This is a genomic window from Cryobacterium sp. TMT1-3 (assembly GCF_004402315.1).
GTDB classification, from domain to species: domain Bacteria; phylum Actinomycetota; class Actinomycetes; order Actinomycetales; family Microbacteriaceae; genus Cryobacterium; species Cryobacterium luteum.
Genome location: NZ_SOFW01000023.1, coordinates 57672 through 114932 on the forward strand (window position 1 = coordinate 57672; position 57261 = coordinate 114932).

Annotated in this window: 52 protein-coding genes (2 of these 52 running past the window's edge); 22 read left to right on the plus strand and 30 right to left on the minus strand. The window is 67.4% G+C overall.

All coding sequences use genetic code 11. The features are described from left to right. Positions 1-246, minus strand: the 5' portion of a protein-coding gene (locus E3O25_RS08400) for an exonuclease domain-containing protein (protein ID WP_092111018.1). It extends 993 nt beyond the left edge of the window; the window shows 246 of its 1239 coding nt (coding positions 1-246); its start codon is at positions 244-246; the stop codon falls past the left edge of the window. A 102-nt stretch (positions 247-348) separates the two neighbouring features. Continuing rightward, complete coding sequence (locus E3O25_RS08405) at positions 349-1863, minus strand: sugar porter family MFS transporter (protein ID WP_370448747.1); 1515 nt, start codon at positions 1861-1863, stop codon at positions 349-351. Positions 1864-1975: 112 nt separating this feature from the next. Between E3O25_RS08405 and E3O25_RS08410 the strand changes: the two genes are divergently transcribed. Next, positions 1976-2890 (plus strand): oxygenase MpaB family protein, encoded by a 915-nt coding sequence (locus tag E3O25_RS08410; protein ID WP_092111014.1) that lies wholly within the window; start codon positions 1976-1978, stop codon positions 2888-2890. A 26-nt stretch (positions 2891-2916) separates the two neighbouring features. Here E3O25_RS08410 and E3O25_RS08415 read toward each other — a convergent pair whose 3' ends face one another. Beyond that, a complete protein-coding gene (locus E3O25_RS08415; RefSeq protein WP_092111012.1) occupies positions 2917-4188 on the minus strand; it encodes a M18 family aminopeptidase in 1272 nt (423 codons plus the stop codon). A 49-nt stretch (positions 4189-4237) separates the two neighbouring features. Beyond that, positions 4238-5005, minus strand: a complete 768-nt coding sequence (locus tag E3O25_RS08420) for a hypothetical protein (protein WP_134360921.1) — start codon at positions 5003-5005, stop codon at positions 4238-4240. A 240-nt stretch (positions 5006-5245) separates the two neighbouring features. Between E3O25_RS08420 and E3O25_RS08425 the strand changes: the two genes are divergently transcribed. The 4 genes from E3O25_RS08425 to E3O25_RS08440 all read left to right on the plus strand — a co-directional run bounded on the left by E3O25_RS08425 (position 5246) and on the right by E3O25_RS08440 (position 9911). After that, complete coding sequence (locus E3O25_RS08425; protein WP_092111009.1) at positions 5246-7396, plus strand: ATP-dependent DNA helicase RecQ; 2151 nt, start codon at positions 5246-5248, stop codon at positions 7394-7396. Positions 7397-7572: 176 nt separating this feature from the next. Further along, positions 7573-8376 (plus strand): amino acid ABC transporter substrate-binding protein, encoded by an 804-nt coding sequence (locus E3O25_RS08430; RefSeq protein WP_134360922.1) that lies wholly within the window; start codon positions 7573-7575, stop codon positions 8374-8376. Between the two features lie 10 nt (positions 8377-8386). Next, on the plus strand, positions 8387-9055 hold the full coding sequence (locus E3O25_RS08435) for an amino acid ABC transporter permease (RefSeq protein ID WP_092111006.1): 669 nt from the start codon (positions 8387-8389) through the stop codon (positions 9053-9055). Continuing rightward, entirely contained in the window at positions 9042-9911 is an 870-nt protein-coding gene (locus tag E3O25_RS08440) for an amino acid ABC transporter ATP-binding protein (protein ID WP_134360923.1), read from the plus strand. The genes E3O25_RS08435 and E3O25_RS08440 overlap by 14 nt, the downstream gene beginning before the upstream one ends. A 24-nt stretch (positions 9912-9935) precedes the next feature. Here E3O25_RS08440 and E3O25_RS08445 read toward each other — a convergent pair whose 3' ends face one another. The 4 genes from E3O25_RS08445 to E3O25_RS08465 form a co-directional block, all read right to left on the minus strand. Then, positions 9936-10232 carry a hypothetical protein gene (locus E3O25_RS08445; RefSeq protein WP_092111002.1) on the minus strand — a complete coding sequence of 99 codons (297 nt, stop codon included), beginning with the start codon at positions 10230-10232 and terminating at the stop codon, positions 9936-9938. A gap of 668 nt (positions 10233-10900) precedes the next feature. Continuing rightward, the gene (locus tag E3O25_RS08455) at positions 10901-11440 is read right to left on the minus strand and encodes a hypothetical protein (protein WP_092110999.1); all 540 of its coding nucleotides are present in this window, start codon (positions 11438-11440) and stop codon (positions 10901-10903) included. Between the two features lie 114 nt (positions 11441-11554). Next, positions 11555-14629, minus strand: a complete 3075-nt coding sequence (locus E3O25_RS08460) for an AAA family ATPase (protein ID WP_134360924.1) — start codon at positions 14627-14629, stop codon at positions 11555-11557. After that, complete coding sequence (locus E3O25_RS08465; protein WP_134360925.1) at positions 14626-15846, minus strand: exonuclease SbcCD subunit D; 1221 nt, start codon at positions 15844-15846, stop codon at positions 14626-14628. Before E3O25_RS08465 ends, E3O25_RS08460 begins: the two co-directional genes overlap by 4 nt. 207 nt (positions 15847-16053) lie before the next feature. Here E3O25_RS08465 and E3O25_RS08470 point away from each other — a divergent pair, with 207 nt between their 5' ends. The 7 genes from E3O25_RS08470 (at position 16054) to E3O25_RS08500 (ending at position 23354) form a co-directional block, all read left to right on the plus strand. Further along, positions 16054-16842 carry a DeoR/GlpR family DNA-binding transcription regulator gene (locus tag E3O25_RS08470; protein WP_092110993.1) on the plus strand — a complete coding sequence of 263 codons (789 nt, stop codon included), beginning with the start codon at positions 16054-16056 and terminating at the stop codon, positions 16840-16842. Next, complete coding sequence (locus E3O25_RS08475; RefSeq protein WP_134360926.1) at positions 16839-17840, plus strand: 1-phosphofructokinase family hexose kinase; 1002 nt, start codon at positions 16839-16841, stop codon at positions 17838-17840. Before E3O25_RS08470 ends, E3O25_RS08475 begins: the two co-directional genes overlap by 4 nt. Beyond that, on the plus strand, positions 17837-19855 hold the full coding sequence (locus E3O25_RS08480) for a fructose-specific PTS transporter subunit EIIC (protein ID WP_134360927.1): 2019 nt from the start codon (positions 17837-17839) through the stop codon (positions 19853-19855). Before E3O25_RS08475 ends, E3O25_RS08480 begins: the two co-directional genes overlap by 4 nt. A gap of 54 nt (positions 19856-19909) precedes the next feature. Further along, on the plus strand, positions 19910-21661 hold the full coding sequence (gene ptsP, locus E3O25_RS08485; RefSeq protein ID WP_134360928.1) for a phosphoenolpyruvate--protein phosphotransferase: 1752 nt from the start codon (positions 19910-19912) through the stop codon (positions 21659-21661). Positions 21662-21702: 41 nt separating this feature from the next. Further along, a complete protein-coding gene (locus E3O25_RS08490; protein ID WP_092110985.1) occupies positions 21703-21981 on the plus strand; it encodes an HPr family phosphocarrier protein in 279 nt (92 codons plus the stop codon). 174 nt (positions 21982-22155) lie between these two features. Beyond that, on the plus strand, positions 22156-22407 hold the full coding sequence (locus E3O25_RS08495; protein ID WP_092111098.1) for a hypothetical protein: 252 nt from the start codon (positions 22156-22158) through the stop codon (positions 22405-22407). A 20-nt stretch (positions 22408-22427) separates the two neighbouring features. Next, entirely contained in the window at positions 22428-23354 is a 927-nt protein-coding gene (locus tag E3O25_RS08500; RefSeq protein WP_092111096.1) for an FHA domain-containing protein, read from the plus strand. A 52-nt stretch (positions 23355-23406) separates the two neighbouring features. On the opposite strand, the gene E3O25_RS08505 is transcribed toward E3O25_RS08500, so the two are convergent. Both E3O25_RS08505 and E3O25_RS08510 read right to left on the minus strand, forming a co-directional pair. Beyond that, positions 23407-23913, minus strand: coding sequence for a hypothetical protein (locus tag E3O25_RS08505; protein ID WP_092110984.1), 507 nt, complete (start codon positions 23911-23913; stop codon positions 23407-23409). After that, positions 23903-24739 (minus strand): tryptophan-rich sensory protein, encoded by an 837-nt coding sequence (locus E3O25_RS08510; RefSeq protein ID WP_134360929.1) that lies wholly within the window; start codon positions 24737-24739, stop codon positions 23903-23905. Before E3O25_RS08510 ends, E3O25_RS08505 begins: the two co-directional genes overlap by 11 nt. 90 nt (positions 24740-24829) lie before the next feature. On the opposite strand from E3O25_RS08510, the gene E3O25_RS08515 reads away from it, so the two are divergent. Both E3O25_RS08515 and E3O25_RS08520 read left to right on the plus strand, forming a co-directional pair. After that, positions 24830-26695, plus strand: a complete 1866-nt coding sequence (locus tag E3O25_RS08515) for a gamma-glutamyltransferase family protein (RefSeq protein ID WP_134360930.1) — start codon at positions 24830-24832, stop codon at positions 26693-26695. 169 nt (positions 26696-26864) lie between these two features. Next, positions 26865-27065 (plus strand): hypothetical protein, encoded by a 201-nt coding sequence (locus E3O25_RS08520; protein ID WP_092110980.1) that lies wholly within the window; start codon positions 26865-26867, stop codon positions 27063-27065. A 122-nt stretch (positions 27066-27187) separates the two neighbouring features. Here E3O25_RS08520 and E3O25_RS08525 read toward each other — a convergent pair whose 3' ends face one another. From E3O25_RS08525 to E3O25_RS08560, 8 genes are all read right to left on the minus strand, one after another. After that, complete coding sequence (locus tag E3O25_RS08525; RefSeq protein ID WP_092110978.1) at positions 27188-28459, minus strand: allantoate amidohydrolase; 1272 nt, start codon at positions 28457-28459, stop codon at positions 27188-27190. Continuing rightward, positions 28456-29580 carry an FAD-dependent oxidoreductase gene (locus E3O25_RS08530; RefSeq protein WP_092110976.1) on the minus strand — a complete coding sequence of 375 codons (1125 nt, stop codon included), beginning with the start codon at positions 29578-29580 and terminating at the stop codon, positions 28456-28458. The genes E3O25_RS08525 and E3O25_RS08530 overlap by 4 nt, the downstream gene beginning before the upstream one ends. Before the next feature lie 52 nt (positions 29581-29632). After that, positions 29633-30964: an ammonium transporter gene (locus E3O25_RS08535; RefSeq protein ID WP_134360931.1), complete on the minus strand. Its 1332-nt coding sequence runs from the start codon at positions 30962-30964 to the stop codon at positions 29633-29635. Between the two features lie 40 nt (positions 30965-31004). Further along, positions 31005-32324: an FMN-binding glutamate synthase family protein gene (locus E3O25_RS08540; protein ID WP_092110972.1), complete on the minus strand. Its 1320-nt coding sequence runs from the start codon at positions 32322-32324 to the stop codon at positions 31005-31007. Positions 32325-32369: 45 nt separating this feature from the next. Then, positions 32370-33071: a protein glxC gene (locus tag E3O25_RS08545; protein WP_241988545.1), complete on the minus strand. Its 702-nt coding sequence runs from the start codon at positions 33069-33071 to the stop codon at positions 32370-32372. Continuing rightward, positions 33068-34003 (minus strand): glutamine amidotransferase, encoded by a 936-nt coding sequence (locus E3O25_RS08550; RefSeq protein WP_134360933.1) that lies wholly within the window; start codon positions 34001-34003, stop codon positions 33068-33070. The genes E3O25_RS08545 and E3O25_RS08550 overlap by 4 nt, the downstream gene beginning before the upstream one ends. Before the next feature lie 15 nt (positions 34004-34018). Continuing rightward, the gene (gene glnT / locus E3O25_RS08555) at positions 34019-35407 is read right to left on the minus strand and encodes a type III glutamate--ammonia ligase (protein WP_092110966.1); all 1389 of its coding nucleotides are present in this window, start codon (positions 35405-35407) and stop codon (positions 34019-34021) included. A gap of 652 nt (positions 35408-36059) precedes the next feature. Continuing rightward, positions 36060-36827 carry a gamma-glutamyl-gamma-aminobutyrate hydrolase family protein gene (locus tag E3O25_RS08560; RefSeq protein WP_134360934.1) on the minus strand — a complete coding sequence of 256 codons (768 nt, stop codon included), beginning with the start codon at positions 36825-36827 and terminating at the stop codon, positions 36060-36062. A 219-nt stretch (positions 36828-37046) separates the two neighbouring features. Here E3O25_RS08560 and E3O25_RS08565 point away from each other — a divergent pair, with 219 nt between their 5' ends. The 3 genes from E3O25_RS08565 (at position 37047) to E3O25_RS08575 (ending at position 39726) form a co-directional block, all read left to right on the plus strand. Further along, positions 37047-37811, plus strand: a complete 765-nt coding sequence (locus E3O25_RS08565; protein ID WP_134360935.1) for a PspA/IM30 family protein — start codon at positions 37047-37049, stop codon at positions 37809-37811. Positions 37812-37907: 96 nt separating this feature from the next. Then, positions 37908-38741 carry an arginase family protein gene (locus E3O25_RS08570; RefSeq protein ID WP_134360936.1) on the plus strand — a complete coding sequence of 278 codons (834 nt, stop codon included), beginning with the start codon at positions 37908-37910 and terminating at the stop codon, positions 38739-38741. 196 nt (positions 38742-38937) lie between these two features. Then, positions 38938-39726: a crotonase/enoyl-CoA hydratase family protein gene (locus E3O25_RS08575; protein WP_092111094.1), complete on the plus strand. Its 789-nt coding sequence runs from the start codon at positions 38938-38940 to the stop codon at positions 39724-39726. Positions 39727-39823: 97 nt separating this feature from the next. On the opposite strand, the gene E3O25_RS08580 is transcribed toward E3O25_RS08575, so the two are convergent. From E3O25_RS08580 to E3O25_RS08590, 3 genes are read right to left on the minus strand one after another with little or no spacing between them, the layout of a single operon-like run. Further along, entirely contained in the window at positions 39824-40546 is a 723-nt protein-coding gene (locus E3O25_RS08580; RefSeq protein ID WP_092110959.1) for a hypothetical protein, read from the minus strand. After that, a complete protein-coding gene (locus E3O25_RS08585) occupies positions 40543-41310 on the minus strand; it encodes an alpha/beta fold hydrolase (protein WP_092110957.1) in 768 nt (255 codons plus the stop codon). Before E3O25_RS08585 ends, E3O25_RS08580 begins: the two co-directional genes overlap by 4 nt. Further along, positions 41307-42299, minus strand: a complete 993-nt coding sequence (locus tag E3O25_RS08590) for a diacylglycerol kinase family protein (RefSeq protein ID WP_166806003.1) — start codon at positions 42297-42299, stop codon at positions 41307-41309. Before E3O25_RS08590 ends, E3O25_RS08585 begins: the two co-directional genes overlap by 4 nt. 307 nt (positions 42300-42606) lie before the next feature. Here E3O25_RS08590 and E3O25_RS08595 point away from each other — a divergent pair, with 307 nt between their 5' ends. The 3 genes from E3O25_RS08595 to E3O25_RS08605 all read left to right on the plus strand — a co-directional run bounded on the left by E3O25_RS08595 (position 42607) and on the right by E3O25_RS08605 (position 46330). Beyond that, positions 42607-44205, plus strand: coding sequence for a transposase (locus tag E3O25_RS08595; RefSeq protein ID WP_166787808.1), 1599 nt, complete (start codon positions 42607-42609; stop codon positions 44203-44205). Positions 44206-44484: 279 nt separating this feature from the next. Further along, positions 44485-45966 carry an NAD(P)/FAD-dependent oxidoreductase gene (locus E3O25_RS08600; RefSeq protein ID WP_134360938.1) on the plus strand — a complete coding sequence of 494 codons (1482 nt, stop codon included), beginning with the start codon at positions 44485-44487 and terminating at the stop codon, positions 45964-45966. A gap of 4 nt (positions 45967-45970) precedes the next feature. After that, positions 45971-46330, plus strand: a complete 360-nt coding sequence (locus tag E3O25_RS08605) for a Fe-S oxidoreductase (RefSeq protein WP_134360939.1) — start codon at positions 45971-45973, stop codon at positions 46328-46330. Between the two features lie 166 nt (positions 46331-46496). Here the strand turns inward: E3O25_RS08605 and E3O25_RS08610 are convergent, their stop codons facing one another. After that, the gene (locus E3O25_RS08610) at positions 46497-47987 is read right to left on the minus strand and encodes a catalase (RefSeq protein WP_092111553.1); all 1491 of its coding nucleotides are present in this window, start codon (positions 47985-47987) and stop codon (positions 46497-46499) included. A gap of 45 nt (positions 47988-48032) precedes the next feature. Next, positions 48033-48533: a Fur family transcriptional regulator gene (locus E3O25_RS08615; RefSeq protein WP_092111555.1), complete on the minus strand. Its 501-nt coding sequence runs from the start codon at positions 48531-48533 to the stop codon at positions 48033-48035. A 105-nt stretch (positions 48534-48638) separates the two neighbouring features. Here E3O25_RS08615 and E3O25_RS08620 point away from each other — a divergent pair, with 105 nt between their 5' ends. Further along, complete coding sequence (locus E3O25_RS08620) at positions 48639-50696, plus strand: MMPL family transporter (RefSeq protein ID WP_134360940.1); 2058 nt, start codon at positions 48639-48641, stop codon at positions 50694-50696. Positions 50697-50740: 44 nt separating this feature from the next. Here E3O25_RS08620 and E3O25_RS08625 read toward each other — a convergent pair whose 3' ends face one another. Beyond that, the gene (locus E3O25_RS08625) at positions 50741-52171 is read right to left on the minus strand and encodes an amidase (protein ID WP_134360941.1); all 1431 of its coding nucleotides are present in this window, start codon (positions 52169-52171) and stop codon (positions 50741-50743) included. 77 nt (positions 52172-52248) lie between these two features. Between E3O25_RS08625 and E3O25_RS08630 the strand changes: the two genes are divergently transcribed. Next, positions 52249-53064 (plus strand): SDR family oxidoreductase, encoded by an 816-nt coding sequence (locus tag E3O25_RS08630; RefSeq protein ID WP_134360942.1) that lies wholly within the window; start codon positions 52249-52251, stop codon positions 53062-53064. Positions 53065-53244: 180 nt separating this feature from the next. Here E3O25_RS08630 and E3O25_RS08635 read toward each other — a convergent pair whose 3' ends face one another. The 6 genes from E3O25_RS08635 to prpB all read right to left on the minus strand — a co-directional run. Beyond that, complete coding sequence (locus E3O25_RS08635; protein WP_174721726.1) at positions 53245-53823, minus strand: GNAT family N-acetyltransferase; 579 nt, start codon at positions 53821-53823, stop codon at positions 53245-53247. Next, positions 53816-54595 (minus strand): uracil-DNA glycosylase, encoded by a 780-nt coding sequence (locus E3O25_RS08640; protein ID WP_134360943.1) that lies wholly within the window; start codon positions 54593-54595, stop codon positions 53816-53818. Before E3O25_RS08640 ends, E3O25_RS08635 begins: the two co-directional genes overlap by 8 nt. A gap of 21 nt (positions 54596-54616) precedes the next feature. Continuing rightward, the gene (locus tag E3O25_RS08645) at positions 54617-55324 is read right to left on the minus strand and encodes a Type 1 glutamine amidotransferase-like domain-containing protein (protein WP_241984090.1); all 708 of its coding nucleotides are present in this window, start codon (positions 55322-55324) and stop codon (positions 54617-54619) included. Then, positions 55321-55887 (minus strand): phosphoribosyltransferase, encoded by a 567-nt coding sequence (locus E3O25_RS08650; RefSeq protein ID WP_092111563.1) that lies wholly within the window; start codon positions 55885-55887, stop codon positions 55321-55323. The genes E3O25_RS08645 and E3O25_RS08650 overlap by 4 nt, the downstream gene beginning before the upstream one ends. Before the next feature lie 85 nt (positions 55888-55972). Continuing rightward, a complete protein-coding gene (locus tag E3O25_RS08655; RefSeq protein ID WP_092111565.1) occupies positions 55973-57112 on the minus strand; it encodes a bifunctional 2-methylcitrate synthase/citrate synthase in 1140 nt (379 codons plus the stop codon). 9 nt (positions 57113-57121) lie between these two features. Then, a protein-coding gene (prpB, locus tag E3O25_RS08660; RefSeq protein WP_092111566.1) for a methylisocitrate lyase crosses the window boundary here: on the minus strand, positions 57122-57261 show its final stretch. It continues 790 nt past the right edge of the window; 140 of the gene's 930 nt are visible here — the last part of the coding sequence; its start codon lies beyond the right edge, outside the window; its stop codon occupies positions 57122-57124.

The window sequence follows — 57261 nt, forward strand, 5'->3', positions numbered from 1 at the left end:
CAACAGCTCGACCAGTCGTGGCGCAACCTGCTCGAAGGTCGGCGCTCGCAGCAGCTCGGCAGTGCTGACGCCATGCGTCGCCACGTCACCGGCATTGCTGCCGGGGTTGATGACGGTCTGCCAGCGCGCAGAAAGGTGACCACCCTCGTCGAGGTGCACCACGGCTACCTCGACGACCCGATCCCGCTGGTACGGGAACAGTCCGGTGGTTTTCAAACTTATAACGGCGTATCCACGTTCGGGCATGGTCACACTCCACAATCTTGTTCTGCGAAGTTATCCGCAAACCCCTCGTGTTGCGATAGCCCGTTCGGGGGCTTGTGGGTATCGCCAAATGCTGCTTAAATCTCACCTCGCTGCGGTGGCTCTTTTAGCTGAATTTTTCGGAGGCAACAGGGTGTCAGCTTCTTCAAGCGACATACCGTTCGTTTCGGGCACCTTGCGCAGCACGAACCAGAAGGAGAGCCCGGCGAACAGGGCGTACAGGCCATAGGTGATCGGCAGGGAGGCATCGGCCATCGGCGGGAAGCTGACGGTGATGAGAAAATTGGCGATCCACTGGGCGGCCGCGGCGAGACCGAGGGCCTTGGCTCGAATCGAGTTGGGGAACATCTCGCCGAGCAACACCCAGACCACGGGACCCCAGGACGCACCGAACGCGATGACGAACAGGTTCGCGGCGACCAGGGCGATCGGCGCCCACGCCCCCGGCAGGCTCAGCTCGCCGCCGACCGTCACCGACTGACTGAACGCCACTGCCATCGTCGCGAGGGACACCGTCATTCCGATGGACCCGCTCAGCAGGATCGGTCGTCGACCGATCCGGTCGACCAGGGCGATCGCGACCAGGGTGACCAGAATATTGGTCACCGAGGTGATCACGGAGATGGTCAGCGAGTTGGATTCCGCGAAACCGACCGCCTCCCACAGGGTGGTCGAATAGTAGAAGATCACGTTGATGCCGACGAACTGCTGGAATACCGACAGAATGATGCCGACCCAGACGATCGGCTTGAGGCCGAAGGCACTGCCGCGCAGGGATCCAGCCCTCTGCGACCGGGCATCGACCTCGATCGAACGACGCATGTCGCGAATCTCCCGATCGACGTCACCACTCGGCCAGAGCCGAGTGAAGACGGCGCGGGCATCCGCTTCCTTGTCTTTCAAAATCAGGAAGCGGGGAGATTCCGGCAGGATGAAGGCGATGCCGCCGTAAACGATGGCCGGCACGGCGCCGGCCAGGAACATCCAACGCCAGGCTTCGAGGCCCAACCAGAATTCACTGCCGGCGCCGCCCGCGCTTTCGGCGAACACGGCGTCGGAGAGCAGAGCAGTAAAGATGCCGAGGGTGATCGCGAGCTGCTGCAGCGACCCGAGTCGGCCGCGCATCTGACGCGGTGAGATCTCAGCAATATAGGCCGGCGCGACAACGGATGCCAGTCCGATACCGAGTCCACCAACAACCCTCCAGATGATCAGATCGACGACGCCGAAAGAAAAGCCGGAACCGATCGAGCTGACCAGGAACACCACGCCGCCGAGCAGCATCATGGGGATGCGTCCGTAGCGGTCTGCGAAGCGGCCGCCGAAGAAGGCGCCCGCCGCGGCGCCGAGCAGGGCGCAGGCCACGGCGAACCCGGTGAGGGTGGCATTCAGCCCGAATTCCTCCTGCACCGCATTGACGGCTCCATTGATGACCGAGGAATCGAATCCGAACAGAAAGCCGCCCAGAGCGCCGGCGACGGCGAGTGCGATGACTTTTCTGTTGGTGCTCGGCGCGGGGGAATCGGTGGCCATCGTGGACGTGCTCATAGTGCTGTGTCGGTCAAGTGCCGCCCCCTGGGTCGAATTCGTGTACCGAATCAGCCTACGTCGGGTGCCATCCGATCCGAAGTTGGCCGCCTGGTCTTCGTCATCGTGGAGGTGAACAGGCCGTTCGCGGCGGGCGTCCAGCGAGACAGAGCTACCATCTTGAATGACCAGATTCACGGACAGCTGGCGCTCGCACCTTCTGGTGACGCTCTCAGGGAACAGCGATGGGCGGCCAGGCTGGGTCGACAAGATCGAGACCGGCGACAATGCGGGATACTTCGGCCCCGGAAGCGCGGCCTGGACCGTACACGGCGGAATGGCGACCATGGTCGCCGGCATCCGCGCCCTGCTCATGCAGACCCTGCACCCCGGCGCCATGGCCGGTGTACACGATTGGTCCCGCTATCACGAGGACCCGCTCGGCCGCCTGTCCGGCACGATTCAGTGGCTGGTCACGGTGACCTTCGCCGACACGGTCGTCGCCGAGCGCGAATCGGGCCGCGTCGCCCACTTTCACGACCGCGTGGCCGGAACCTACCTTGATGCGCGCGGCGAAGAGCGCCCCTATGCCGCGGGCGACCCGGAGCTCTTGTCGTGGGTGCACGTCGTCTTCACCGATGCGTTCCTGCAATCCCACCTGCTCTGGGGCGACGCCATTCCCGGCGGCGCCGACCGCTACGTCAGCGAATGGGCGACCGCCGGCGAACTCATCGGCGTGCAGAATGCCCCACATTCCGCCGCGGAGCTTGCCGCACAGCTCGAGGCTTTTCGCCGGGCCGGCACGCTGAAAAGTGACGCCCGCGTGGCCGACGCGGTGCGATTCATCCGCTACCCGCCGCTCAGTCGGGGCATGCTGCCGTTCTACCGCATCATGTTCGCGGGGGCTGTGGCGTCGATTCCGCGCGAGTATCGCGACATGCTCGGCCTGAAACCATCCCGTCTGCCCGTCATCTGGGGTACCCGGATCGTTCTCCGTATCGTTCGCACGCTGCTCGGCCCCACCTCGACCTCAGAGGATGCCGCCCGCACGCGGCTCGCGCGACTCGCCCCCACCGCCGGGCTGGTTCCGGAAGCCTGATTTCCCGACGCCGCCCGGGCGGACCGCTACGCCTCCGGCGCGAAGAAGGCTCTGGCGGCCGCGCTCAGAGCCCGCGGATCGTTGACGTGGCAGAGTTCACGGGCGGAGTGCATCGACAACAAGGGCACGCCCACGTCGACGACGCGAATGCCGAGCCGGGTCGCGGTCAGCGGTCCGATGGTCGAACCGCAGGGAACCGTGTTGTTCGAGACGAATTCCTGGTAGTCGACGTTCGCTTGGGCGCAGCTGCGAGCCCAGAGGGCTGCGCCGTGGGCATCCGTCGCGTAGCGCTGGTTGGCGTTGATCTTGAGCAGCGGGCCGCCGCCGAGAATGGGCCGGTTCGTGGGATCGTGCCGTTCGGGATAGTTGGGGTGCACGGCATGACCGGCGTCGGCGGAGAGGCACCAGGATTCGGCGTAGGCCTGCAGATGCTCTGACCCGGTCGCGCCGAGGCCGTGACCAATGCGGGTGAGAATGTCGTCGAGCAGCGGGCCGCTCGCGCCGGAGCGGGACTGGGAGCCGAGTTCTTCGTGGTCGAACCCGGCGAGCACGCTGATCGGGCCGCCGGTCTGCTCGCTCGCCTGGATCAGGGCCTGCAGGCCGGCGTAGACGGAGGAAAGATTGTCGAGGCGGCCGGCCGCGAACAGCGCGTTGCCGAGACCGAAGGTGGCGGGCGGCTGGGTGTCAGCCGTCAGAACGTCGTAACCCGCGACATCCGCTGCCTGCAGGCCGGCCAGGTCGGCAAGGTGGGCCACCAGGTCGGCCTCCGACGCGTCGCCAACGCCGAAGACGGGAGTGAGATGACGTTGCCGATCGAGAGTCAGGGCGTTGTTCACCTCACGGTCGAGGTGCACGGCGAGTTGCGGAATGCGCAGGAACGGTCCGGTGCGCACGAGGTGCTCGGTGCCGTCCCGGGTGACCAGCCGACCGGCGAGTTCGAGCTCACGGTCCAGCCAGGAATTCAGCAGCGGCCCGCCGTACACCTCAACGCCGGCCTGCAGCCAGCCGAACGCGCCGATCGTGGGCTTGGGTTTGAGTTTGAAACCCGGGGAGTCGGTGTGGGCGCCGAGGATACGGAACGGCGTGATGGGACCGGCGGCAGCCGGCTGTGACCAGGCGATGACGGCGCCGTCTCGCACGACGTAGTGACCGGTGACCTCGTCGGTCGTCCAACTCGCCGATTCCTCGAGCCGGGTGAAACCGGCCACGTCGAGCCGCCGAGCTACCTCGGCGGCGGCGTGGTACGACGACGGTGACGCTTGCAGAAAGGCGGAGAAATCGGCGGTGTAGGCATCCATTCATCCATCCAACCACCAGCGCGAGGCAGCGGCTGCCGCGGGCCGCGTGCTACAAATCGCCTGGTGCGTCCAAATCGGCGGGCGAGTCGTTCGGTGCGTCGGACTGCAGCGCGGCGCGCGCGAAGGCGGCGCCACCGACGGTGACCGTGCCGCGGTCCCCGTGCCAGGCCTCGGTCTGCTCGAACGCACCGAGCCGGTCGAGCAGGCGCCACTTGGTGTCGACGAGGTGCCAGACCGACTCCGTCGTGGGCTCCTGGCCGTCCGACTGCACCCAGCCAAGCGAGCCCAGCGCGCGCGACAGGGTTGTGAGATAGTCTTCGCGCCGGGCGAGGCCGCGGGTCGCGACGAACAACAGCAGCAGGCGGGTGGCGTCACTCACCGCGGGCGTACGGCTGTGGTGGATGCTGCGGGCCAGGTACCACCAGAGCTCGCGGGGCGAGCCGGACAGTGCGGCGCCCTTTCTCGTGAGCACGAGCATCCCCTTACTGACCCGCAGCAATCCCACGTCGCGCAGGTGCCCGCGCAGTTCCTGCAGCGGCCGCAGGTGCACTTCGCGGTTGACGCTCATCGGCCAGCCCCAGTCAAGCTCGGCAGAAGCTTCGAGCACGACCGCCGGCGGCAGGTGCCCGGCTTTGGTCAAGCGGATGCCGTCGGTCCCGACCCGGGTCAGTATCCACTGCGCGGGAGCGACCATGCGCGCCATGGCGCGCTCCTGCAGCAGGATCGAATCGTTGACCCGCGCCTGCCCGATGAGCCGACGAAAACCGACGACGGCCTGTTCCGGCAGTCGCGTTTCGATCTCCTGAATCACGTTCACCCACCGAGCCTACTGAGCGATCCCCCTCGACGGCGTCGGATGCCCCGCGACACGCACTGCGAACCCGCCCCGACGGCGACGGGGCTCAGCGGCTGTGTCTGGCGAATGGGTTCGGCGGGTGTATTCCCAGCGGGATCAACACCATCGAAGCAATCCCAATTTCAGGCGGGGTCGATCGCTGCTGCCGTCATCACCAGACCAGCGAATAGGAGTGTCGGCGGCATCTGGCACCCTTGAAGGATGACCGACACCCGCGCATCCGCTCTGGCCATTCTGCGCACCCTGGTGGGGCAGGGCGACGCCGATTTTCATACCGGTCAGTACGAGGCCATCGAAACCCTCGTCGACCACCGCCGCCGCGCGCTCGTGGTGCAGCGCACCGGGTGGGGCAAATCGGCCGTGTATTTTGTGGCCACCCTGCTGCTGCGTCGTCAGGGCGCCGGCCCGACCATTCTGGTCTCGCCGCTGCTGGCCCTCATGCGCGACCAGGTCGCCGCCGCGGCCCGCGCCGGCGTGCGGGCGGTGTCGATCAACTCGTCGAACGCCCACGAATGGACCGACGTGCTGCGGCAGCTCGACGCCGACGAGGTCGATGTGCTTCTGGTGTCGCCGGAGCGACTGAACAACCCGTCCTTTCGCGATGAGCAGCTGCCCGCGCTGATCGCTCGGGTGGGCTTGCTCGTGGTCGATGAGGCGCACTGCATCTCCGACTGGGGCCACGATTTTCGCCCGGACTACCGCCGCTTGCGCGAGCTGATCGCGCAGATGCCGGCGGGCGTTCCCGTGCTCGCCACCACGGCGACCGCCAACAGCCGCGTGGTGCAGGATGTCGCGGAGCAGGTCGGCATGGTCGCGACCGGTGTCGACGGCGCTACCGTGGGCACAATGGGCACGGCCGAGGTCGTCACCATTCGCGGCCCGCTCGCTCGTTCCTCGCTGCGGCTCGGCGTGCTGCGACTGCCCGATTCGCGCGCCCGTCTGGCCTGGCTACTCAGCCACCTCGGCGAGCTGCCGGGCAGCGGCATCATCTACACCCTCACCGTGGCGGCTGCCGAGGACACCGCCCGGCTGCTGCGGGAAGCCGGCCACGCGGTGCGCGCCTATACCGGGCAGACCGACACGGCCGAACGTGAAGAATCCGAGGGGCTGCTCAAGTCCAACCAGGTCAAGGCGCTCATTGCGACGAGCGCGCTCGGCATGGGGTTCGACAAACCCGACCTCGGCTTCGTGCTGCACCTCGGGGCTCCCTCATCCCCGGTGGCCTACTACCAGCAGGTCGGTCGCGCCGGCCGTGCCACCGCCTCGGCCGACGTGCTGCTGCTGCCCGGCGCCGAAGACGAGGCCATCTGGCACTATTTCGCCACTGCCTCGATGCCCAACCAGGCGAAGGCCCTCGCCGTGATCGGCGCGCTCGAAGCGGCCGGCGCTCCCCTGTCGACCCCGGCGCTGGAAGCCAGGGTCGACCTTCGGCGCACGCCGCTCGAACTGCTGCTGAAGGTGCTCGACGTCGACGGCGCCGTGCACCGGGTGAAAGGCGGCTGGCAGTCCACCGGGCAGCCCTGGGTCTACGACGAAGAACGCTACGAACGCATCGCGGCGGCCCGGCTCGGCGAGCAGCAAGCGATGCTCGAATTTGAAAGCACCACCGGCTGCCGCATGGAATTTCTGCAACGCTCCCTCGATGACGACACCGCCGTAGCCTGCGGTCGCTGCGACAACTGCCAGGGCATCTGGTATCCGAGTGATCTGGCCGAGGGGGCTGCGGTCACAGCCGCGAAGTCGCTCGACCGGGTCGGCGTCGCCATCGAGGTGCGCGCCCAGTGGCCCACCGGCATGAGCAGCCTCGGCGTCGCTGCCACGGGCAAAATCCCGCTCACCGAACGCGCCGAACCCGGCCGCGCGCTGGCCCGACTCACCGACCTCGGCTGGGGCGGTCCCCTGCGTGACCTGTTCGCGACCGGCCACGCGGATGCCGCAGCCCCGCCCGCCATGCTCGCCGCCTGTGTGCGTGTGCTGGCCGAGTGGGGGTGGGCCGAGCGCCCGGCGGCCATCGTCGGGATGCCGTCGCGGCGGCATCCGCTTCTCATCAATTCGGTGGCCCGTTCACTAGCCGAGGTCGGCCGGCTGCCGTGGCTCGGCGCACTCGACTGGGCGAATGGCGGCCCCACCGGCGAGCCCGGCGGCAACAGCGCCTACCGACTGTCGAGCGTTTGGGACCGCTTCACCGTCGGCCCCGAGCTGGCGTCGGCGCTCACCCCGTTCGCCGGGCGCCCCCTCCTGCTCATCGACGACCTCGCCGACAGCCGGTGGACTCTGACCGTGGCGGCCCGCGTGCTGCGCCGGCATGGCGCTTCGGCCGTGCTGCCGTTCACCCTGGCCCTGCGCTCGTAGCTCCTCGTCGCGCTTAACCGAAAACAGTGCATAACCGAAATAGTGCGTAACTGGAATATTTAGGGCTTGCGGCTCCTTGTTACCCTGAGTAGGCCGCCACCCGCGGCCTCCGCACACTCTGGGGCAGCACCCGCACGACCCGCGCTCGCTCCACCTAGATCGTTAGGCGTTCTTTCATGAAGCTCAGATTCATTCCGGCTGCCCTGCTCAGCGTCGTTGCGCTCACCCTCGCCGGCTGCTCCGCCCCGACCGCTGAGAGCGCGGCCGGCACCGACGACTCGCTGAGCAGCGTACTCGACTCCGGCACGCTCACCATCGGCACCGAGGGCACCTACCGGCCGTTCTCGTTCCACAAAGACGGTTCGGGCGACCTCACCGGCTATGACGTCGAGGTGGCGCGAGCCGTCGCCGCCGAACTCGGCGTTGACGCCGTGTTCGAAGAAACCCAGTGGGACGGTATCTTCGCCGGCCTCACCGCGGGCCGCTGGGACACCATCGCCAACCAGGTGTCGATCACTCCGGAACGCCTTGAGGCGTACGAATTCTCCACGCCGTACACCTACTCGACCGGTGTCATCGTCGTTCCCGCCGACAACACGTCGATCACGTCGTTCGCGAGCCTCGACGGCCTGACCACAGCGCAATCGCTCACCAGCAACTGGAACGCCCTCGCCACCGAGAGCGGCGCGACCGTCGAAGGCGTCGAGGGCTGGGCCCAGTCGGTCGCCCTGGTCGAACAGGGCCGGGTTGATGCCACGGTCAACGACAAACTGACCTTCCTCGACTACCAGAAGTCCTCCGGCGCAAAGAACTTGAAGATCGCCGCCGAAACCGAGGATCGCTCGGAGAGCGCCTTCGCCTTCGCGAAGGACGGCACTGCGCTGGCCGAAGCCGTGAGCGAAGCCCTCACGACCCTCAGCAGCGACGGAACGCTCGCCGAGCTCTCCGACAAGTACTTCGGCGCCGACGTCAGCCAGTGACGCTCATTTGATGATCCAGCCTGACTGGGAGTTGTTCGTCGACTCGCTCTGGCCGATGCTCGACGGCGCGGTACGCGGCACGATTCCGCTTGCCCTGATGTCGTTCGCGATCGGTCTCGCGCTCGCGCTCGTTCTCGCGCTCATGCGGCTGTCGGCGAAGCGCTGGCTGTCGGGCATAGCGCGCGGCTACATCTCGATCGTGCGCGGTACTCCGCTGCTTGTGCAGCTGTTCGTGATCTTCTACGGGCTGCCCTCGGTCGGCGTGACGATCGACCCGTGGCCGAGCGCGGTCGTCGCTTTCTCGATCAATGTCGGCGGGTACGCAGCGGAGGTCATCCGTGCCGCTATTCTCTCGGTGCCCAAAGGCCAGTGGGAAGCCGCCTACATGATCGGCATGTCGCACAGCCGTGCCCTCACCCGCATCATCCTGCCGCAGGCGGCCCGGGTGTCGGTGCCGCCGCTGTCGAACACGTTCATCAGCCTCGTCAAAGACACCTCGCTGGCGTCAGTGATTCTGGTCACCGAGCTGTTTCGTGAGGCGCAGCAGATAGCGGCTTTCAGTCAGGAATTCATGCTGATCTATTTGGAAGCAGCCCTCATCTACTGGGTCATCTGCCTGGTGCTGTCCACCGGGCAGGGTTTTCTTGAGAAGCGATTGGACCGTTATGTCGCCCGCTGATCTTTCACGACCGACCGGCCAAGGGGATGCCGCCGCATCCGCTTGGCTGCTGCGGGTTCGGGGCCTGCGGAAGAGTTTCGGCAGCAACCGGGTGCTGGAATCGGTGGACCTCACCGTGGGCCGCGGCCGCGTGCTCGCCCTGATCGGCCCCTCCGGCTCCGGCAAGACCACGATTTTGCGCTGCCTGAATGGGCTGGAACTGTCCGACGGCGGTACCATCGAGGTCGCCGCTGCGGTGAGTGGCGACCGGGCTGGGGCCGTCACGGCTACCGGTCGGGGTACCGCATCGCCCGCCACGGTAACCATCGACTTCGCCGCCAAGACCACGCCGAAGCAGCTCGCCGGCCTGCGCGACCGGTCGGCCATGGTCTTTCAGCACTACAACCTGTTTCCGCATAAAACCGTGCTGCAGAACGTGATCGAGGGTCCGGTCGTCGTGCAGCGTCGCCCGATCGCCGAGGTCACGACCGAGGCGCTCGCGCTGCTCGACCGGGTCGGCCTGACCGACAAGCAGGGCAGCTACCCGTTCGAACTCTCCGGCGGCCAGCAGCAGCGGGTGGGCATCGTTCGGGCCCTCGCACTGCGCCCACAGCTGCTGTTGTTCGACGAGCCGACCTCGGCCCTCGATCCGGAGCTTGTCGGCGATGTTCTCCGCCTGATCAAGGAGCTGGCCGACGAGGGCTGGAGCATGGTCATCGTCACCCACGAACTCGAATTCGCCCGCGAGGTCGCACACGAAATAGCCTTCGTAGACGGCGGCACCATCGTCGAGCGTGGCGACCCGAAACAACTGCTGCGGAACCCCAAGCAGGAACGCACCCGCCAGTTCCTGCACCGGCTGCTCCACCCGTTCTAGGGCGCAGCAGCCGGGGCGAGAAGCTTACGGGTGCGGCGTGATGATCACCACGGTGATGCGGTCGAGTCCCGGGCCGTAATGCCAGTAGATGCGGCCGGCCGTAGGCGTTCGGTGCTCAATGTAGGAGTCCCAAACGGCTTCCCCCTTCTTGCCGGCGAGAGACACGTACTTGTGTGAGCGCAACGCCGGGTCGTCGGGGTTCAATTGAAGCCGACCGAGTGCGGTGCGCACGCGTTTGAGACGGCCCACCAATTGTGGCTTCGTTTCGAGGATGGACAGTCCCGATGCTGCTTCTCTCGTGAGAAGGAGCGTGAAACTCATGATCGGGGCTCGGCCGATGCGGCAGACTCGTCGTCCGCGTGCTCCTCATCGGCGTAGCGGGTGAAGTCGCCACCCTCGCTGGTCTCTTCCTTACTGCTGTGTTCGAGGCCCGCACCAGGGCGGCCCGGATGCCCTCGTCGTCCCAGACCAGGAGCTCGCGGCGAGGTATGGACACGAGCGGGGTCAAAAGAATTTCGCCTTCAGCATTCACGGCGACGGCGTAACGATCATCGCGGTGCACTCCGGCTTTGCCGAAAGCCATGCGCGAACGCTCATCAGCGCTGACTTCGCCCATCGGAACGAAGTCCGATTTCAGTTCTGTCATCTTCTTCAGTTCCACCATCGTCTTCACCCAATCATCTGGTGGCCGGCACCCGTCCGGGTGGATTCCGGGACCGATGCGAGCCTGTCTGAAAGTGAGATTACCCCAGATTTACATGTGGGTAAACCCCTAGACAAAGAATTTGGACGAAGTGTGGTATCCCGCGCGCATTGCACAGGTTCAGGTGTCGCGCTCGCGAAATGGAAAGACCAGTCCGGTCGGCAGGGCGATCGGACTGGTCTAAGCACCATGAATATACCGAATGCCCCGCACGTGATCAAGATCCCAATTCACTCGTTTTCTTACCAGAATCGCGAAATTAGGTTAGGGGCACTTGAACTCACGATCACGGTGTCAGCGCCGCGCCACCGTGGAGCGCCCGTCGGCGCAGCGAGCGGGAGGAGAACTCCGGGCGCGGTGCGCTCTCGGCGCGTTCCAGCAGGTAGCGCGTCACCGTATTCCAATCAGGAAAGAGCGGGGACAGAAACTTGATCAGCTCGCCCTCGAACCGGTCAGCACCGATGGCCGACCCGTCATCGACCAAAAAGTCGCCCCGGTTGAGATGCTTGTGGTGCGAGAGAATGAGGCGTTTGTAGGCCGGGCCACCGACATCCGCTCCGAGATGTTCCTGCACCCACTCGAGCTTGTGCTGCCAGGCAGTCGCGTTACCCCACGGGGCCATCGACAGGATGTAGGTGTCGAACGAGCGGGCGAGAGTGTGAAACGCGTCGATAGCGCCACTGATCGGCTCCATCCGGGCGAAAATTCCGGGTACTTCGTCGAGCCGCTTCTCGTAGCGGATGTACTCGGCGTTGGTGAGTCGGTCGATTCCCGACTGCACGTTGACGAGGGTGTTGTCGAGGTCGATGTAGAGGATCTTTTTCATTCGGTCTCCCTGGCGCGGCTCGCTTCGTTGAGGCAACGTTCCGATGGTGACAGGCTCGCCCCGGATCGGCAATGCCTGCGGTCAACCCCATCAGTCCACCCGCCGCCCCCAGGGTCAGGCGCCGGCCGAATCGGCCTCAATTCGGCTGTGGCCCTGGTCGGTCACCGAGATGCGCAGCGTGGCCGGAATCTGTTCCTTCATGGAGTCGACGTGGCTGATCAGGCCGATCGTGCGGCCGCCGGCGCGCAGGGTGTCGAGGGTGCCCATGGCGGTCTCGAGGGTCTCGCTGTCGAGCGAGCCGAAGCCCTCATCAACGAACAGGGTATCGAGCGTGATCCCGCCCGCCTGCCCGGACACCACCTCAGCAAGGCCGAGCGCGAGGGCGAGGGAGGCGAGGAATGTCTCACCTCCCGACAACGAGTGCGTCGCCCGCGCGCGACCGGTGAACCCGTCTCGGATCATCAGGCCCAAACCGGAGCGCGCGCCACCCTTCACCCGGGAGTCATCGTGTTCGAGTGCGTAGCGTCCGCTCGTCATCGTGCGCAGCCGCAGGTTGGCCGCCACGACAATCTCTTCCAGCTGGGCGGCCAGCACGTAGGTTTCCAACCGCATCCGCTTGGTGTTCGGTTCGTCACCCTGCATGACGTCGGCCAGCTGACGCACCTGGGAGTGCACGTTCAATAAGTCAGCGGATGCTGCGAATCTCGTCGTGACCTGCCGCACGAGTTGCGTGAGCTGACCGGCCCGTTCGGTGAGCGAGCCGTGCGCGCTCACCGCCGCATCGCGCGCGCTGCTGGCGGAGTCGAACGCCCGCAGGGACGGCTCGATATCGACCGGTTCCCACGCAAGATCGACCAGCTCAGGATGGGCCGCTGCCGCTCGCGCTGCTGCACGCTCGTCGTCATAGGAGCGCACGACGGTCTCTAAGCGTGCGATCTCCCTCTCATCCCGCCGCGCCGCGACGGCCGTCTGCTCGTCGTCGAAGCCTTCTTCCTCCAGCTGACCGTCACGCTGGCGAGTTGCGGCATCGGTGGCCGCGGCGCGTTGCCGGCTGAGATCTTGCGCGCCGTCGAGTGCGCGCGCACAGGCCAGCTGCTGCTGCAGGGCGAGAACCTGGTCGGTCACGCTGTCGCACTCGCCGCGCTGCGCTCCCACGCGTGCAGCGAGCAGGTCGCGCAGCCCGGAGCGCACGCTGTGCGTGTCGGACGCGGAATCGCGTGACACTCGGGCGGCCAGCACCGCTGCCTGGGCCAGGGTCAGGCCGTGCCGGAGGTCGGCCTGATTCTGCCGAAGCCCCTCGACCAGACCGGCCGCCGTGCGTGCGGTCGCCAACCGAGTGGCCGCGGCAGCGCGGTCAGCACGAAACTCATCGACACTGCGTTGCCCGGCCAGCGCCTGCGCCTGCGCGAGCCGATTCGTGAGGGCGGCCGCGGTCTCCTGGGCGTCGGCCAGTTGCTGCTGCCATTCCTGCAGCTGGTCACGGGCCGTACTGAGGTCGGCCGCAGTCACCAGCCCCTCCTGGGCTGCCGCCGGTGCGGGGTGTTCGATGGACCCGCAGACCGCACACGCGGCACCATCCACGAGGTACCCGGCAAGTTCCGACGCCTGCCCGGCAATGCGCCGGGCCACGAGCACCTCGTAGTCGATGGCGGCCGCCGCATTATCGCGACTGCGGCCCAGCAGGTGCTCGTTCGCCCCGATCAACCCGGCCAGTAGGAACACGACGTCTTCGGCGGCCGCGAGCCCGGCGTCGGCCCGGTGAACGGCTTCCTCAGCGTCGGTCTCACCGGCGGCGGTGACGGTCGCTGCCGCGAGCTGCACGCCGACGAAATCGATCTGCTGGGGCAGATCATCGAGTCGCTGCTGGGCACGCTTCAGGTCATCCGTGTGACCGGCGAGCAGATCGAACAACGTCGTGATTTCATGGTCAAGGGCCGGAAGTCGCTTCTCCTCCTCGAGCACCTCGGCGAGCGCTCCGAGCCGTCTCACGAGGGCATCCATGATCGGGCCCAGCGCCGACTCGGAGCCTGCCGGCGCAGCCGCGTCGCTCGCGCTGGCACCGTTCGCACCGGCACCACTCGCACCGCCACCATGTGCACCGGCACCAATCGCACCGCCACCATGTGCACCGACACCATGTGCACGCAACGACACGTCGAACGAAAGCCAGGCCGCCCGGGCCAGGGACTCGTCGGCCAGAGCCGCCTGCCAGGCGAGAGTCGCCGCCCGGCTGGCGCGAATGTGCGGCCAGACCCGCGCCGCCCGCGCGGCGTGGCGCAGCGTATCGCGCTGGTCGTCGACCTCGCCAGACCGGGTGTCGAGGGTCGCCAGAGTGGACTCGGCGAGGGCACGCCTGGCCTGACGCCGCTGCGTCTCGGTGGCCGCTCGGTGCTGGACCGTCGCTTCGGCCAGCGTCGCCGCCGCGGCTTCCGCGTCGTGCGCGGCGAGGTCGACCTCGCGATTCAGGCCGTCGAGTGCGCCCCGAAACCAGCCGAGGTCGGGCTCGACTGGCAGTACGGAGAGTCGCAGCTGGTGCATGGCTGCGGTGGCATGCTCAGCGACATCGCGCTGAACGGCAGCGAGACTCTCGTCGAGAGATTTGCGGCGCGTGATCAGCGCGGACTCCAACTGTTCGAAGCGGGTGGTTCCAAACAGTGTGCGCAGCACCGCACGACGTTCCTCGGTTTTGGCCAACAGGAAGTACTGGAACCGGTTTTGAGCGAGCAGGATCACCTGGAGGAATTGGTCGGCCTTCAAGGGCAGGATGGTGCTCAGTTCGAGGCCGACTTCTCGGGGCTTGGCCGCAATACCCCGCCATTCCCCGCCCTGGCGAAGCTGCAGCACAGCCGTCGGCGCCGCGCTGGTCGTTCCGGTACCGTTCTTCTTCGCTCGCTCATATTTCGGGCTGCGCAGCAGCCGGTAGTCCCGCCCGCGCAGGCTGAAGTCGAGTTCGACGAAGGTGGGATCATCGGGCTCGCAGTAGTCGCTGCGCAACCGCTGCTCGGTGTCGGTGAAACGCGGTACCTGGTCATAGAGGGCGAAACAGATTGCGTCGAGGATGCTGGACTTGCCGGCGCCGGTCTTGCCCGTGATGAGAAAGATTCCGTCGGAGTCGAACCGCTCGAAATCGACGATCTGCTCGTTCTTGAAGGGGCCGAACCCGGCCAGACGCAGGCGCTTGATCTTCATGCGTTTGCCTCTTTCGCGCCCTGTTCGGTTTGCAGCTGCGCGATCAGTGCGCTCTCGAATTCGGAGGGCCCGACCCCGTTGCGCACGAACGACAGGAACCCCGCCACGATCTCTGCATCACTGGTGGCGGCACGTATCCGCTCGGCGTAGGTAGAGCCATCCGCTTCGAGCGTGATCGTCGGCCGGTGCTCGAGCGCCACGCAGTGCGCGAATCTGGTCTGCATTGATCGCATGGCATCGAGCGGGCGCACCTGGTCGGTGAGGATGGCCTTCACCCAGTCGCCCTCGGTGCCGGCGAGGGTCTCATCGGCGAGCAGCGTGGCGAGTTCGCCGGTGAGCACCGTGAGTCGGCGTGGCACGGGCAGGTCGATCCACTCAACGGTCGGGTGGGTACCGTCTTCAGTGGCACCGAGGCCCGCGGCACCGAGTTCGACCAGCCAGGCCCCACGCGGCTTGCCGACCTCGGAGAAGGAATAGTGCAGGGGCGCGCCGGAGTAACGAACCCGCTCGGTCAGGGTGGCCCGTCCGTGAATGTGGCCGAGCGCGACGTAGTCGCAGCCGTCGAAGACACCGAGCGGCACGACGTCGAGCCCGCCGGCGGTGATATCGCGCTCGACATCGCTCGCCTCGGCGGCCGACGCCACTCCGGCCGCGAAGCAGTGCGAGAGCACGACGCTGCGGCCGCCGCGGGCAGATAGGGAACCGAGGGTGAGGTTGCGCAGTGCCAGATCCGCTCGAATACGCGTCATGGCGAAGTTCAGCACCTGCTCGTGCGTCTTGAGCGGCACGTCGGGGTGCAAATGGCGAATGAGCACGGGCTCCAGATAGGGAATGCCGTAGAAATATACCGGGCCGTGCTCGTCGGTGATGGTGATCGGTTCGAGGTATTGCTCGGGCCCGGTCACAACGTGAATGCCGGCCAGGGCCGCCCACTCCGACTGAAAGCCGAGCCGGGTCGCCGAGTCGTGATTGCCGCTCGTCATGACAACGGATGCCCCGGCCTCTTTAAGGCGCCGCAGCGTGCCGGTCAGCAGCGCGTAGCCCTCTTTCGAGGGTATGGCCGAGTCGAACACGTCGCCCGCCACGGCCACCACGTCGACGCCGCGGTCACGCACGATCTCCACCAGGGCGTCCAGCACGATGCCGAGGTGCTCAAGCGTGGAGTGGGTGTGGAAGGTGCGCCCGATGTGCCAGTCCGAGGTGTGCAAAATCTTCATGCTCTCGACGCTACCGGGATGCACCGACAGTACTGACCGGCAGAGCCGACCGACAGCATCCGCTTTACCTGACCGCCGCTGCCAACCGCAGACCGAGCCCCGTTATTCTTTGTTTATCTTCTATTTATTGACAAACAAAAATAAACACAGCTAAAGTCAGTTGAAACAACTTCTTGTGACAACGTCACTCATCGACGAGGAGGCATCGTGTTCGCCGAAGAACGTCAACTCTTGATCGCCGCGCTCGTGGCAACCCAGGGCCGGGTCACCGTGACCGACCTCGCCGCGCGATTCGCCATCACCGCCGAGACCGTCCGCCGCGACCTCGACACCCTCGAAGCCGCCCGCCAGCTGCGCCGCGTCCACGGCGGCGCCGTCGCCATCGACCGCCTGAGCCTGTCTGAACCGAGCCTCGACGAACGCCAGACGCAGCGTCTCGACGAGAAGTCGCGCATTGCCGACGCCGCCATGCGCATGATTCCCGCGAGCCGCACCGGTTCCATCGTGCTCGACGCCGGAAGCACCACCGAGCGTCTCGCCGACCGTCTCGCCGGCTGGACGCCAGCCGTCACCGGCGACTCGCTGCTCGTTATCACCAATGCGGTTCCGATCGCCGGCAAGCTCTCCCGCAACGAGACGATCCAACTGCACATCCTCGGTGGGCGTGTACGCGGACTCACCAGTGCCATCGTCGGCGCCGGCACCGTCGCGCAGCTCGAGGCGCTCCGCCCCGACATCGCATTCATCGGCACCAACGGCATCAGCGCGAGTTTCGGGCTCAGCACCCCCGACTCGGTTGAAGCGGCCGTCAAATCGGCCATCGTCACGTCGGCCCGCCGCGTCGTCGTGCTCGCCGATTCCAGCAAGCTCGACCAGGAGACGCTCGTCTGCTTTGCCGCCCTCGCCGATATCGACACTTTGATAACGGATGCTGCGCCCTCCGCGCAGCTCGCCGCAGCCCTCGCCGCAGCCGACGTCGACGTGGTGATCGCATGATCGTCACCCTGACCCCCAACCCAAGCCTCGACCGCACCATCGAGCTGGCCGGCCCGCTCGAGCGCGGCGAGGTACAGCGTGCGGTCGCCGCCCACGGCGAGCCGGGCGGCAAGGGCGTCAACATCTGCCGCGCCCTGGAAGCGAGCGGCATCAAAAGCCTCGCCATTCTGCCCGGAGACCCCGACGACCCGGTGCTGCTGGCCCTGACCAGCCACCACATTCCGCACCTCGGACTGCCGATCGGAGCACCGCTCCGCAGCAACGTCGCGATCACCGAACCCGACGGCACCACGACCAAGCTCAACGAACCCGGTCCGGTGTTGACGCTCGCCCAGCAGGATGCCCTCGTCGCCCTCGTGCTGGAACAGTCGGTCGGCGCGAGCTGGCTCGTACTGGCCGGATCGGTGCCGCCGGGCGTGCCCGACGACTTCTACGCGCGGATCATTCGCGAGCTGCGCGCTCGGCTCGGCAGCCAGGCACCCCGGGTGGCCGTGGATTCCTCGGGCGGCCCGCTCGCCGCCGCCGCACTGGCCCACCCCGACCTGCTCAAGCCCAACGCCGAGGAACTCGCCGAACTGAGCGGACTCTTCGACGGTGACACCCTCGAGGCGAACCCCGACCTGGTCGTGGACGCGGCGCGCGTTCTCATCGCCGGCGGCGTCGGAGCCGTGCTGGCCACCCTCGGCGCGAAGGGCGCCGTGCTCGTCACCGCCGGCGGCAGTTGGCTCGCCACCACTCCCCCGATGCTCGCCGTCAGCACCGTCGGCGCCGGCGACTCCGCCCTCGCCGGCTACCTGTTGCAAAGCAACCTCGGCGCGAGCGCCCCCGACTGCCTGCGCCAGGCCGCCGCTCACGGCGCCGCCGCAGCCTCCCTGCCCGGTTCCACCGTTCCCGCCCTGCACCAAACCAACCCCAGCGCCGTCACTGTGACGGACCTTGCCCCAGAATCGGTCCCCCGGCCGGTGCTGGCCACACATCCAAAGGAGGATGACCAGTGAGTGCACTGATTACCCCGGAGCTTGTCGCTCTGGACACCCATCTCGGTACCGAGCCGAAAGATGTCATTCGACACCTGGCCGAGCTCGTCGTCGCGGCCGGCCGCGCGACCGAATTCGACAGCCTCTACGCGGATGCCCTCGCTCGCGAGGCGAAGACCGCCACCGGCATTCCGGGTGGCCTCGCCATCCCGCACTGCCGCTCCACCGCCGTGCTCGAACCCACCCTCGCGCTGGCCCGCCTGTCGACCCCGGTCGATTTCGGATCCAAGGACGGCCCGGCCGACCTTGTCTTTCTCATCGCCGCGCCCGACGGTGCCGACCAGGAGCACCTGAAGATTCTGGCCAAGCTCGCCCGGTCGCTCATGAAGAAGGACTTCACCGCAGCCCTGCGGTCCGCGTCGACCGCAGAGCAGATCGTCGAGCTGGTGAACAAAGTCGTCGCCCCGGCTGCCGTTGTCGCGGGCGCCCACGCCAGCGACAACGCCAGTGACAACGCGAACACCGGCACCGGCCCGGCTGCGAGCGGCGTGAAGCGCATTGTCGCCGTCACCGCCTGCCCGACCGGAATCGCCCACACCTATATGGCGGCCGACTCCCTCGTGGCCGCGGCCAAGGCCGTCGGAGTCGACCTGCAGGTCGAGACCCAGGGCTCGGCCGGCCTCACCCCGCTCGACCCCGCCGTGATCGCCGCGGCCGACGCCGTCATCTTCGCCGTCGACGTCGACGTGCGCGGTCGGGAACGCTTTGCCGGCCTGCCCGTCATCAACGCCCCGGTCAAGCGCGGCATCGACGAACCCGAACGGTTGATCGAGGAAGCCCTCGCCGCCGCGCTCAACCCGAACTCCCGTCGGGTCAGCGGCTCCGCTGACCAGAGTGGCGCGTCGGAGGAGAAGAGCGAGCACCTGGGCCAGAAGCTCAAGCGCGCGCTGCTCACCGGCGTCAGCTACATGATTCCGTTCGTCGCCGGCGGAGGCCTGCTCATCGCCCTCGACTTTCTGCTCGGCGGTTACCAGATCACGGATGTGGCCGACAAAGTCGTGCTGGACAACAGCCTGTTCAACCTGCCCGACGGCGGTCTCCTCACCTACCTCGGGGCCGTCTTCTTCAAGATCGGCCAATTGTCGATGGGTTTCCTGGTTCCCGCGCTGGCCGGCTATATCGCCTTCGCCATCGCCGACCGCCCCGGCATCGCCCCTGGCTTCGTCGCCGGCGCCGTCGCCGGATTCATGGATGCCGGGTTCCTCGGCGGCATCGTCGGCGGTCTGCTCGCCGGTGTCGTGGCCGCGAGCTTCGCCAAGCTCAACGTTCCGCGTTGGCTGCGCAGCCTGATGCCCGTCGTGATCATTCCCCTCATCGCGTCGATCGTCGCCTCCGGTTTGATGTTCATCGTGCTCGGTGGGCCGATCGCCCTGCTCACCATCGGGCTGGGTGACTGGCTGACCGGCATGACCGGAGCATCCGCTGTGATTCTCGGTGTCATCCTCGGCCTCATGATGGCCTTCGACCTCGGCGGACCGGTCAACAAGGTCGCCTATGCCTTCGCCGTCACTGGCCTCGGCACAGCAACCCTCGCCAACCAGGCTCCGTGGCAGATCATGGCCGCGGTCATGGCTGCGGGCATGGTGCCGCCGCTCGCGATGGCCCTCGCCACCGTGGTCGACAAGAAGCTTTTCAGCGTGACCGAGCGCGAGAACGGTAAGGCTGCCTGGCTGCTCGGCGCATCCTTCATCACCGAGGGCGCCATTCCGTTCGCCGCCGCCGACGTGTTCCGGGTGATTCCGGCCGCCATGCTCGGTGCCGCCGTCACCGGTGGCCTGTCGATGGCCTGGAACGTCACGAGCCAGGCGCCGCACGGCGGCGTGTTCGTGTTCTTCGCCATCGACAACTTCTGGTTGTTCCTGCTCGCGATCGTGATCGGTACGCTGGTATCGGCGTTCGCCGTTGTCGGCCTGAAGCGCTTCGCGGTGCGCAAGCGCCCGGTTGATGCACCGGAGGCCGCTCTCGTCAACGCCTGATCCGAGACCAGCACCGCAGTTCCGCAGTACAGTGACGCCAGCCGAACGCTGGGAATGAAGGAATCGAGAACGATCGTGCAGACGCTGTCAGGCAAGGCCAGTACCGACCAGGCTGAAACCGGCCGCACCTTCGCCGGAGTCGGCGTCAGCCCCGGTCGCATCATCGGCTCGATCCTGTTGATGCCCAAACCCGTCCGCGAGCCCGCGGTGGGTGAGCGACTGGCCGAGGGCACCGCACCGGACGACGCATCCGCTGCACTGCGCACCGCTGCCAAAGCCGTGCAGACCAACCTCACGGCCCGCTCGGCCGGCGCCTCGGGCGCCGGTCGGGAGGTGCTCGAGGCCACGGCCCTGATGGCGAACGACCCGATGCTGGTCAAGGCCGCCGTCAAGCTCATCACCAACGGAGCCTCCGCCGAGCGGGCCATCTGGGACGCAGCGGCGTCGGTGGCTGAGATGCTGCACAACCTCGGCGGCTACATGGCCGAGCGCGCGACCGACGTGCTCGACGTGCGCGGCCGCATCGTCGCCGAGCTGCGCGGCGTTCCGGCCCCCGGCATCCCCTATTCCGACACCCCGTTCATTCTGGTCGGCGAGGACCTCGCCCCGGCCGATACCGCCACCCTCGACCCGGCCAAGGTGCTCGCTCTCGTCACGTCGAGCGGCGGACCGCAGTCACACACGGCCATTATCGCTCGTGCCCTCGGTTTGCCGGCCGTGGTCGCCGCCGCCGGGGTTGACGGCCTCACCGACGGCACCCTCGTTTTCGTCGACGGGGCTGCCGGAACCGTTCGGGTCGACCCTGGCGCCGACGAGTTCGCCCTCGCCAAGGCGTGGGAGACAACGACTGCGGCCCTCGCCGTGTTCGACGGCACCGGGCGGCTGAAAGACGGCCACCTCGTTCCTTTGCTCTCCAACGTGGGCGGTGCCAAGGATGCGGTGAAAGCCGCAGCGGCCGGCGCCCAGGGTGTCGGGCTGCTGCGCACCGAGTTCTGCTTTCTCGAACGTGACACGGAGCCCACCATTGCCGAACAGGTCGAGGCGTACCGCGGCGTGTTCGACGCTTTTCCCGGCAAGAAGGTCGTCGTGCGCACTCTCGACGCCGGCGCCGACAAGCCGCTGCCGTTCCTGACGGATGCCTCCGAGCCGAACCCGGCCCTCGGTGTGCGCGGTTACCGCACCGATTTCACCTCCCCCGGTGTGCTCGAGCGCCAGCTCGAAGCCATCGCGCAGGCCGCCGACGGCACCGAAGCCCAGGTCTGGGTAATGGCCCCGATGATCTCGACCGCCGAGGAGGCGAAGCACTTCGCCGGGCTCTGCGCCGCCGCTGGGCTCACAACGCCCGGCGTCATGGTCGAGGTTCCCTCGGCCGCGCTGACGGCGGCGAGCATTCTCGAACACGTAAACTTCGTCAGCCTCGGCACCAACGACCTCACCCAGTACGCCATGGCGGCCGACCGCCAGCTCGGCCCGCTCGCGGCTCTGAACACGCCGTGGCAGCCCGCCGTGCTGCAGCTGATTCGGCTGACCGTGGCCGGGTCACGCGACGAGGGCCACGACAAGCCGGTCGGCGTCTGCGGCGAGGCCGCGGCCGACCCGGCCCTCGCGGTCGTGCTGGTCGGCCTCGGCGTCTCGACGCTGTCGATGACCGCCCGGGCGCTCTCCGCCGTCGCCGCCGTACTGGCCAGCGTCACTCTCCCCGAAGCGCAGCAACTCGCCGCGCTGGCCCTGACCGCGCATTCAGCAACGGATGCCCGCCGCCTCGTTCGCGAAAAACTCCCCATACTCAATACGCTGGGTTTGTAACCGGCCATCCCGCATCCGCTCTGCCCACCCTGGAGGATCCCATGTCTGAACGAACCGCCGTCATCGCCAGCCGCGTCGGCCTGCACGCCCGTCCCGCCGGTATTTTCGTCGCCGCCGTCGGCGAGCTGCCGCTCGAAGTCACCATCGCCCTGGCCGGCGAACCCGCCGAGGACGCCATGGATGCGTCGAGCATCCTCTCGATCATGAGCCTCGGCGCCTCCAACGGCGACACCGTTGTGCTGCGGGCCGACGGAGAGGGCGCCGATGAGGCCCTCGACTCGCTCGTCAAGATTCTGGAAACCGACCTCGACGCCGAATAGTCGCCGCGCAGTTCGGTAAAGGTCTTTACCAGTCGCAACTGGGTACCTAAGCTAGGCAGATCGGCGGGCATCCATCCGGGTGCGAATCCGATCGGGGGAATCTTCCTGAAATCCCCGAGAATACCCCTGCGCGTGACGGAGAAGGACTCTACTGTGACCGAACGACAGACTTACCTGGGAAACGTCGAAACCAGCGCCAGCGAGGAAGCGCACACCATCAAGGATTGGGCCGATCTCGGCCAGGAGATGTGGTCGTATCTCACCGGCAAGGGCGCCGCCATCAACTACAGCTTCATCGACATGGTCGTCGAGGTTCCCCGCGATATCGGACCCGATGCACCCCGCGCCGTGTGGAAGCTCAACGGCACTCTGCGCGTCACCACGAGCGACGAGAAATCCCTCGGCTCCGATCCGTTCCGCGGCTAACCATGAGCTCCTCCGCGAGCATGCCCACGCCTTCTCGCTTCGGCCTGCACATCGACCTGGCGTTCTCACTGGAGGAACCAACGGTCACGTCCGAGGGCTCCTCTGACGGTTCCACCGGGGACACCTTTGGGCCCACCGACACGATGCAGGGCACGATCACGGCGGACGGAACCGACGTGACCATCTATACGAGCAACCCGGAAATGTTCGTGCAGGGCCGTGCACTCAATCTGGAACCGTTGCGGGCACTGGCCGCGGAGCTGGCTGCCCGAAAACTGACCGTGTCCATCACCGGACCGGTCGGGCTGATCGCCCGCCTGGGTGACGTGCAGGCATCCGTCACACAGCGGCTTGTGACGCGGTCGCCGCACATCGTTCTCGGAGCGCGAAACGCGCTCGGTCCGCTCGTGCAGGCCCGCCTGCGCGGGCAGGCACGGATGCCGGTGGCCATTCCGCTTCCGCCGTCGACCGTGTTTCCGCTCGCACCGACCTTCGACCGGCGCAGTCGGCGCAAGGTCACCACGACGCACTACACGCCGGGAAGTGGCCGACCGCGCCTCATCTTCGTCGTGGGGTCGGAAAACTGGAATGGGCAGATGCCCCGGGAATTCAACCTGTTGCCTGGCACGACCACGATTGGCTCGTCGCCAGAAGCCGACCTGCAACTGCCCGGGTTGAAGCCCCTGCACGCCGAGATTCGCCACGACGAGAACGACGAGTACCGACTGTTCGCGATCGGCGAGGTGGCCGGCAGTTCCCGGCCCACCGAAGACGGCCGCAGCATCGGCAACGGGCAGATTCTGCGCACCGGTTCGCGGCTCGAAATGGGCCCGTGGCGCATGGGCTACTTCCGCGAGGAGTTCGCCGACCACGGCCGCCCGTTCGGCGGTCGCGTCGGCGGCGAACTGGCCGTGCAGAAGCCGCAGCCGCCTCGAAAGCGCGCCTGAACCAGGCCATCACATGAAACGGGGTGCCGCGCTGTGCTGCGGCACCCCTTTTTCACGAGGTGAACAGGCCGGTCCACACGGCTCGCGACCCCGACTCCCCGATGAGCGCGACCAACACGACTGAACCGATCGCGCCGGCCAGAATGACCAGGTCGAGCACGATGGTCGCCACGAGGCGCCCCCTGTGGCTCGGCACAGCGGATGAGAAACGGGCACCCTCAGCTTCAACATAGCGGTACCAGAACCACTGCAGTGCGGCGGCGAGGAACAGCACGATCACCCACGGGAGCATCGTCTTACCGAGCGACGTGTGCGTGCCGAGCAGCGGGGTGACGTTGACGAGGCGCGACTGCAACCACTCGCCCGCCTGCACTGCCATCGGAACCAGCACGAGCGCGGCGAGGGCTACGAGGGGCGTCACAACGCCCAGCCTCCTCCGAGCCGCCGGCCAGAAGGCGGTGAGCACCGCGCACAGGGCCGCCAGCGGCACGACGATCACTACGGCGTGCACGATCAGAACGTGCAGTGGCAGGCCGTTGAATTCCCAATCAATGTTCATGCTGAGTCTCTCCAGATGTCGAGTTCGAGCCCCGCCGCCCGCGTGCACGGATGGTGACTGCGACGACCACGATCACGATCACGATCACGGCGACAATCGCCGCGACCGCGGTGGGAGTTGACAGGGCCGAGCCGGTGAGCCGGGCCACCGCCACCCAGGCGAGACCCCAGACGAGCGCCACCGTTGGTGCCCATCGTCCCCGGCCATAGACGGCAAGACCGACACCGACCAGACCGGCCAGCGCGATCACGAGTGCACCCCAGAGATCCGGATCCAGACCGAACCCGGTAAAACCGGCCGTCACGAGCACGGCCGCAATATTCGCCGCGGTCGCAACACTGACCCAGCCCAGGTACAGCCCCATCGTTCCGTCGACCAGGATCGCCTCGATGAGATTTCTGGGCGGCGACCGGCGCAGCAGTCGAAAAAATCCCACCAGCACCAGGAGCAGGGCGACGATGACGGGCACGCTCAGCGGGAGAAGGTCGAACTGCACGCTGAGAATCCAGAAAGCGTTCAGAACCAGGGACAGCGCGATCGGATAGCCGAGCCGCCGCTGGCGGGCATCCGCCTTCTGGGCTGGCAGTGCCTGCCACACGGCGTAGCCGACCAAACCGAGGTAAATCGGGGTCCAGATGGCGAAGGCCGGCCCACCCGGTGCGATCAGGGTGGCGTCGGCGGCGAGCGCACCGCCCGACGCCTCATTGATGGGTATTCCCCCCGCGGCGCCCGACCCCACGAACGCTCCGATCACGGCGAAGGTCGCGCTGCTGATCACCACGATCTGGCGCAGCCGATCGGATCGGCCAGTTGACGGGTTGCTCACCGGTGGCTCCTGCCTGTTGGCCTGATCATTGCACGATTTTCCCCCGACGCACCCGCAACTTTTCTCCAGGCCTCGTGCGAGGCTAGACGAGTGACTTATACCGCCCCGAACGCTTTCACCACCCGTCCGACCCTGCAGGGAACCTTCGGCATGACTGCCTCGACGCACTGGCTCGCCACTGCGTGCGCCCAGGCCGTGCTCGAGCAAGGCGGCAACGCGTTCGACGCCGCAGTGGCCGGCGCCTTCGTGCTGCACGTCGTGGAACCGCACCTGAACGGGCCAGGCGGCGACCTGACCGGCGTCTTCGTCACGGCGCGTGAACCGGATGCCCCGCGCGTGCTGATGGGGCAGGGCCCGGCCCCGCAGGCGGCCACCATCGAGCACTACCGGTCGGAGGGCCTCGACCTGGTTCCCGGATCGGGCGTACTCGCTGCGGCCGTCCCCGGCGCCGTCGACGCCTGGCTCGTGCTGCTGCGCGATCACGGCACCTGGGAGCTGCCGGAGGTGCTCGGCTTCGCCTTCGGGTACGCGCGCGACGGTCATCCGATTCTCGGTCGGGTCGTCGCGACGATCGCGGCGGTTTCGACGCTGTTCGCCGAGCACTGGCCGACCTCGGCCGCGCAGTGGATGCCGGATGGGCACCTTCCCGAGGCGGGCTCGCTCGTGACCAATGCGGCGTGGGCGAGAAGCCTCGAGCGCCTGCTCGCGGTGGGCGCGGAATCGGCCGCCGCCACCCGGGAGGGGCGCATTGACGCCGTTCGGCGGGAATGGCGGGAGGGGTTCGTGGCCCGCGCCATCGTTGATTTCGCACGCACACCCCACCGGCATTCCTCGGGCACCGACCATGCCGGTGTGATGACCCTGGCCGATCTCGCCGGGTTCGAAGCGAGCATCGAGGAGGCTACGACCGTGATATTTCGCGGCCACACGATCGCCAAGACCGGCGCCTGGGGCCAGGGACCGGCGCTGTTGCAGACCCTGATGATTCTGGACGGGTTCAGCGACGCTGAGCTGGACCCGTCGACCGCGCTCGGCGCGCACACCATCCTCGAGGCTCAGAAACTCGCCATCGCCGACCGGGAAGCGTACTACGGCGACGCCGACGTGCCGTTGGAATACCTGTTGTCGGCCGAGTACGCGGCCATCCGGCGGGCGCTCATCACCGAGCAGGCTTCATGGGAGTTGCGGCCCGGCGTCGTGCCAGGCCACACCCCGTACCTGCCGATCCTGCGCACCGCGTACACGACGGAGGCGCTGGCGAAGCAGGGGGCTGCGGCATCCGCTGCGGTCGGTGAACCGACGGTCGCCGCGCCGATTCGCGCCGCACATGCCGAGGCCGAGGCCGAAACGCTCTCGACCGGTGAACTGCGCGGCGACACCTGCCATATCGACGTTGTCGACCGCTGGGGCAACATGATCTCCGCGACACCGTCAGGCGGCTGGCTGCAGTCGTCACCGACCATTCCCGAGCTGGGATTCTGCCTCGGCTCCCGCCTGCAGATGACCTGGCTGGAACCCGGGGCCCCCTCAGTCCTGGCCGGCGGCAAGCGTCCGCGCACCACCCTCACCCCCACCCTCGTGCTCAAGGACGGGCAGGCGGTGACGGCGCTCGGCTCCCCCGGCGGCGACCAGCAGGACCAGTGGCAATTGCTCTACCTGCTGCGCACGATCGTCGGCGGCTACACCCCACAGCAGGCGATCGATGCGCCCGCCTTTCACAGCACCTCATTTGCGGGCTCGTTCTGGCCGCGCACCTGGGAGCCCGGCGGCGCCGTCGTGGAGGACCGTCTGGGCGAGCCGGTCATCGCCGAACTCGAGCAGCGCGGCCACCGAATCACCCGGGCCGGTGACTGGGCGCTCGGCCGCATCTCGGCCGTCACCCGCGACCCGCAGAGCGGGCTGCTGCAGGCTGCGGCCAACCCCCGCGGGGCCCAGGGGTACGCCGCCGGTCGTTGACCCCGCAGCAAAATAGCACCGTTTCGGGTTTACTGCTGTCCCCACGACGGGGGAGGACATCGACCTGTCTATCCCCACTAGGTTGGAGCTATCGAACCGATAACCCGAGTCGGCGATGGAACGGACAATCGTGAAAATGTTGCAGACAGAGTGCCCAGAATGCCAGCAAATGGTGTGGATCACGTCCGATACCCGGTTCGCGACCTACCACTCCCTGGCCAACTCCACCGAGGATTGCCCCGGCTCACGAATGACCGTTCCGGTACCCCCCAAACAGACTGCCGCAAGCCGTCGGCGTGCCCAGGCCGAGCTGCTCGCCTGGACCCACTCCACCAGTGCGGTGAGCGCAGGCAAACACCAGGCCGCCTGACCCCACAATCCTGACGACATCAATCAACCCGAACGATTGATGCCGGCTGTCCGCTCGTCGAAAGCGGGTGAATGGTTGCTTCAGCTCACCTGAAGTAACCATTCACCCGCTTTCGCGTGGGATCAGGGGGTGGTGGGCACCAACAGGTCGGCCAGCACGCGGGCGAGGGCAAGAGCGCCGGCCTCGGCGTCGTCGTCCTCGACATATTCCTCGGGCGAGTGCGACACCCCGGTGGGGTTCCGCACGAACAGCATCGCGGTCGGCACATATTGGGTGAGGATTCCCGCGTCGTGACCGGCGCCGGTGTGCTGCACCGGCGCATCCGGCAGCAGCAGGCTCAGGTGATCGCGCAGGCCCGTGTCGAAGCTGACCGTGCGGCTGACCGACTCCTCGGTGAGCTGCACCGTGCAGCCCTCAGCAGCCGCGATCAGGCGGGCCTCGGCCAGAATGGTGGCCACAACGGATGCCGTCACCGCGTCGTCGGGGTGCCGTGCGTCGAGCCACAGGTCGACCCGGGAGGCGATCACATTCGTGCCTCCGGGCACCGGTTCGAGCCGGCCGACGGTGGCCCGAGCCCCCGGCTGGGCGCGGGCGGTGTCGCGGATGGCCATGACGATGCCGGCCGCCGCGATCATCGGGTCGTGCCGGTCGGTCATGAGCGTCGTGCCGGCATGGTTGCCCTGACCGGTGACGCTCAGCCGCCAACGACCGTGGCCGAGAATCGACGAACCGATGCCGACCGCCTGGTGGCGGTCGATCAGCTCGCGACCCTGCTCGACGTGCAGTTCGATGAAGGTGCCGATCCGGGCGAGCGCCTCGGGGTCAGGTCCGAGAAGTGTCGGGTCGAAGCCGCTTCTGGCGGCCACCTCGGCGAAGGTGTCACCGTTCTGGTCGCGCAGGCCGCGGGCCAGGTTGACGTCGATCGCGCCCGTGAGCACGCGGGTACCGAGGCAGGCCACGCCGAATCGTGACCCTTCTTCCTCGGGGAACACCGCGATGGCGAGCGGGCGTTCGGGGCGAAGGCCCTCGGCCTGCAGAAAATCCAGGGCGACGAGCGCGGAGGCGACCCCGAGCGGGCCGTCGAAGGCGCCGCCGCCGGGGACAGAGTCGAGGTGGCTGCCGGTGACGACGGCGTTGGCGGTGCCGCCCACCGGGGTGTGCCACCAGGCCCAGATGACCCCGTTTCGGTCCGTCTCCACGTCGAGTCCGCGTTTGGCTGCGTGGGCGAGGAACCAGGCGCGCAGGTCGAGTTCGGCGGTGGAGAAAACCGGCCGGGAGTAGCCGCCGCGGTGCGTATCGGCGCCGACCCGGCTGATCTCGGCCAGAAGCCCGGCGACCGTGTCGGCGGGTGCCGGAGTGCTCGCCGACGGGTGCGTCGGCCCGGAAACCGTCACGGACGGGCTTGGAACTGGGGCGGCACCGACCCGACGCCGGTGGCCAGGTCGGCCGCGAGCTGGCCGATCACCGGCGCGAATTTGGCACCGTGGCCGGAGCACGGCGAGAGCAGGGTGATGTTATCGACGCGGTCGATGATGAAGTCCTCCGTCGGCGTGTTGGTGAACAGGCAGGTGGTCTCAGCGTACGGCGTGGGGTCGAGGCCCGGCAGGTAGCGGGCCACATAGTCGACGACCCGTTCCCGGTTGGCCGCTCCCATGATGCCGTCCTGGTCGGCCGCCGAGGCGAGCCGTTTGCCACCGTTGTATTCGGCGATTTTCTGGCCGCGAAAGGCGGCGTCGCGGCCGCCGGGCAGCCCGTACACCTGCATGCCGTCCATCTTGTGAATGAAGGTCGGCCAGTGCCCGGCGGTATCGGGGTCAGCGTAGGGAAAGTGATAGGCCTGCTCCTGCATCACGGTGATCTCGGGGATCTGCGCGCGGAAGGCGCTCGGCAGCGGCAGCTCACCGAGCAGGCTCGGCAGCCAACCGCCGGCGCTGACGATCACGTTCTCGGCATCGACGGCCTCCCCGGTATCGTTGTGCACCCGGTACCCGGTGGCCGTTTCAGTCACCCGGGCGACCGGCCAGTCGGTGTATAGCCGAGCGCCCGCCGCGAGGGCCAGCTCGACCATGGTCGTCACGGCCGTCTCGGCGTCGATGACTCCGGCACCCGGGTGCCAGAGCACCGGGGTATCGAAGGTGATCTGCGGCCAGCGCTCGCGGGCGGCATCCGCTGTGAGCAGTTCGTGCTCGATGCCGGCGGTCTGCAGCACCCGGGCGAGCGCTTCGGGTTCGCGCAGCGTTCCGTAGTCGACCGAACCGGTGGGAGTGATCAGCTCCCGCCCGCCCAGCCGGGTCAGTTCGTCCCAGCCGACTTTGGCCTGCTGCACGAGGCCGGTGTAGAACGCATCGGGGTAGGCATAGCGAAAGATGCGCGCCGACCCGTGTGAGCTTCCGGCGTCGTTGGCGGGGGTGGACCGTTCCAGAATGGTGACCTCGTGGCCACGGGTGGCGAGCTGCCAGGCGGTGGCGGCTCCGGCCAGGCCGGCCCCGATGACGACGTACTGTGCACTGCTCACTGCGTGACCCACTGTGTTCTCCTGCTCGGTTATTGATGGGTGAAACGGATGCTTACGGCGCCGACACCAGGTCGGCGTCACTGGGTTGGTCGTCACTGGGTTGGTCGTCACTGGGTTGGTCGTCACTGGGTTGGTCGTCACTGGGTTCGTCGTCGTAGGCGTCTTCGGCGTGCGCGTGGCGGTCGATGCCGTCGACCTCGTCCTGTTCGGGGATGCGCAGTCCGATGGTCAGATCGAGCACCTTGGCGATGACCCAGGTGACGACAAAGGAGTACAGCAGCACGGCGCCGGCGGCGAGTGCCTGGATGCCGAGCAGCAGTGCGCCGCCACCGTAGAACAGGCCGCTTTGGCCGTTGGGGGCGGCATCCGTTGCGAAGAACCCGATCAACAGGGTACCGACCAGGCCACCGACCATGTGCACGCCGACCACGTCGAGGGAGTCGTCGTAGCCGAGTGTGAACTTCCACTCCACGGCGAGGCAGCAGATGATGCCGGCGATGGCGCCGATGGCGATAGCGCCCATCGGGCTGACCGCACCGCAGGCCGGGGTGATCGCCACGAGGGCGGAGACCAGGCCGGAGGCAGCGCCGAGGCTCGTGACCGAGCCGTGCCGGAGCCGGTCGACCAGGGCCCAGCCGAGCAGGCCGGCGCACGCGGCGACGGTGGTGTTGAGAAAGACGACGCTCGCGGCGTTGCCGGCGCTCAGGGCCGAGCCGGCGTTGAAACCGTACCAGCCCACCCAGAGCAGGCCGGCGCCGACAAGAACGAGCGGCCGGTTGTGCGGCTTGAGCGGCCCGCCCCAGCCCTTGCTGCGGCCGAGCACGATGGCCAGGGCGAGGGCGGCCACGCCGGCGTTCATGTGCACCGCGGTGCCACCGGCGAAGTCGATGGCACCCAGATCGTTGGCGATCCAGCCGCCGACGACGTTATCGCCGTCGAAGGCGAACACCCAGTGCGCCACCGGAAAGTAGACCAGCGCGGCCCAGATGCCGGCAAACAGCAGCCAGGCGCCGAATTTCATGCGGCCGGCCGCGGCCCCGGCCACGAGGGCGGTGGTCACTCCGGCGAACAACAGCTGGAACACGATGAACAGTGCGAGCGGCAGGGCCGCGTCGGGATCGTCGGCGAGGATCGTTTCGAGGCCGAAGAATTGGAGCGGGTCGCCGAGGAGTCCGAGGTCGCCGAGCGAGTCGCCGAAGGTGGCCGAGTAGCCGAAAATGACCCAGAGAATGGCGACGAGGCTGGCGCCGCCGAAGCACATCATCATCATGTTCAGAATGCGTTTCGAGCTGACCATGCCGCCGTAGAACAGGGCGAGGCCGGGAATCATCAGTGCCACGAGTGCCGAGCTGGTCAGCAGCCAGGCGGTATTGCCAGTATCCATGAGCGTGTCCTTGTCGTCGATCGGTGAAGAGAACGGAGGTTCAGCGGCCGGGAATCCAGCTGGTGCCGGCGAGGGGCACCCCGGCCATCGCGGCGGCTTCCACCGTGAGGGCGACCAGGTCTTCGGGTTCGAGGTGGTGCAGGTGGGACTTGCCGCAGGCCCGCGCGATGGTCTGCGCTTCGAGGGTCAGCACCCGAAGGTAGTTGGCGATGCGCTTGCCGCCGGCGATCGGGTCGAGCCGTGCGGCGAGAATCGGGTCCTGGGTGCTGATGCCGGCCGGGTCCTTGCCATCCTGGAAGTCGTCGTAGAACCCGGCGGAGGAGCCGAGCGCTTCGTATTCGGCCTGGTAGCGCGGGTCGTTGTCGCCGAGGGCGATGAGCGCGGCGGTGCCGATCGAGACCGCGTCGGCGCCAAGGGCGATGGCTTTGGCCACGTCGGCGCCGTTGCGGATGCCGCCGGAGACGATGAGCTGCACCTGGCGGTGCACGCCGAGTTCCTGCAGCGCGGCGACCGCCGGGCCGATCGCGGCGAGGATCGGGATGCCGACGTTCTCGATGAACACCTGCTGGGTGGCGGCGGTTCCGCCCTGCATACCGTCGAGCACGACCACGTCGGCGCCGCTCTTCACGGCGAGCGCGGTGTCGTAATAGGGGCGGGAGGCGCCGACCTTGACGTAGATCGGTGTGTGCCAGTCGGTGATCTCGCGCAGTTCGGCGATCTTGATCGCGAGGTCGTCCGGGCCGGTCCAGTCCGGGTGCCGGCAGGCCGACCGCTGGTCGATGCCCACCGGGAGGGTGCGCATGCCGGCGACGCGTTCGGTAATCTTCTGGCCGAGCAGCATGCCGCCGCCGCCGGGCTTGGCGCCCTGTCCGAGCACGATCTCGATCGCATCCGCTTTGCGCAGGTCGTCGGGGTTCATGCCGTAGCGGGATGGCAGGTACTGGTAGACGAGGTGGCGGGACTGCCCGCGTTCCTCGGGGGTCATGCCGCCGTCGCCGGTGGTGGTGGAGGTGCCGGCCTCCGTGGCGCCACGGCCGAGGGCCTCCTTGGCGTTGGCCGAGAGGGCGCCGAAGCTCATGCCGGCGATGGTGATCGGAATGTCGAGGGTGATCGGCTTGAGCGCGTGGCGGCCGCCGAGGGTGACGTCGGTGCCGCACTTCTCGCGGTAGCCCTCGAGCGGATACCGGGACACGCTCGCGCCGAGGAAGAGCAGGTCGTCGAAGTGCGGCAGGGCCCGCTTGGCGCCCCAGCCGCGAATGTCGTAGATGCCGGTCGTGGCGGCCCGCTGGATGTCGTTGATGGTGGCACGGTCGAAGGTGGCCGATTCGCGCAGGCCCCGGCTGGCATAGCTGTTCGTCATGGTGTGTCCCTTGGGTTCGTGAGCGTATGGGTGGGTCGGCGACGCTTAGTAGGCGGCGGCGTTGACGGCGGCGAAGTGGTACAGCGTGCGGGCGGAGCCGTAGCGGCGAAAGTCGGTCGGGGCATCCGTTCGACCGGCGAGGGTGAGCAGCTCGGCCAGCTCGGCGAGGTGTTCGGGTCGCAGCGGCTTTTCGACGCAGTCGGCGCCGAGGGAGGCGACCGTGCCCTTCACGTAGATGCGGGCTTCGTAGATGGAGTCGCCGAGGCCCTCTCCGGCGTCGCCGCAGACCACGAGCCGGCCGGCCTGGGCCATGAACGCCGAGGCGTGGCCGATGTCGCCGCCCACGACGATGTCCACGCCCTTCATGGAGATGCCGCAGCGAGCGCCGGTGTTGCCGTCGATAATGACGAGACCGCCCTGCCCGGTGGCCGCGGCTGCCTGGGAGGCGTCACCGGTGACGTGCACCGTGCCCGACATGATGTTCTCGGCCAGTCCGACGCCGGCGCTGCCGTGCACGGTGACGCGGCCCTTCTGGTGCATGCCGGCGAAGTAGTAGCCCACGTGTCCGTTGACGACGAGGTCGAGGTCGCGGTCGATGCCGACGGCGATGTTGTGCTGCCCGGCCGGGGTGTCGACAACCCAGCTCGTGCCGTCGTCGGTGGCGTGCAGCGCCTGGTTGAGTTCGCGCACGGTGCTCGCGGCGAGGTCGACAGTCTCGATGTGCACGGGGGCTTGGGTGAGGGTCACAGGGTCACCAGTTCTTTGGTCGAGTCGAGGGTCCAGGTGTAGACGACGCCGGGAGCGGGTTCGAAGATGCGCGCGGATTCAATACCGGGCAGGTGCGCGAGGGAGCGGTATTCACTCGCCATCGCGACCCAGGCATCCGTTTCGGCGATGATGGCCGGCTTGCACGCGATGGGGTCGCGCACGATCGCCATGCTCGTGGCGGTCGTCACGACGAGGGTGTAGAACCCGTCGAAGACGCTGCCGAGCTTTTCGAGGGCCGTGGTGAGGGTGTCCCCGGCTGCCAGGCACCAGGCGATGAAGCGGGCGGCGACCTCCGAGTCGTTTTCGCTGTCACAGGTGACGCCCTCGGCGCGCAGCTGCCGGCGGATCGTGGCGTGGTTGCTGAACGACCCGTTGTGCACGAGGCAGAGATCGTCGGCGACGGTGAACGGATGCGAGCCGGCGGCGGTCACGGCCGACTCGGTGGCCATGCGGGTGTGGGAAAGTCCCTGGCTGCCGGTCGCCGAGCGCAGGTCGTACAGCTCGGCCAGGTCGAGCGGATGCCCGGTGCCCTTGCGCACCGCCGCGTGCTCGCCGCGGCCGGCGATCTGCACGCCGGGAAGGATGCTCGTGATGGCGTCTTCGAGGGCGCCGGTGCCGATCTGGGCGTTGATGAGGGTGGTCTCACCGAATCCGGTGACGGTGACGGTGACCCCGACCGCGGGCGGCAACGCGTCGCGGAGGGCCGCGGCAAGCGCGTCGGGGGTCAATTCGGCGTTGAGCACGGTGACGGTGCTCGTGCCGGCCGGGGTGAGGGTCGGGTCGTTGTAGATGGCGAGACCGGCCGAGTCGGGGCCGCGGTCGACGATGCCGCAGAGCATGCCGTGCATGAGCTCACCGAGGCTGGCGCGCAGGCCGACGTCGCGAATTTGAAGTGCTGCAATGCCACACATAGGGAATCCTGTCTGTTAGTAAGCGGTGAGGTAGGAGTTGATCTCCCAATCGGTGACCGTGTTGTGCCAGGTCAAAAATTCGTCTTCCTTCGCCTGAGCGAAATACTCCCCGACCGGATGCTCGATGCCGAACGAGTCGAGCAGCACCCGGTCACGACGCAGCGCTTCGACGGCGTGCAGCAGGGTCTGGGGCAGCACGGCGGAGGTCGCGCGCGACTCGCCCGGACCGCACGGGTCGCCCGGGTCGATCGCCTGGTCGAGCCCGTCCAGGCCGGCCGAGATCGTGGCGGCGATCGCGAGGTACGGGTTGGCCGAGCCGTCGCCGGCGCGCAACTCGATGCGCTTCTCGTCGGGCACCCGAATGAAGTGGGTGCGATCGTTTCCGCCGTAGGTGGCCTTTTTCGGCGACCAGGTCGCCCCCGAAGCGCTCGTGGAAGCGCCGCGGCGCTTGTAGGAGTTGACCGACGGCGCCAGGAACGCCTGCAGCCCGGAGGCGTGGGCCAGGATGCCGCCGATGAAGGCGTAGGCGGTCGGTGACAGGCCAAGGCCCCTTCGGTCGCGATCGTCGGGAAATACCGGGGCGTCGTCGGCCCAGAGTGAAAGGTGAAAGTGCAGGCCGCTGCCGGCGCGATTGGCGAAGGGTTTGGGCATGAAGGTCGCGGTCATGCCGCGCTGTTCGGCGAGCACGCTGATCAGGTAGCGCAGGGTGACCACCCGGTCGGCGGTGATGAGGGCGTCGTCGTAGGCGAAGTTCTGCTCGAACTGGCCGGCGGCATCCTCGTGGTCGTTGGCGTAGTTGCCCCAGCCGAGGCTGTTCATGGCGTCGCTCACCGCGGTGAGGTGGTCGTACATGCGCGTCACGCCGCGGGCGTCGTAGCAGGTGCGCGCACCGTCGTCGCGGCGGTCGGCGGTGCTGATGGCGCCGGCGTCGTCCCGGTGCACGAGAAAGTATTCGACCTCGGCGCCGACCTTGGCCTGCAAGTTGCGACGGGCCAGGTCACTGATCGCGTTTTTGAGAATGACCCGCGGGGCGTACGGCCACGGTTCGCCGTTCACGTGCGGGTCACAGTGCACGATACCGAGGCCCTCCTTGACGAAGGGGATGGGCACATACGAGGTCAGGTCGGGGATGGCGATGAGGTCGGGATCCTGCGGTTGCTGTCCGATCAGGCCGGCCGCGAAGCCGGCGAAGCCGAGGGCGCCGGCTTCGAGCTGGTCGGCCGCCGCGGTCGGTACGAGCTTGGCGCACGGCTTGCCGTTCAGGTCAACGAAGACGGCGAGAATGAAGCGCACGCCGTCGGCTTCGGCGAGTTCGCGCAGGGTCGGTGGGCTCAGTGTGGCCGATTCGGGTGCTGCGAGGGCCTGGGCCCGTCGCGCCTCCCCCAGCTCTGCAATATTTGTCATGCCCGACCTCTCCTAATGTTCACTGTCAGTGAATCTTGTTGCTTCAGAGTAATCAACTGAATTGGTCGGGGCGTGACCGGGATGTTACGAACAGGTAAAACAGCGGCCGATCGGTGCGCCCCGAACGGGGAAACCGGTCGGACGCGCGGATACAACGGATGCATAACGAACCGACCGGCCGGGAGAGCGGTGCCCAACACCGGGGGTAGACTCCATGATCACCATTTGTCAGCCTCTTCTCAGGCCGTGCCCCGTACGGTTGGACACGGAGTTCCCCCACTCCAACGATTGGCCCCGGCATATTTCTCACCTCCCCCCAGGCGAGAAGTGTCGGGGCTTTTTCGGTCCCGGGCGTGTATCGATGGCCCGCCGGCCGGCTGGGGATAGGCATTCCGGAGCATTGCGCGAAAAGCATGCGCAACGCCCCGAAGTACCTCAAAACTCGCAACTCCGCGAATAACCCGCACCGCCACTTGACTCTTGGAATCCGAGCGACGGGGCAGGGGTGTCCGCGGGGTTGCGAGTTTCGTGGGTAAGCAGGAAGGCTCCGAGCGTTTTTCTCGGAGTCTTCCTGCGCACCCGCGATGTTTGAGCGAGGAGCGGATATCCCTGTTTCGGCGCGACCCGCTCCGACGCGGTACCGTACAGCCGGTCAGGCGGCAGCGAGGGACCCGGCCAGGGCGCGGGCGGCGTGCTGGGCGGTCAGGCCGGCCAGGAGCAGCCCGAGCTGGTCGGCGGGGGAATCGGGTGCTTCGGGGTGCCACTGCACTCCGGTGATCGGCGCGCTCTCGTGTTCGAGGGCTTCGATCAGACCGTCGGGGGCGTGGGCGGCGGCAACGAGATTGGCACCGAGACGGTCAACGATCTGGTGGTGGGCGCTTTGTACCGAGATGTCGACCCGACCCAGACTTGACGCGAGCGTGCTGTCGGCCGCGAGCGAGACTCCGTGAGCGACGAGGATCTGGTCGATCGGCACGTCGATGTTCTTGTGGATGCCGTCGTCGATGTGCTGAACGAGGGTGCCGCCGAGGGCGACGTTGATGATCTGCAGGCCACGGCAGATGCCCAGCAGCGGGGTGCCGAGGGCGAGGGCGCGCTGCACGAGAGCAATCTGGCCCTCGTCGGCCGTGGCGAAGTGCGCCGTCTCGCCCTCGTAGCCGGCGCTGCCGCCGTAGAAGCGGGGCGTGATGTCTTCGCCGCCGACGATGACGAGGGCGTCGGCATCCGCTGTGCGGCGCAGCAGTTCGGCGGGGGTGACGTCGGCGGCGGCAATGCGGATGACGGCCCAGCCGGCGGTTTCGGCGTCGGCGACCACTCGAGAGTTGAGCACCTGCACCTTGGCGTGATAGGCGGGGCGATCGGGACGCGCCGTGGTGACCTCGACGACGACGAGCATCCGGTTCGTGAATTCTTCGTTCATGCGCGGCTCCCGTCGGTATCGAATTGCTGTTCCTGATCAATTGTGCGCGGCGCGGCGGGAGCACGCGAGTGGCCCTGTAACACTGGGCAACATGCTGCTCAGCGGTATTTCTTCGGGTTCCCAGACTCGCGTCGGTCGGTGACCCTAAACTTTGGACATACCCGCACTTTCCTGGCGAAATTTTTGGGCCAGGACCACTCCTATGGAAGGGACCTCCGAATGACCAAGCAGTCCATCTTCGGCCGTATTTCCCAGCTCGCGAAGGCGAACATCAACGCCATCCTCGACTCGGCGGAAGACCCGGCGAAAATGCTCGACCAGATGGTGCGCGACTTCTCGAGCAGCATCTCAGACGCCGAGAGCGCCATCTCCGAGACCATCGGCAACCTGCGCCTGCTCGAAGACGACCATCGCGAAGACCAGGAAGCCGCCGTGGAGTGGGGCGATAAAGCCCTCGCCGCCAGCCGCAAGGCCGACCAGCTGCGCCTGACGGGCAATGCCGCCGACGCCGACAAGTTCGACAACCTCGCCAAGGTCGCGCTCGGTCGCCAGCTCACCTCGGAGAAGGAAGCGAAGACCGCNCAGCTCACCTCGGAGAAGGAAGCGAAGACCGCCGAACCGCAGATTCAGGCGCAGACCGCGGTGGTCAACCAGCTCAAGACCGGCCTGAACGCCATGAAAGAGAAGCTGGTGCAGCTCACCAACAAGCGCGCCGAACTGATCGCGCGTTCCAAGACCGCCCAGGCGCAGGCGCAGGTGATGGACGCCGTCAAAAGCATCGACATGATGGACCCGACGAGCGAGGTCAACCGGTTCGAAGACAAGATCCGTCGGGAAGAAGCGCGCGTACGCGGCGCCCAGGAACTGGCCGCGTCGAGCCTCGACGCCCAGTTCGAAAGCCTCGACGACCTCGGCGAGCTCACCGAAGTGGATGCCCGCCTCGCCGCCCTCAAGGCCGGCAACACCGCAGCCATCGAGAGCTAGTCGGCGAGTCCGACAGGTTCGGGCATCCGCTTCGCAGAAAATTCGCTGCTGGCGAAGCGGATGCTGACCCGCCCGGTCGCTGCGCCATACTGAGGTATGGCTCCCACCTTCGTTGTAGTGCCGCAATGGCAGGGTTCGATTTCTCCGCGCGCGATGCGCCTGGTCGACGGGGCGGCGGCCATTCAGGGCGACCTGCCCTTCTCTGCCACCCGCCTGGTCGACGTGCCCGTCGAGGCCGGTGATGCGCTCGATACCGGGGTGCACCGGTTCTCGGCGATCCAAGTGGTGCGCGAGCGCCACACCAAGGTTCTCAGGGACACCGCCGACTGGGCACTCTCCATCGGCGGCGACTGCGGCATCGCCCTGGCCGCCGTTGAACAGGCGGCGCGCACGCATCCGGGCGACCTGGCCGTCGTCTGGTTCGACGCCCATCCCGACCTGCACACCCCCGAATCCTCGCCATCGGGCGGATTCTGCGGCATGGTGTTGCGCGCGATCAGCGGTGAGGGACCGGCCGAACTCGAGCTGAAAGCCGCGAGCACGGTGCCGCTGGAGAACGTCGTACTGGCCGGGATTCGCGACGTCGACGACGCCGAAGACGTGCTGCTGCACGACCGTGGCCTGGTGAGCGTGTCGTGTTCAGAGCTGGCCGACCCGGCCGCCCTCGTCGCGGCGGTCGCGGCGACGGGCGCGAAGCATGTCTTCGTGCATATCGACCTGGACGTGCTCGACCCCTCGGCGCTCGAGGGCCTGAGCGACCTGATTCCGTTCGGGTTGAGCGTGGCCGATCTCGGGGGCGCGATCACCGCGCTGCGCGCCGAGTTCACTGTGGCCGGCGCGACCATCACCGGGTTCGCACCGGCGTCACCCGAGGCGGCGACCGACGATCTGCCGAGCATTCTGCGCATCATCGGAGCGCTCACCCGCTAGTCAGGCCACCCCGCACAAGCCAGTCGGAACGCCGGACATGACGCATAACTCTTGCAATTTCTGGCCGGCCGGGAAGACATCCGCGTCTTTCCGGGCAACTCTGAGGCACTCCCGAACGAATTGCAGGAGTTATGCACGCGCGCGGGGCGAGAGCGGCCGAAAAATGTACGAATTCACACCGATCAATGGAGGCCCCATGACCGACCAGCCCCGCATCCTCACCGAGCGTCGCGGCCACATTCTGCTCATCGGGCTCAACCGGCCCGACAAGCGCAATGCCGCCGATTTCTCGCTGCTTCAGCAGCTGGCCCTCGCCTACGGTGAGCTCGACCGGGACCCGGCCCTGCGCGTGGGCCTGGTCTACGCGGTCGGGGAGCACTTCACCGCAGGGCTCGACCTCGCCGACATCGGCCCCCGGCTCGGCCCGAACGGGCTCGAGATGGTGCCGGCGGGCGGCATCAATCCGTGGCAGGTGGATGGCGTTGCACTGACCAAACCGGTCGTCATAGCCGTTCAGGGCACCTGCCTCACTCTCGGCATCGAGCTGATGCTCGCGAGCGATATCGTCGTCGCCGCCGAATCGGCCCGGTTCGGGCAGATCGAGGTGGCCCGCGGTATTCTGCCCTTTGGCGGCGCCACGATTCGGTTTCCGCGCGCGGCCGGTTGGGGCAACGCCATGCGCTGGCTGCTCACCGGCGACCTGTTCGATGCCGCCGAGGCGCACCGCCTCGGCCTGGTGCAGGAGGTCGTGCCCGACGGCGCCCAGTTCGATCGGGCGCTGGAACTGGCCGAGAGAATCGCGGCCCAGGCTCCGCTCGCCGTGCAGGCCACCCTCGCCAACGCGCGGCTGGCCGAGCGGGAGGGGGCGGCATCCGCTGAAGCAGCGCTGCAGCCCGCGCTGGCCCGCCTGGCGGCGACCGAGGACTCCCGCATCGGCATGCAGTCCTTCCTCACACGAACCCCCGCCGAGTTCCTGGGCCGCTGACCCGGTCCAGCCTTCCATCTCTTTCCGGGACCGGGCCCGGAAAGCGGGACCACGATAGATCATGGTCCCGTTTTCCGAGGATGGGCCCGGCGATTTTCTAAGGTGAACCCGGCGACACCGAGGGGTTCGTGCCGTCGCGGGACCAACCGAAACCGGCCAACGCCGACAAAACAGCATCGGCAACGCGCGCGTCGGCGAGAAGACGAAAGTGCCCGCCGGTGTCAATCTCGATGTTGGTCGCCCCAGCCAGTGCGCTTCCCTCCGGAATGTGCGGGTCGAACCGGGCAAAAATTGAGGTGATCCGGCGGTTCGTTTCGGTGTTCGTGTTGAGGCCGGTGATGTGTTCGTTGCCCGCAGCGAACGCACGCAGGCTGGGCGAAAGCATATACCGAGCGTAGGCAGAGCCCGAAAAAGGGGCAGCCACCGCGATCATGCCCGCGATGCGCGAGTCGGCGTCGAGCCCGACCATGACATATTTTCCGATGAGTCCGCCCTTGCTGTGCGCGAGCACAACGACGTCTTCCAGGCGCTCCGCAGCGATGAGATCCGCCACGTGCCGGGCGGCGTCGGGGACGGATGCGAGATTCCAGGACAGCCGGTCGACGACGTACACGGGGTGGCCGGCGTCGTGCACCCGCGTGATCAGCGGCTGGAGAAATTTCCAGGTTTCGTACACGCCGGGGATGATCACCACCGGACACGCCGTGCCGGTCTGAAAGCCACGAGGGCTCGGGCGTGACGTGAACGCCCGGAGCTGCCTCTCGGCGGCGTAGGCATAGTCCTGCGCCCACGACACCAAATCGAGGATGCCGGCGGTCACGTCACGAGTCCGCGCTCGACACCCGCAAACTCCACGATTCGCTCCGCAACACGATCGGCAGCACTGTAATGCACGAGGTGACGGTGTCCCGGAATTTCCACGAGGCGCCCGTGGGGTGCAGAGCGAACCAGGTGGCGGCACCACCCCTGTCGGGCGATCGGGTCGTCGCTGCCCCGCACGACGAGCACGGGCGCGGCCAAGCGCACGATGCGCTCGTCGGTCGCGTAAGCGAGCATGGCGCTGAGCGTTTTGGTGTACCACCACGGGCCGCAGCGCGCGTAGTCGCCGAAAACCATTGCGTTCGCCCGCACCGGTTCTTTGAGCGTGTCGCGGTAGAGGTCGACAGCCTGAGCCACGGCCGTTCGACGATGCGCGTCGGTAACCGGTCCGATCAACACGACGTGGGAGACCAGCTCGGGCCGCTGCACGGCGAGTTCGGTGACGAATTGAGCGCCCATCGAGTGGCCGATGGCGACGCTGTTCGTCACGCCAAGGGTGTCCAGAAGAGCGCCGAGCAGGTTCGCGTAGTCCTCAACCCACAATCGGTGTCGCGGTGTGCTGGTGCCCCCAAAGCCCGGCAGGTCGACCAAGTAGGTGGGGTGCCCGGCTGCGAGAGCGCGCTGCAGCGGAACGGAGTACCGGTGCGAGGTTCCAATTCCGTGCACGATCACGAACACGGGCGTGGTGACCGCTCCCGACGACGCCGGAAAATGCTGCACACCGAATTCATGCCCGTCGATTCTGACCCGATCCGGACGGTTCATGAGGGCACGATGGGAACTCGTACCCGCAGACGGCCGGGCTCGATCCAGGCTTTGAAGGCGAGGGCGTGGCCGAATTCGTCACCATCGAGTTCGATCTGTTCCGGCCGGGAGAAGCGTGCGGTCAGCACCGAACCGGTTTCGTAGCGCAGATCCTTGTCGTTCTTGTGTTCCCCGGCGATGGCCCGGCCAGCTTTGGTCCGTCGCACGATGCCGTTGGTCCAGGCAATCTTCACCCAAACCCGGATCCAGCCCATGGCACCGCCCGGCCGGGTCATCATCACGTCGAACAGGCCGTCGTCGAGGACCGCTTCCGGCATCAGCAGAATGTTCGCGGGCAGTGACCCGCAGTTGCCGAGGATGAGGGTATGCACCGTAGCCCGCTTGACCGGTTGATCATCGAGCCGGAATCGCAGGTGGAGTTCCTCCGGGTCCCGCAAGGACGCGACGAGTGCTTTCACGTACGCGACCCATCCGGCCTTCTTCTTGAGGTCCTCGTCGGTATTGGTGATCATCTTCGCGTCAAGGCCGAGGCCGGCCATCACCACGAATGCGTGCTCATCGCGGGTGCCGTCCGCTCGCTCAACCCGGATCATGCCCAGATCGATGGCACGATCCTCGCCCGCAAAGGCGGTGCGCACACTGTCGGGCATGTCGTTGAGGGTCATTTTCAAGTTGCGGGCGAGAAGATTGCCCGTGCCCGATGGCAAGAGGCCGACGGGAACATCTCGCCCACGGACGGCCTCGACGACCGCTCGCACCGTACCGTCACCACCAGCGACAATCACCAGGTCAACACCGCGCGCCAGGGCTTCAGCGGTCACTCCCTGGCCGATGTCGTCGACGGACGTCTCAAACCAGATACTCTCCGCCCAGCCGGCGGCCGCCGCTTCCGTGTTCACGGCTTCCCGAAGCGCGTCGATATCGACCTTCACGGGGTTGTAGATAACGGCAGCGCGCCTGAGCTGAGACGTGGGTAGCACATCGTTCATGGAGACCTCCGGTAATTGTTCGGGCATTATCGTCCGGGCGGGCATGAGCTACAGTAGCTGAATTTAAATCAGATTCAGTACGCGGGAGCGGATGCCCCGCTCCCGCCGTGAGCTCTCTACTTTCCGGGCCCGGGCCCGGAAAGCGGGACCACGATAGAGAGCCTGTTGCTTAATGGGATCGCTCCTGAATTGAATTTTGCTCGGGTGCGTGTCGTTGCGGGGTGTGTTTGGGGGTCTGGGAAAATGGTTTATGGCCCTGAATTATCGTCCGGTGGATCGTGATCAATCGTTTCTGATACCGCCGGATATGCGTGATTGGTTGCCGACGAATCACCTCGCGTGGTTCCTGATCGATGTCGTGAAGCAGCTCGACACGAGCGCTTTGCACGACAAGACCAAACTCGGCGGCACGGGCCGTGGGGGGTATAACCCCGACCTGTTGTTGGCGGTGTGGATTTACGCGTCGGCCCGCGGGATCTCGTCGTCGCGGCAGATTGAGCGGGCCTGCATCGAGGACGTCGCGTTTCGGGTGTTGTGCGGGCAGGACGTGCCTGACCACACCGTTTTGGCCCGGTTTCGGCAACGCAACCGCGGCGCGATGGCGGGTCTGTTCGCGCAGGTCCTCGTGTTGTGTGTCAGCCGCGGGCTGGGCAAATTCGGGGTCATCGCCATCGATGGCACGAAGATCAAAGCCAACGCGTCGAAGGACCAGAACCGGTCGTTGAAGAAGTTGCGCGACCTGGCGAAGACGATTCTGGATCAGGCGGCGGCGACAGATGCGGCCGAAGACGCCGCGAACACTCCGACGGCCGACGATGACCTTCCCGACGGGTTCGAGCCCGGCCCGGATCGAGCCACTCGAATCCGGGCAGAGCTCGACACCATCCGCGCAGCGATCGAGCCAGAGCCGGAAACCGATTCCGCGACCGAGGACACAACGGATGCGGCGGTGAAGCAGAAGGATCCGCCGGGTCCGGGTGGGAGCCGGCTCGAGCGCATCCAAGACGGGATCGCGCAGCTGGAGGCCGTGGTCAAGGCCGAGAATGATCCTCTGATCGAGGCGCTTCAGACCCGGCTTCTGTGCGCGCAGGAGCGGTTGAGCGATCTGGAAGCAAAGCAGGCTGCGTCCCGGGCGCGGTTCGCCGCCAAGCCCAACGGTTACCCACCGAGAGAGAACAACGGGCGATGGCACAAAGCCGTTCATGGTGTCGCGTTCGCCGAAGCCAACCTGGCCCGGGCCAGAGAGCGCGCGGATCGGCAACTTTCGGGAGAGACGGAATCCACCGGACGGTATCTTCTGCGCCGCAATATCACCGACCCGGACTCGCGTCTGATGCACGCCCGCGACGGGTTTGTTCAAAGCTATAACGCCCAACTGGCCACCGCCGACGACCAACTCATCATCGCCGTTGACGTCGTCACCGCCCCCAACGATCAAGGCCAACTCATCCCCATGATGGCCAACCTGGAAACCAACCTGCGGCGCTGCCAGCAGGAAACATCCCGCACCGATCTGGACGTTGGACTGGTCGTGGCCGACAACGGATATCTCTCCAACGAGAACGTTGACGCTCCCGGGTTCGACCGGCTCCTCGCTCCGGGCCGCGGAAAGATGAAGGACGGCGCCTGGGCGGGGACCATTAACGCCAAGTCGGGCGAAGCCCGCTCGCATGCCGTGAACACCATGGTCACCAAGCTCGCCCTGCCCGGCAATCAGAAGATCTACAATCGCCGCGGCGTCCTCGTCGAACCGGTCAACGCTTTCCTCAAAGACCGGCGCGGACTCCGCCAATTCGCGTGCCGTGGCCACGCTGCAGCCCAAGCCGAAGTCCACTTCGCCGCACTAACGACCAACCTGATGAAACTCTTCACCGCCGGCCTCACCGCAGCTCCCGCCACGAGTTAGAACGGCCCGCGGGACCACCGCACGCTGCCCCAACACCCCCGTCGAACGCCGAAAACGGCCTTCGACGCGGTCACCGCGCCTGCTCAACCACCACCCGACGGGCATCCGCCTCGAAATTCACTGCTGACTGCCGAAAACCTCCAGCCATAAATCAACAGGCTCTAGATCATGGGCCCGGCTTCCGAAGGTGGTCCCGGGGCGCCCAGGCAGCACACTCCGAACGTCGGAACCTCGGCTAGGCTGCTCCCAACGCGCCCCCACCGCAGTGAAGGAGATTCAATGTCGAGTCAGAGTTACGACGTCATCGTGATCGGCGGCGGCGCTGTCGGGGAGAACGTCGCGGACCGCACCAGCCAGGGCGACCTGAGCACGGTCGTCGTCGAAAGCGACCTGGTGGGCGGTGAGTGTTCGTACTGGGCCTGCATGCCATCGAAGGCTCTGCTGCGCAGCGGCGCCGCCCTCGCCGCAGCCCGGCGGGTGCCGGGCGCCGCCGAAGCTGTCAGCGGAACCGTTGATGCCCGCGCCGCCCTCCGCCAGCGCGACTCCATTGCCAGCCATTGGAAGGACGACGGCCAGGCGAAATGGCTCGACTCGGCCGGCATCGCCCTCGTGCGCGGCCACGCCCGCCTCACCGGTGTCAAAGAAGTCACCGTGACCGCAGCGGATGGCGCGGTGACCGTTCTCACGGCCACCCACGCCGTCGTCGTCAGCACCGGATCGGCGGCGCTGCTGCCCGACATCGACGGCCTCCGGGCGGTCAACCCGTGGACCAGCCGCGAGGCCACGAGCGCCCAGCAGATTCCACCGCGCCTCGCGGTGATCGGCGGCGGCGTCGTCGCCGCCGAGATGGCCGCCGCCTACGCCTCGCTCGGCTCGGCGGTGACCGTCATCGCCCGCAGCCCCCTGCTCGGCGGGCAGGAACCTTTCGCCGGTGAACTCGTCACCGCCGCGCTCGAGGAGAACGGGGTGACCGTGCTCATCGGCCGCTCTACCACCACAGCGCACCGCGAACACGACGGCACGGTCACCCTCACTCTCGATGACGCAAGCACCGTCACGGCCGATCAGGTGCTCGTGGCCATCGGTCGCACAGCGCGCACCGACGATCTCGGCCTCGACACGGTCGGACTCGGTGCCGGCGACTGGCTCGACGTGGACGATACCCTGCTCGTGCAGGGCGACTCCCCCGACCTCGCCGGCGACTGGCTCTACGCCACCGGCGACGTCAACCACCGGGCCCTCCTTACCCACCAGGGCAAATACCAGGCGCGGGCCGCCGGCGATGCGATCGTCACCCGGGCGGCCGGCCGACCGGTCGACGATACGCCGTGGGGCGCCCACGTCGCGACCGCCGACCACGCCGCCGTTCCGCAGGTGACCTTCACCGACCCGCAAGTCGCCTCGGTGGGGCACACCGCCGCATCCGCGGTGAAGGCAGGGTTTCGCATCCGTATTCTCGATTACGATCTCGCCAACCTGGGCGGCGCGTCGGTGCTCGCCGTCGGCTACGTCGGCAAGGCCCGGGCGATCGTCGACCTCGACCGGGAAGTGCTGCTCGGCGTCACCTTCGTGGGCCAGGACGTCGCCGAACTGCTGCACTCCGCCACGGTCGCCATCGTCGGCGAGGTGCCGATCAATCGGCTCTGGCACGCGGTGCCGAGCTACCCGACGCTCACCGAGGTATGGCTGCGCCTGCTCGAGGCGTACGGTCGCCCCGGGTTCACCGATAACGACACCGACACCGACGAAGAATTAGGCTGACCGGATGCGACGTATCCTCTTCGATTCGCCGCTGAGCCGGGCCGGCTACCTCTACGCGACGGCGGTCGGGCTGGTCTGGGGCTCGATCTGGAGCACCGGCCGCGTCGAAAAACGGGCCGGCCTGTTCATCTTTCGCGGCATGCCACCGTGGACCTTTGGGCGCGGCGGCTCCTGCGTTGGCGGCTGCTACCTCACCAACCAGAACGTCACGGCCACCGTGCTCGAGCACGAGGCCGTGCACAAACGCCAGTGGCAACGGTTCGGCCTGGTCTTTCCGCTGCTCTACGCGCTCGCCGGGCGCAGCCCCCTGAACAACCGCTTCGAAATCGAGGCGGGCCTGAAAAAGGGCGGGTACATCCGCTAGCTCAAGCCAGCGTGGTTCGAGATCGCACCGCCGACACCGGCGAGGGGTCGCAAATCGTCCCAGAGCGTCCCTGGAACGAGCGAATTGCGACCCCTCCAGGGAAGCAGCTGACACACAACCGCCCGGCCTGCGAACAGGCCGGGCGGTTCTGGTTAGGCGGTAAGTACTACTGCGCGGCGATGTACTCGGCGTCGACCGCGGCAGCCGCGGCGAAGACGGCGAGGTTGGCGCGCAGCTTGGCGCCGAGGTCGGCGTCCACGCTGGTCCAGTAGCCGATGGCTCGCTCGGTGACCTCGGGCCGGGTCACTCCGCTGATGGCACCGGTGATGGTGTCGAGAAAACGCGCCTTCTGGGCGTCGTCGTAGACCTCGCGGTACAGCGTTCCGGCCTGGCCGAAGTCGTCGTCTTCACTGCGCAGGGTGGCGGCGGCACGCAGCAGCGAACCGTCATTCTCCCACGAGCCCTCGCCCGCGGCGGCGGGGTCGGCGACCGGGCCGCCGAGGGAGTTCGGCGCGTAGTTCGGCTGGCTCGGTGCGTTGTAGTGGTGACGCTGCGCGCCGTCCTGCGAGTAGTTGTTCAGCGGGCTGATCGGTGCGTTGACCGGCAGCTGGGTGAAGTTGGTGCCCACACGATAGCGCTGTGCGTCGGGGTAGGAGAAGATGCGCGCCATGAGCATCTTGTCGGGGCTCGCCGCGATGCCGGGCACGAAGTTGGCGGGCGAGAACGCCGACTGCTCGATCTCGGCGAAGAAGTTGTCGGGGTTGCGGTTGAGCGTGTGGGTGCCGACCGGGATGAGCGGGAAGTCGGCGTGCGGCCAGACCTTGGTGACGTCGAACGGGTTGAACCGGTAGGTGTTGCCCTGCTCGTACGGCATGACCTGCACCGAGACGTTCCAGGACGGGAAGTTGCCGGCGGCGATCGCGTCGGACAGGTCGCGACGGTAGTAGTCGGCATCCGCGCCGGCGATGAGCTCGGCTTCTGATCCCTCCATCTCGACGTTGCCCTGGTTGGATTCGAAGTGGTACTTCACCCAGAAGCGCGAGCCTTCGGCGTTGATCCACTGGTAGGTGTGCGAGCCGAAGCCGGGCATTTCACGCCAGGAGCGCGGCAGGCCGCGGTCGCCCATGAGGTAGGTGACCTGGTGGGCCGACTCCGGGGAGAGGGTCCAGAAGTCCCACTGCATGGTCGCGTCGCGCAGGCCCGTGCCCGGCAGGCGCTTCTGCGAGTGGATGAAGTCGGGGAATTTGATGCCGTCGCGGATGAAGAACACCGGGGTGTTGTTGCCGACGATGTCGTAGTTGCCCTCGCTGGTGTAGAACTTCACCGAGAAGCCGCGCACGTCGCGCCAGGTGTCGGGGCTGCCCTGCTCGCCGGCGACGCTGGAGAAGCGCTGCAGGGTGGGGGTGACGGTACCCGGCTGGAACACGGCCGCGCGGGTGTATTTCGAGACGTCGCCGGTGACGACGAACTCGCCGTGCGCTCCACCGCCCTTGGCGTGCACGATGCGCTCCGGAATGCGCTCGCGGTTGAACTGGGCGAGCTTTTCGACCAGGTAACGGTCGTGCAGCGCGGTGACGCCGTTGTCGCCGACGGTGAGGGAGTGTGCGTCGCTGGCGACGGGGGTACCCGTCTGGTCGGTAGTGGGTTTGATAGTCATGGTGCTCCTTATTGTGAACAGCAACGCGAGGTTGACGGAGGAAGTTTAGGGGTGGGAGGTTTCCAGCTGGCTTGCGGTCTCGAGCTGGCACTGCACGCACAGGCCCCAGTAGGTGACCTCAGCGGCGCGCACGTCGAAACCGAGGGCATCCGCCGGTTCGAGGCAGGGGGCGTGGCCGACCGCGCAGTCCACATCGTGTACCGCGTGGCAACGAGTGCACACGATGTGGTGGTGATTGTCACCGACCCGGCGTTCGAACAGCGCCGGCGAGCCGGCCGGTTCAATCTTGCGCACGAGCCCGGCGCTGCCGAACGAGGCAAGCACCCCATAGACCGCCTGCAGCGAGGTGCCGGGCAGGCCGGCGTGCACCACGCCGAACAGCGCGTCGGCGTTGGAGTGCGGCGCGGCGGTGAGGGCACGCAGCACGGCCAGACGCGGCGCGGTCACCTTGAGACCGGCCGATCGGATGATGCCGGCCAACGACTCGGAGTCGGCCGCGGCCAGGCCAGGGCCTGCGTGGTCGCTGCTCGAATCAATCGTTGTCATGCTTCAATCCTAGCAGTTGTTTTGATTAATTCAAAACAATTCCGCAGCCTGAGCTGGGGAGACTTTAGCTAGCTAGGATAGCGAGCACAAAGTTCTGGAGGAATTGTGCTCGCGATCACCCGCTTCATCACCGGCAAACGCACCGCGTGGGCGGTGTTGCTCGGCACCGTCATTGCCGTCGGGCTGCTGTTCACCCTGCTGCCGGCCAACGAATCCGAGGATTTTCCCGCCGCCGGTCTGCCGAAAACCAGCCAGGCCGCCCAGGTCACCGAGCTGCTCGCCGAGTTTCCCTCGGCCGACCAGACCGCCGCGATCGTGGTCTGGAGCCGGGACGGCGCCGAACTGACCGCGGGCGATCGCACCGCGATCACCGCCGCGGCTGAACAGCTCGGCGCCGCGTCGATCGCGCCGCGCGCCGCGACGCCGCAGTTCAGCGACGACGGCGAGGCTGCGCTGAGCGTGATGCCGCTGGAGGCGCTCGGGGCGACCGCCGACATCGAGAATACGGCCACCGACATCCGTCGGACGGCATCGGGCGGGCTGCCGAACGGGCTGACCGCCTACGTCACCGGGCCGGTCGGGTTTCAGGCCGACATCACCAATGCCTTCGCCGGAGCCGACTTTCGCCTGCTGCTGGTGACCGTCATCGTGGTCGCCGTGCTGCTCATCGTGACCTACCGCAGCCCCGTGCTCTGGATCGTGCCGCTCGTCGTGGTCGGGCTCGCCGACGGCCTCGCCGGCAAAGTGGCCGGCGCGCTGGCCGAACCACTCGGTTTCGCCCTCGACGCCTCGATCTCCGGCATCCTCTCTGTGCTGGTGTTCGGTGCCGGCACCAACTATGCGCTGCTGCTGGTGGCCCGCTACCGCGAAGAACTGCTACACACCGAGAGCCGCAATGTGGCGATGCGCACCGCGGTGACGAGCGCCGGCCCGGCCATCGCGGCCAGCGGCGGCACCGTCGCGCTGAGCCTCGCCACCCTGGTCTTCGCCGAACTCGCCGGCAACCGCGCGCTCGGCATCGCCTGCGCGATCGGCGTGATCATCGCCATTCTTTTCGCCCTGCTCGTGTTGCCGGCCGCCCTCGTGGTGTGCGGGCGTGGCCTGTTCTGGCCGTTCATTCCCCGCGTGCAGGCCGAAGCCGCCGCCCCGCGCGCCGGCTTCTGGACCAGGCTCGGTCGGGGCGTGGCCCGGCACCCGGCGATCATCACAACCGTGTCGGTGCTCGCGATCGGTTCGCTCGCGTTCGGGCTGAACGGCGCCGCGGTGGGATTGTCGCAGGCAGACCAGTTGCTCGGCAACCCGGAGTCGGTCGTGGCGCAGAAAATTGTGGACGAGTCGTTTTCGGCGGGGCTGACCAGCCAGACGGTCGTGCTCGCTCCGGATGCGGCATCCGCTGACGCCGTAGCTGTTGCCCTCGCGACCCCCGGGGTGACCGCGGCGGTCGCCGGTGAGAACGCCGGCGGGCTCACCCGCATTGACGTCACCCTCGACAGTGAACCGGGCAGCGACGAGACCTTCGATACGATCGCCGCGCTGCGCACCGACTTGGCGGATGCCCCGGCTGCGGTTTCGCAGTCGCTGGTCGGCGGCAGCGATGCCACGGCCCTCGACACGAAGACGAGCGCCGAGCGCGACCAGGCCCTGATCCTGCCGCTCATTCTGGGCATCGTCTTTCTGATTCTTGCGCTGCTGCTGCGCTCGCTCGTGGCGCCGGTGTTGCTCATAGCGACCGTGCTCGGTACCTTCTTCGCGAGCCTCGGCGCGTCGAACCTGATCTTTCAGAATCTGCTCGGCTTCGCGGCGTTCGACACCAACGTCGTGTTGTTCTCGTTTCTGTTCCTGGTGGCGCTCGGCGTGGATTACAACATTTTCCTGACCACCCGGGCCCGCGAAGAGGCCCGGCGTTACGGCACCCGGGAGGGCATGGTGCGGGCACTGTCGTCGACCGGCGCGGTGATCACGAGCGCCGGAATTCTGATCGCGGCCGTGTTCGCCGTGCTCGGGGTGCTGCCCGTCGTAGCGCTCACCCAGATCGGGGTGATCGTCTGCATTGGCGTGCTGCTCGACACCCTGGTCGTGCGCACCGTACTTGTGCCCGCCCTGGTCTTTCTGATCGACGACCGATTCTGGTGGCCGTCCCGGCCGGTTTCGACGCGCGGCTAGCGGGCCCGCCAGAACCGGCCCACCACAAGCCAACCCGCCACAACCTAGGCAGGCTCGGGCGGCACCCGGTCCTGCCAGCGGATGCGCCGCTCCAGCTGCGCTCCGAGCGCGAGCAGGGTGGCCTCGCCGCCCGGCCGGCCGATGAGCTGCACGCCCATCGGCAGGCCGTTCTCGGTCTGGTGCACCGGGAGCACGATGGCCGGCAGGCCGCTCACGTTGATCATCGAGGTGAACGGCGTGTACTGCACCTGCTGGGCGAAGTTGGCCTCGGCGTCGTCGGCGTCGTACCAGCCGACCGGACGCGGAGTGAGCGCCATGGCCGGGGTCAGCACGGCATCGAATTTTGACAGTTGGCGAATGAACGAGCGCTCGAACGCCGTCAGCGCGGCGAGCGCCTCGGCGAGGTCCCGGGCGCTGAGGGCGCGACCGCGGGCGAGCAGCCACTGGGTCAGCGGTTCAAGCAGGGCGATCTGGGCGTCGGTGTCGGCGGGGATGGTCGCCGCCCCGGCCTGCCAGAGGGCCCGGAACGCGGGCACGTAGCTCGGGTCGGGCTTGAGGGCCGTCTCCTCGAGCCCATGGTGCAGCGCGGCAAACCCGGCCACGGCCAGGTCGAGGGCGGCCTGTGCTTCCGGGGCGATCGTAATGTCATAAGCGTCGTCCCAGGCCGAGGTGGTCATCACGCCGAGCTGAAAACGGCCCTCGCCGCGGACTGCCGCCGCCAGCAGCGGCGTCTCGTCGCCGGGGGCGCGCAGGGCGTAGTGGTGGTCGGGGTGACCGTCTCGCGGCGCGATCATGGCGTCGAGCAGCAGCGCGGCATCCGCTACCGTGCGGGCGAGCGGACCGCCGACGGCCAGCCCGCCGAGCTTGTCGATGCCGGAAGCGGACGGCACCCGCCCACGGCCGGGCTTGAGCCCGACCAGCCCGCAGGCGGCGGCGGGAATGCGAATCGACCCGCCGCCGTCGGAGCCCGGCGCGAACGGCAGCAGGCGTGCGGCGACCGCGACGGCAGCGCCGCCGCTCGAGCCGCCGGCCCCGAGCGCAAGGTTCCACGGGGTGCGCGCCGGCGGGGCGGCGAGACTTTCGGTGTAGGAAGCGAGCCCGAATTCTGGGGTGTTGGTCTTGCCGAGGCTGACCCCGCCGGCGTCATCGAGCGCCTGCACGAGGTCGTCCGACTCGTCGGGCACGAAGCCCTCGAACAGCCGCGACCCGAACCCGGCTGGCACCCCGGCGCGCAGGTACAGGTCTTTGTCGGCGAACGGGAGGCCCCAGAGCGGCGCGGTACGCGGCATCCGCTCTTCGACGTAGCGCGCGCGGGCGCGGGCGGCGTGCGTGGTCACGGTGACGAACGCGCCGAGGGCCGGATTGAACTTTTCGATGCGCGCAAGGTAGTGCTCCGTGAGCTCGCTCGGACTGATCTCGCGGTTCTGCAGGGCCTGCCATTGTTCCAGGGCGGTCAGTTCGTGTGGATCAGCCATGTGCCGAGCCTAGTTCGACCCGGCGCGGCGACCGGCCACCTCTGGTGATGCACGTCCGGGGCGGCTAGCCTCGAGCCATGGCCAGCGCTTTGTACAATCCCATCGGCACCACCGCGCTCATCACCGGCGCGTCGAGCGGACTCGGCGTCGGGTACGCCCACGAGCTCGCCCAGCGCGGCGCAGATTTGGTGCTCGTCGCCCGCCGGCAGGCCCGCCTCGAAGCCCTCGCGGTGGACCTCGCCGAGAAATACGGCACCGTCTCGACGGTCATCCCCCTCGACCTCAGCACAGCGGATGCCGTGCCCGAGCTGGTCAGCGACCTGCGCGAGCGCGCGATTACCATCGGCACGCTCGTGAACAATGCCGGCTTCGCGACCTTCGGCACGGTGCTCGACTCCGACGAGGAACGGGAACGCGAGCAGGTAGCCGTCAACGTGCACGCGCTGACCGCGCTGACCCACGCTTTTCTGCCCGACCTGGTCGAGACCGCGTCGCTGTACCCGCATACCGCGGCGCTCATGAACCTCGCCAGCACTGCGGCGTTCCAGCCGGTGCCGCGCATGGCGGTCTACGGCGCGACCAAGGCCTACGTGCTCAGCTACACCGAAGCGGTCAGCTATGAAACGCGGGCGAGCGGCCTCAAGGTGACGGCGATCTGCCCGGGCCCGGCCGACACCGAATTCTTCGAGGTTGCCCAGACCAGCGGTGGCAAGAAGGGCACGCCGCTCACGGTCGAGGAGGTCATGCGCTCATCGTTCGCTGCGCTCGACCGGTCGGTGACGCCATCCGTGGTGCTGGTCGGCGCCCGCAACGCGCTGCTCGCCCGGGTCGCGAGCATCTACCCCCGCCGGGCCGTGCTCAACGCGGTCGGTCGCCTGAACACGCCGCGCTGACCCGCGCTCGGGAGCCCGGCCCGGCCCCGCAACCGCTTGCGTTTGTGGGGCCAATTCAGGAAATCTGCTCCGCAGCGGATGCGCCGCCCCGTGATTTGCGCCTGGCGATCAGCGCCGAGACCTGGATTTCCTGAATTAGCCACCGTAGGTCGCTCCGAGATGCCGGCCCGAGGCGCGAGCCTACTTCAGGCTTTTCTGCAGCAGGATGGTGCCGAGCCAGCGCTCGAACTTGAAACCGACCTTGCCCATGCGGCCGATCTCCTCGAAACCGAAATCGCGGTGCAGTTTGATCGAGGCATCCGCTCCCTGGTCGGCGATGACGGCGATGATCTCCTTCAGGCCGGCCGCTTTGCACCGTCGGATCAGCTCGCCGAGCAGTTCACGCCCGAGTCCCTTACCGGTCGACGCGGCGCCGAGGTAGATCGAGTTCTCCACCGTGAACCGGTAGGCCCGTTTCTGCTTCCATGGGCTGACCAGGGCATACCCGAGAATCTGTCCGGCCGGCGAGACGGCGGTGATGAACGGCATCCCCTGCTTGTTCAGGTAGTAGAACTTATCGCGCCACTCGGCGAGCGTCATGGCATCTTCATCGAAGGTGACGGTGCTGTTGGCGACGTAATAGTTGTAGATCTCGCGAATGTGCGGCAGGTCGGTCGCCCGAACCTCACGCATCTCGTATTCGAACGGCGCCTCGGCCGCAATCTCCGGACGCAGATGGCGAGGCAGCCGACGACGAGGCGCGTATTCTTCCTCAAGCACCGGGCACTCCCCTTTCTGGTTGGTTCCAGATTACCGGAAGCTCCCAACGGACCGGCGCCGCCCCCTGCCGGGCGAGCAGGCGATTGGCCGCGCTGAACGGCGCCGAGCCGAAAAAGCCGCGGCGGGCTGACAACGGGCTCGGGTGCGCCGACTCCAGCACGGGCGTGTCGCCGAGCAGGGGCTTCAGGGTGCCGGCGTCTTTGCCCCACAGAATCGCCACGAGCGGATGCCGCCGCGCCACCAGCGCACGAATGGCCTGGTCGGTCACCGCCTCCCAGCCGTGCCGACGATGCGATCCGGCCGCCCCGGCGCGCACGCTGAGCACCCGGTTGAGCAGCAATACCCCCTGCTCGGACCAGACCGAGAGGTCGCCGTGCTCGGGCCGCGGCAGTGTGAGGTCGGCGGCGAGTTCGGTGTAGATGTTGCCGAGGCTGCGCGGCAGCGGCCGCACGTGTGCGTTGACGGCGAAGGCCAGGCCGATCGGATGCCCCGGCGTGGGGTAGGGATCCTGCCCCACGATGAGCACCCGCACCGCGGCGAACGGTTGGCGAAAGGCCCGAAGCAGGTGCTCCGGCTCCGGCAGAACCTCGTGCCCGGCTGCGCGTTCGGTCGCCAGGAACGCGCCGACCCTGGCCAGGTCGTCGGCTACGGGGGCGAGCGCCTGCGCCCAGCCCGGGTCGATCTGCCCGTTTGCGGCCAGCTCGTCGAGGGTCACGCGGTGACCATCCTGCCGCGCCCGCTGGCGCCCGCCGCCGGGCGCGGCGGCATCCATTTACCGGCTCGCATCACCAGATCAGGCGCCGATGGTGCTCACGAGCACGCCGCCGTCGGCTTGGCTGACCTTCCAGACGCTGCCGGCGCCGAGCACGCGGAGTGCGCCCTCGCCGATGACGAGCACGGTGTTCTCGTCGATGGCCAGGCCGCCGTCGACGAGGCCGGCCTCGGTCGCCGCAATCAGGCGGGACAGGCTGCCGGACTGGGCAGCGTGCACGTCGACGGTTACGTCGAGCAGGCCGAGGCCCTGGGCGAGGGTGATCTCGTCGAGGCCCTCGGCGACGTCTTCGGGCGCGACTTCGACGCCGCCGATGCGCCAGCCGCCGATCAGGGCGCGTTCGGCGGCGATCATGGCGCCGGCCGAGAAACCAAGGTACGGCACGCCGGCCGAGACTTGGCGGCGAATCTCGCCCGCGATCGGCAGCAGGGCGGCCAGATAATCGGGGGTCACACCGCCGCCGATGATGATGCCGTCAACGGCGCCCAGAGCGGTCAGGTCGGCCGTGTCGCCGGGCGCGAGCATGGTGCGGCGGGTTTGCGCGGTGGCCCCGAGCGACGCGGCCAGTTCCTCGGCGTGCGCGCTGCCCGGCCCGACGGTGATGACGGCCACGATCGGTTCGTCGCGGTCGGCTGTGAAAGCCTGAGCCGTAACCTCGGCTCGGAACATTCCGAACACCTCGGCATCGTGCGCCGGGTCTCCCCCGCCGCCGACCAGGTGCACGCTCACGCCGTGACCTCAGCAGCGGTGACGTCGGCGAGCGCTTCCGGCGCGATGCTGTCGGGGGCTCCCGGTACCGGCGGCAGCGCCGACCACGGGAACACGATCCACTTGTCGGTCTCCCGCCAGGTGAAGTCGGGCACGTGCACCGTGCGCGGCTTGGTATAGAGCGTCGCGGTGCGCACCTCCATCGCGGTCTCGCCGAGCAGGCGCATCACGAGCGCGAGGGTGTGGCCGGAGTCGGAGACGTCGTCGACCAGCAGCACCCGCTTGCCGGCGAGGGCCGGAGCGTCGAGCATCGGGGCCGACAACACGGGCTCCGGCAGGCGTTCGTCGATGCCGGTGTAGAACTCCACGTTGATGCTGCCGCAGTTCTTGGTGCCGAGCGCGTACGACACGGCTCCGGCCAGCAGCAGGCCGCCGCGGGCGATGGCGATCACGACATCCGGGTGAAAACCGCTCTCCCGCACCCGCACGGCCAGCTCACGCGACGCCGCTGCGAAGTCGGTCCACTGCAGAATTTCGCGGTCGATCACGGACGGTGTGGGCACAGCCTCGGCATCATTGGTCATCCGTCAATGCTAGCGACCATCCACACCATCCAAAACGGATGCCGCGCTGCCAGCTGGCAGCGCGGCATCCGCTTGCAGACAACGGCTACGGAACCTGACGCTGGTCGACGCCGTTGTAAGCGGACAGCGGTCGGATGAGCGCGTTGCTCTTCTTCTGCTCCATGATGTGCGCGGTCCACCCGGTGATGCGCGCCGCGACGAAGATGGGCGTGAAGGTGAGGGTGTCGAACCCCATCAGGTGGTAGGCCGGGCCCGACGGGTAGTCGAGGTTCGGCAGGATCGCCTTGCGGGTGGTCATCGCCGTCTCGAGGGCTTCGTAGAGTTCGAGCAGTTCGGGCTTCTGGTAGTGGTCGACGAGGGTGACCAGCGAGGCCCGCATGGTCGGCACCCGCGAGTCGCCGCTCTTGTAGACGCGGTGCCCGAAGCCCATGATCTTGCGCTTCTCGGCGAGCGCCTGCTCGAGCCATGGCTCGGCCCGTGCGGCCGAACCGGCTTCGAGGCCGATCTCGGTGAAGGTGTGCATGACGGCCTCGTTGGCTCCGCCGTGCAGGGCGCCCTTGAGCGCCCCGACCGCACCGGTCACGGCCGAATACAGGTCAGACAACGTGGAGGTGATGACGCGTGCGGTGAAGGTCGACGCGTTGAAGGAATGCTCGGCGTAAAGGATCATCGATACGTCGAAGGCGTTGACGACGACAAGCTCAGGTACCTCGCCGAAGGCCATGTGCAGAAAGTTCGCCGAATAGCCGAGGTCATCGCGCGGTTCGACCAGGTCCTGGCCGCGCCGGCGACGCTGATCGTAACAGACGATCGCGGGCAGCTGCGCCATCAGACGAATCGACTTCGCGAGGTCGGATTGCGGGGACGGGTTCTCGGCGTCGGGGTCGCTCGCGCCGATGACGCTCACCGCGGTGCGCACGACGTCCATCGGGTGGGCGGTCAGCGGCAGCTCGTCGATGATGCGCTTGATCATCGGGCTGAGGTGACGCAGCGAGCGTTCGAGCGCTTCGAAGTCGGCGAGCTCCTGGTCGTTGGGCAGTTCGCCGTGCCAGAGCAGGTAGGCGACCTCTTCGAAGCTCTTCTTGGCCGCGAGTTCCTGCACCGGGTAGCCCCGATAAAGCAGCGAGTTGGTTTCCGGGTTGACCTTGGAGACCGCGGTCGTGTCGACGACGACGCCGGTCAATCCTTTATAGATGTGCGGTTCCACCGTTTGGGTGTCAGACATGGTGCTCCTTTAGACCTGCGTCGAACTGGGCGTCGAAATGTGCGGGTTCAGCGTGAAATCGAAGATACCCGAATCGAACTGGCTGTACGAGGAGTAGTCGAGCAACTTGTACAGGTCGGCCCGGTGCTGCATTTCCGGCAGCATCGTGG

Excerpts from the sequence above, each read along its gene's own strand:
- E3O25_RS08410 (WP_092111014.1), top strand. The coding sequence starts at position 1,976 with ATGACCAGATTCACGGACAGCTGGCGCTCGCACCTTCTGGTGACGCTC.
- E3O25_RS08415 (WP_092111012.1), bottom strand. The coding sequence starts at position 4,188 with ATGGATGCCTACACCGCCGATTTCTCCGCCTTTCTGCAAGCGTCACCG.
- E3O25_RS08425 (WP_092111009.1), top strand. The coding sequence starts at position 5,246 with ATGACCGACACCCGCGCATCCGCTCTGGCCATTCTGCGCACCCTGGTG.
- E3O25_RS08430 (WP_134360922.1), top strand. The coding sequence starts at position 7,573 with ATGAAGCTCAGATTCATTCCGGCTGCCCTGCTCAGCGTCGTTGCGCTC.
- E3O25_RS08435 (WP_092111006.1), top strand. The coding sequence starts at position 8,387 with ATGATCCAGCCTGACTGGGAGTTGTTCGTCGACTCGCTCTGGCCGATG.
- E3O25_RS08440 (WP_134360923.1), top strand. The coding sequence starts at position 9,042 with ATGTCGCCCGCTGATCTTTCACGACCGACCGGCCAAGGGGATGCCGCC.
- E3O25_RS08445 (WP_092111002.1), bottom strand. The coding sequence starts at position 10,232 with ATGAGTTTCACGCTCCTTCTCACGAGAGAAGCAGCATCGGGACTGTCC.
- E3O25_RS08455 (WP_092110999.1), bottom strand. The coding sequence starts at position 11,440 with ATGAAAAAGATCCTCTACATCGACCTCGACAACACCCTCGTCAACGTG.
- E3O25_RS08460 (WP_134360924.1), bottom strand. The coding sequence starts at position 14,629 with ATGAAGATCAAGCGCCTGCGTCTGGCCGGGTTCGGCCCCTTCAAGAAC.
- E3O25_RS08465 (WP_134360925.1), bottom strand. The coding sequence starts at position 15,846 with ATGAAGATTTTGCACACCTCGGACTGGCACATCGGGCGCACCTTCCAC.
- E3O25_RS08475 (WP_134360926.1), top strand. The coding sequence starts at position 16,839 with ATGATCGTCACCCTGACCCCCAACCCAAGCCTCGACCGCACCATCGAG.
- ptsP (WP_134360928.1), top strand. The coding sequence starts at position 19,910 with ATGAAGGAATCGAGAACGATCGTGCAGACGCTGTCAGGCAAGGCCAGT.
- E3O25_RS08490 (WP_092110985.1), top strand. The coding sequence starts at position 21,703 with ATGTCTGAACGAACCGCCGTCATCGCCAGCCGCGTCGGCCTGCACGCC.
- E3O25_RS08500 (WP_092111096.1), top strand. The coding sequence starts at position 22,428 with ATGCCCACGCCTTCTCGCTTCGGCCTGCACATCGACCTGGCGTTCTCA.
- E3O25_RS08505 (WP_092110984.1), bottom strand. The coding sequence starts at position 23,913 with ATGAACATTGATTGGGAATTCAACGGCCTGCCACTGCACGTTCTGATC.
- E3O25_RS08520 (WP_092110980.1), top strand. The coding sequence starts at position 26,865 with ATGGTGTGGATCACGTCCGATACCCGGTTCGCGACCTACCACTCCCTG.
- E3O25_RS08535 (WP_134360931.1), bottom strand. The coding sequence starts at position 30,964 with ATGGATACTGGCAATACCGCCTGGCTGCTGACCAGCTCGGCACTCGTG.
- E3O25_RS08540 (WP_092110972.1), bottom strand. The coding sequence starts at position 32,324 with ATGACGAACAGCTATGCCAGCCGGGGCCTGCGCGAATCGGCCACCTTC.
- E3O25_RS08550 (WP_134360933.1), bottom strand. The coding sequence starts at position 34,003 with ATGTGTGGCATTGCAGCACTTCAAATTCGCGACGTCGGCCTGCGCGCC.
- glnT (WP_092110966.1), bottom strand. The coding sequence starts at position 35,407 with ATGACAAATATTGCAGAGCTGGGGGAGGCGCGACGGGCCCAGGCCCTC.
- E3O25_RS08560 (WP_134360934.1), bottom strand. The coding sequence starts at position 36,827 with ATGAACGAAGAATTCACGAACCGGATGCTCGTCGTCGTCGAGGTCACC.
- E3O25_RS08570 (WP_134360936.1), top strand. The coding sequence starts at position 37,908 with ATGGCTCCCACCTTCGTTGTAGTGCCGCAATGGCAGGGTTCGATTTCT.
- E3O25_RS08575 (WP_092111094.1), top strand. The coding sequence starts at position 38,938 with ATGACCGACCAGCCCCGCATCCTCACCGAGCGTCGCGGCCACATTCTG.
- E3O25_RS08585 (WP_092110957.1), bottom strand. The coding sequence starts at position 41,310 with ATGAACCGTCCGGATCGGGTCAGAATCGACGGGCATGAATTCGGTGTG.
- E3O25_RS08590 (WP_166806003.1), bottom strand. The coding sequence starts at position 42,299 with ATGAACGATGTGCTACCCACGTCTCAGCTCAGGCGCGCTGCCGTTATC.
- E3O25_RS08595 (WP_166787808.1), top strand. The coding sequence starts at position 42,607 with ATGCGTGATTGGTTGCCGACGAATCACCTCGCGTGGTTCCTGATCGAT.
- E3O25_RS08600 (WP_134360938.1), top strand. The coding sequence starts at position 44,485 with ATGTCGAGTCAGAGTTACGACGTCATCGTGATCGGCGGCGGCGCTGTC.
- E3O25_RS08605 (WP_134360939.1), top strand. The coding sequence starts at position 45,971 with ATGCGACGTATCCTCTTCGATTCGCCGCTGAGCCGGGCCGGCTACCTC.
- E3O25_RS08610 (WP_092111553.1), bottom strand. The coding sequence starts at position 47,987 with ATGACTATCAAACCCACTACCGACCAGACGGGTACCCCCGTCGCCAGC.
- E3O25_RS08615 (WP_092111555.1), bottom strand. The coding sequence starts at position 48,533 with ATGACAACGATTGATTCGAGCAGCGACCACGCAGGCCCTGGCCTGGCC.
- E3O25_RS08625 (WP_134360941.1), bottom strand. The coding sequence starts at position 52,171 with ATGGCTGATCCACACGAACTGACCGCCCTGGAACAATGGCAGGCCCTG.
- E3O25_RS08630 (WP_134360942.1), top strand. The coding sequence starts at position 52,249 with ATGGCCAGCGCTTTGTACAATCCCATCGGCACCACCGCGCTCATCACC.
- E3O25_RS08640 (WP_134360943.1), bottom strand. The coding sequence starts at position 54,595 with ATGGATGCCGCCGCGCCCGGCGGCGGGCGCCAGCGGGCGCGGCAGGAT.
- E3O25_RS08650 (WP_092111563.1), bottom strand. The coding sequence starts at position 55,887 with ATGACCAATGATGCCGAGGCTGTGCCCACACCGTCCGTGATCGACCGC.
- E3O25_RS08655 (WP_092111565.1), bottom strand. The coding sequence starts at position 57,112 with ATGTCTGACACCCAAACGGTGGAACCGCACATCTATAAAGGATTGACC.